The 57,671-nt window shown below is 53.3% G+C and carries 40 protein-coding genes (1 of these 40 running past the window's edge); 13 read left to right on the top strand and 27 right to left on the bottom strand.

The window, feature by feature from the left end; all coding sequences use genetic code 11:
* Nucleotides 1-85 carry the beginning of an efflux RND transporter periplasmic adaptor subunit gene (locus B5F28_RS11565; protein ID WP_087296042.1) on the bottom strand. 1,703 nt of this gene lie to the left of the window's left edge, so only the first 85 of its 1,788 coding nucleotides appear in the window; its start codon is at nt 83-85; its stop codon lies off the left edge, out of view.
* Nucleotides 86-375: 290 nt separating this feature from the next.
* On the opposite strand from B5F28_RS11565, the gene B5F28_RS15320 reads away from it, so the two are divergent.
* The 7 genes from B5F28_RS15320 (at nt 376) to B5F28_RS11530 (ending at nt 15,856) form a co-directional block, all read left to right on the top strand.
* Nucleotides 376-3,315 carry a bacterial Ig-like domain-containing protein gene (locus tag B5F28_RS15320; protein WP_158097591.1) on the top strand — a complete coding sequence of 980 codons (2,940 nt, stop codon included), beginning with the start codon at nt 376-378 and terminating at the stop codon, nt 3,313-3,315.
* A 246-nt stretch (nt 3,316-3,561) separates the two neighbouring features.
* The gene (locus tag B5F28_RS11555) at nt 3,562-6,666 is read left to right on the top strand and encodes an EAL domain-containing protein (RefSeq protein WP_158097590.1); all 3,105 of its coding nucleotides are present in this window, start codon (nt 3,562-3,564) and stop codon (nt 6,664-6,666) included.
* On the top strand, nt 6,663-8,018 hold the full coding sequence (locus tag B5F28_RS11550) for a diguanylate cyclase domain-containing protein (RefSeq protein ID WP_087296040.1): 1,356 nt from the start codon (nt 6,663-6,665) through the stop codon (nt 8,016-8,018). Before B5F28_RS11555 ends, B5F28_RS11550 begins: the two co-directional genes overlap by 4 nt.
* A gap of 457 nt (nt 8,019-8,475) precedes the next feature.
* Nucleotides 8,476-10,398: a glycoside hydrolase family 2 protein gene (locus B5F28_RS11545; protein ID WP_087296039.1), complete on the top strand. Its 1,923-nt coding sequence runs from the start codon at nt 8,476-8,478 to the stop codon at nt 10,396-10,398.
* Nucleotides 10,399-10,503: 105 nt separating this feature from the next.
* The gene (locus B5F28_RS11540) at nt 10,504-13,770 is read left to right on the top strand and encodes a glycoside hydrolase family 3 C-terminal domain-containing protein (protein ID WP_087296038.1); all 3,267 of its coding nucleotides are present in this window, start codon (nt 10,504-10,506) and stop codon (nt 13,768-13,770) included.
* A gap of 1 nt (nt 13,771) precedes the next feature.
* Nucleotides 13,772-14,206, top strand: a complete 435-nt coding sequence (locus B5F28_RS11535) for a hypothetical protein (RefSeq protein WP_087296037.1) — start codon at nt 13,772-13,774, stop codon at nt 14,204-14,206.
* An 87-nt stretch (nt 14,207-14,293) separates the two neighbouring features.
* Nucleotides 14,294-15,856 (top strand): MFS transporter, encoded by a 1,563-nt coding sequence (locus tag B5F28_RS11530; protein WP_087296036.1) that lies wholly within the window; start codon nt 14,294-14,296, stop codon nt 15,854-15,856.
* A gap of 65 nt (nt 15,857-15,921) precedes the next feature.
* Here the strand turns inward: B5F28_RS11530 and B5F28_RS11525 are convergent, their stop codons facing one another.
* Nucleotides 15,922-16,776 (bottom strand): AraC family transcriptional regulator, encoded by an 855-nt coding sequence (locus B5F28_RS11525; protein ID WP_247643476.1) that lies wholly within the window; start codon nt 16,774-16,776, stop codon nt 15,922-15,924.
* 124 nt (nt 16,777-16,900) lie between these two features.
* Between B5F28_RS11525 and uxaC the strand changes: the two genes are divergently transcribed.
* The 5 genes from uxaC to B5F28_RS11500 all read left to right on the top strand — a co-directional run bounded on the left by uxaC (nt 16,901) and on the right by B5F28_RS11500 (nt 22,184).
* Nucleotides 16,901-18,304 (top strand): glucuronate isomerase, encoded by a 1,404-nt coding sequence (gene uxaC, locus B5F28_RS11520; protein WP_087296035.1) that lies wholly within the window; start codon nt 16,901-16,903, stop codon nt 18,302-18,304.
* A gap of 37 nt (nt 18,305-18,341) precedes the next feature.
* Complete coding sequence (gene uxuA, locus B5F28_RS11515) at nt 18,342-19,391, top strand: mannonate dehydratase (RefSeq protein WP_087296034.1); 1,050 nt, start codon at nt 18,342-18,344, stop codon at nt 19,389-19,391.
* Between the two features lie 33 nt (nt 19,392-19,424).
* Nucleotides 19,425-20,279 carry an SDR family oxidoreductase gene (locus tag B5F28_RS11510; protein ID WP_087296033.1) on the top strand — a complete coding sequence of 285 codons (855 nt, stop codon included), beginning with the start codon at nt 19,425-19,427 and terminating at the stop codon, nt 20,277-20,279.
* Between the two features lie 41 nt (nt 20,280-20,320).
* Nucleotides 20,321-20,965 carry a bifunctional 4-hydroxy-2-oxoglutarate aldolase/2-dehydro-3-deoxy-phosphogluconate aldolase gene (eda, locus tag B5F28_RS11505; RefSeq protein WP_087296032.1) on the top strand — a complete coding sequence of 215 codons (645 nt, stop codon included), beginning with the start codon at nt 20,321-20,323 and terminating at the stop codon, nt 20,963-20,965.
* A gap of 145 nt (nt 20,966-21,110) precedes the next feature.
* Nucleotides 21,111-22,184 carry a sugar kinase gene (locus B5F28_RS11500; protein WP_087296031.1) on the top strand — a complete coding sequence of 358 codons (1,074 nt, stop codon included), beginning with the start codon at nt 21,111-21,113 and terminating at the stop codon, nt 22,182-22,184.
* Nucleotides 22,185-22,246: 62 nt separating this feature from the next.
* Here B5F28_RS11500 and B5F28_RS11495 read toward each other — a convergent pair whose 3' ends face one another.
* The 11 genes from B5F28_RS11495 to B5F28_RS11450 all read right to left on the bottom strand — a co-directional run bounded on the left by B5F28_RS11495 (nt 22,247) and on the right by B5F28_RS11450 (nt 37,624).
* Complete coding sequence (locus B5F28_RS11495; RefSeq protein ID WP_087296030.1) at nt 22,247-23,563, bottom strand: ATP-binding protein; 1,317 nt, start codon at nt 23,561-23,563, stop codon at nt 22,247-22,249.
* On the bottom strand, nt 23,554-24,267 hold the full coding sequence (locus tag B5F28_RS11490; RefSeq protein ID WP_206423082.1) for a LytR/AlgR family response regulator transcription factor: 714 nt from the start codon (nt 24,265-24,267) through the stop codon (nt 23,554-23,556). Before B5F28_RS11490 ends, B5F28_RS11495 begins: the two co-directional genes overlap by 10 nt.
* 135 nt (nt 24,268-24,402) lie before the next feature.
* Nucleotides 24,403-25,674: an ATP-binding protein gene (locus B5F28_RS11485; protein ID WP_158097589.1), complete on the bottom strand. Its 1,272-nt coding sequence runs from the start codon at nt 25,672-25,674 to the stop codon at nt 24,403-24,405.
* 1 nt (nt 25,675) lies between these two features.
* A complete protein-coding gene (locus B5F28_RS11480; RefSeq protein ID WP_087296028.1) occupies nt 25,676-26,395 on the bottom strand; it encodes a LytR/AlgR family response regulator transcription factor in 720 nt (239 codons plus the stop codon).
* A 154-nt stretch (nt 26,396-26,549) separates the two neighbouring features.
* Nucleotides 26,550-29,750, bottom strand: coding sequence for a glycoside hydrolase family 3 protein (locus tag B5F28_RS11475; RefSeq protein ID WP_087296027.1), 3,201 nt, complete (start codon nt 29,748-29,750; stop codon nt 26,550-26,552).
* A gap of 19 nt (nt 29,751-29,769) precedes the next feature.
* Nucleotides 29,770-30,165 (bottom strand): hypothetical protein, encoded by a 396-nt coding sequence (locus tag B5F28_RS11470; RefSeq protein WP_087296026.1) that lies wholly within the window; start codon nt 30,163-30,165, stop codon nt 29,770-29,772.
* 425 nt (nt 30,166-30,590) lie between these two features.
* On the bottom strand, nt 30,591-33,578 hold the full coding sequence (locus tag B5F28_RS11465) for a glycoside hydrolase family 3 protein (protein ID WP_087296025.1): 2,988 nt from the start codon (nt 33,576-33,578) through the stop codon (nt 30,591-30,593).
* A 521-nt stretch (nt 33,579-34,099) separates the two neighbouring features.
* A complete protein-coding gene (locus B5F28_RS11460; RefSeq protein ID WP_087296024.1) occupies nt 34,100-36,016 on the bottom strand; it encodes a recombinase family protein in 1,917 nt (638 codons plus the stop codon).
* Between the two features lie 72 nt (nt 36,017-36,088).
* Nucleotides 36,089-36,226: a hypothetical protein gene (locus B5F28_RS14780; protein WP_158097588.1), complete on the bottom strand. Its 138-nt coding sequence runs from the start codon at nt 36,224-36,226 to the stop codon at nt 36,089-36,091.
* Nucleotides 36,219-36,563, bottom strand: a complete 345-nt coding sequence (locus tag B5F28_RS11455; protein ID WP_087296023.1) for a plasmid mobilization protein — start codon at nt 36,561-36,563, stop codon at nt 36,219-36,221. The genes B5F28_RS14780 and B5F28_RS11455 overlap by 8 nt, the downstream gene beginning before the upstream one ends.
* Before the next feature lie 86 nt (nt 36,564-36,649).
* Entirely contained in the window at nt 36,650-37,624 is a 975-nt protein-coding gene (locus B5F28_RS11450) for an AAA family ATPase (RefSeq protein ID WP_087296022.1), read from the bottom strand.
* Nucleotides 37,625-38,042: 418 nt separating this feature from the next.
* Between B5F28_RS11450 and B5F28_RS11445 the strand changes: the two genes are divergently transcribed.
* Complete coding sequence (locus B5F28_RS11445) at nt 38,043-39,533, top strand: DUF6076 domain-containing protein (RefSeq protein ID WP_087296021.1); 1,491 nt, start codon at nt 38,043-38,045, stop codon at nt 39,531-39,533.
* Between the two features lie 112 nt (nt 39,534-39,645).
* Here the strand turns inward: B5F28_RS11445 and B5F28_RS11440 are convergent, their stop codons facing one another.
* From B5F28_RS11440 to B5F28_RS14520, 14 genes are all read right to left on the bottom strand, one after another.
* Nucleotides 39,646-40,680, bottom strand: a complete 1,035-nt coding sequence (locus tag B5F28_RS11440; protein WP_087296020.1) for a hypothetical protein — start codon at nt 40,678-40,680, stop codon at nt 39,646-39,648.
* Between the two features lie 53 nt (nt 40,681-40,733).
* Nucleotides 40,734-41,969, bottom strand: a complete 1,236-nt coding sequence (locus B5F28_RS11435; protein WP_143424740.1) for a hypothetical protein — start codon at nt 41,967-41,969, stop codon at nt 40,734-40,736.
* 219 nt (nt 41,970-42,188) lie between these two features.
* Nucleotides 42,189-43,355 carry a Fic family protein gene (locus tag B5F28_RS11430; RefSeq protein WP_087296018.1) on the bottom strand — a complete coding sequence of 389 codons (1,167 nt, stop codon included), beginning with the start codon at nt 43,353-43,355 and terminating at the stop codon, nt 42,189-42,191.
* A 412-nt stretch (nt 43,356-43,767) separates the two neighbouring features.
* Nucleotides 43,768-44,901, bottom strand: a complete 1,134-nt coding sequence (locus tag B5F28_RS11425) for a helicase-related protein (RefSeq protein ID WP_087296017.1) — start codon at nt 44,899-44,901, stop codon at nt 43,768-43,770.
* A complete protein-coding gene (locus B5F28_RS14530) occupies nt 44,820-46,160 on the bottom strand; it encodes a DEAD/DEAH box helicase family protein (protein ID WP_143424739.1) in 1,341 nt (446 codons plus the stop codon). Before B5F28_RS14530 ends, B5F28_RS11425 begins: the two co-directional genes overlap by 82 nt.
* The gene (locus tag B5F28_RS11420; RefSeq protein ID WP_087296016.1) at nt 46,144-47,082 is read right to left on the bottom strand and encodes a Hachiman antiphage defense system protein HamA; all 939 of its coding nucleotides are present in this window, start codon (nt 47,080-47,082) and stop codon (nt 46,144-46,146) included. Before B5F28_RS11420 ends, B5F28_RS14530 begins: the two co-directional genes overlap by 17 nt.
* Nucleotides 47,083-47,629: 547 nt before the next feature.
* Nucleotides 47,630-48,412 (bottom strand): hypothetical protein, encoded by a 783-nt coding sequence (locus B5F28_RS11415; protein WP_087296015.1) that lies wholly within the window; start codon nt 48,410-48,412, stop codon nt 47,630-47,632.
* Between the two features lie 6 nt (nt 48,413-48,418).
* A complete protein-coding gene (locus B5F28_RS15435; protein ID WP_481808396.1) occupies nt 48,419-48,736 on the bottom strand; it encodes a hypothetical protein in 318 nt (105 codons plus the stop codon).
* Nucleotides 48,737-48,750: 14 nt separating this feature from the next.
* The gene (locus B5F28_RS14775) at nt 48,751-48,996 is read right to left on the bottom strand and encodes a TIGR02391 family protein (protein ID WP_158097587.1); all 246 of its coding nucleotides are present in this window, start codon (nt 48,994-48,996) and stop codon (nt 48,751-48,753) included.
* A gap of 146 nt (nt 48,997-49,142) precedes the next feature.
* The gene (locus B5F28_RS11405; protein ID WP_087296013.1) at nt 49,143-50,648 is read right to left on the bottom strand and encodes a restriction endonuclease subunit S; all 1,506 of its coding nucleotides are present in this window, start codon (nt 50,646-50,648) and stop codon (nt 49,143-49,145) included.
* Nucleotides 50,645-52,123, bottom strand: coding sequence for a type I restriction-modification system subunit M (locus B5F28_RS11400; protein ID WP_087296012.1), 1,479 nt, complete (start codon nt 52,121-52,123; stop codon nt 50,645-50,647). The genes B5F28_RS11405 and B5F28_RS11400 overlap by 4 nt, the downstream gene beginning before the upstream one ends.
* Before the next feature lie 13 nt (nt 52,124-52,136).
* Nucleotides 52,137-54,686 (bottom strand): DUF4268 domain-containing protein, encoded by a 2,550-nt coding sequence (locus B5F28_RS11395; protein WP_087296011.1) that lies wholly within the window; start codon nt 54,684-54,686, stop codon nt 52,137-52,139.
* Between the two features lie 3 nt (nt 54,687-54,689).
* Complete coding sequence (gene hsdR, locus B5F28_RS11390) at nt 54,690-57,032, bottom strand: EcoAI/FtnUII family type I restriction enzme subunit R (RefSeq protein WP_087296010.1); 2,343 nt, start codon at nt 57,030-57,032, stop codon at nt 54,690-54,692.
* Nucleotides 57,033-57,241: 209 nt separating this feature from the next.
* A complete protein-coding gene (locus tag B5F28_RS14520; protein ID WP_143424737.1) occupies nt 57,242-57,508 on the bottom strand; it encodes a hypothetical protein in 267 nt (88 codons plus the stop codon).
* Nucleotides 57,509-57,671: the final 163 nt, after the last annotated feature.

Genomic DNA, 57,671 nt, shown 5'->3' with positions numbered 1-57,671 from the left:
GAATCAACACCACTGCAATCAGGGCCTTTTTGTGCCGTCCCAGGCATCCGCCCACCCGGCCAAGGGCCGTTTTCACCTTACTCATCGATCATGATTCCCCCTTGTAGATAATAAAACCTTCCCCCGGGGCCGGTTTGCCGCCGGGAAACCGAACCTATTTTATCGGCAGTTTGTGAAAAGCCGCCGTGCAAAGGGTGAAAGATATGTGAGGGCAAACCTTTATGTAACCTTTACAGCCTGTAAACCTATTGTAAATTCATTCCATCTGGGGCTATCCGGGGCTTTTCTTTTCCCACTTGTTTTGTATAATAAAAATATACGCCCATTTTCGCAGAGCAAGTTCTCGTTTTTAACTGCATGAATGGAGGATTCTCAATGATCAAACGCTGCATCGCCACTCTGCTTGCCCTAGTGCTTTGCATGGCGCCTGCCGGCGGCCTTCTTCTGCCTGCCCGGGCAGAAGGCCAACCGCCCCGGGAGTTTGCCAACGTGGTACTTTTCGCCTATTTCAGCGACGAGCCAAATAAGGACTATTTCAACGCCCCTTCCGCCCAGCCGGACAAAAGCCGTGCCCAGGCGTTGATGGAGCTTTACGACGGCGAACAGGGCCGCTCCTTCCGCCAGTACATGAACACCATCTCCGGTGGTCAGTTCCGGGTACACAACATCTTCCCTCAGTGGGATGGCCAGACCCTTACCGCCTGCGAACTGCCGTTCGCCATCCAGCAGGCTCAGACCAGCAGCATTGACTCCTCGATTCTCACCGAGCTGGTGCGGCAGCTCCCCGCGCTGCAGGGTCAGACTCTGGACTACGACGGTGACGGCTGCATCGACAACCTGAGTGTGGTGCTGCTGGGCAAGGCGGACAACACCACCGGTTCGCCGCCCTCGCTGTACCCGCATCAGAACACCCTGCCCGCCGGCCTGCAGTACAGCGGCAAAGAGGTGGCCAATTACAACATGCTGAACACCGACCGTCTGCTGGACTCCACCCAGGCGGACGGCTCCGGCGTGATCTGCCATGAATTCCTGCACACCCTGGGCTACCCGGACCTGTACACCCGGGACGGCTCGGTCCCGGTGGGGGCCTGGGATATCATGGCCCTTTCCTCCCGGTATCTGAGCTGGCCGCTGGCCTATCTGCGCGCGCATTTCACCGGCTGGACCCAGCTTCCCGAACTGACCAGCTCGACCCGGAACGTTTCCATCTGCGCCCCCGGCGAAGCCGGCAACCAGGCCTATGTGATCCGCTCGCAGCGCAATCCCTATGAGCTGTTTGTGGTGGAGATGCGCCGCCAGACCTCCCCCTACAGCGACGATACTCTGGACTCCCGCGTCGGCGGCACCGGCCTCATCGTCTACCGGGTGGACACCACGGTGGACGGCCTGAGCAACTACTTCGGCTCCACCGGCGTGTACGTATTCCGCCCCCAGCCCGGCCAGAACGGCTATGTGGAGGGCAGCGAGCGGGCCACCGTGGGCAACGCTTTCCTCTCTGCCGAGAGCGGCCGCACCTCCATCGGCAGTGCGGACCCGAATGCCGGGCTGGCCCAGGGTGCGCTCACCTTCTCGGATGGCACCAATTCCGGCATCGTGATTTCGGATGTCTCCTCGGCCCAGAACGGGTCCATGACCTTCTCGGTCACCATTCCCCAGGCAGATCCTCAGACCCTGTGGCAGGATGCCCAGTTCCCCGCTCACTCCGGCGCAGCGCTGGCCCAGGGGCCGATCCGCGGCCAGATCATGGCCGTCGGCTACGATCTGCCCTATACCGGTGATGAGCTGCAGCTCTACGCCTTTGCTGACCCCGGCTGGGCCCCTGTAACCGCGCAGCCTCTCACTCAGGCGGGCGGCTTCGATCGGGTGACTCTGACCAGCCTGCGCGACATCCCGGTGGTCGCATGGCGCGCCAGCGACGGCGCATTGTACCTGTCCATGCTGGCAGATGGCGCATGGAAAAGCCTTGGCCTGCTGCCGGATGTGGACGACTACTCTCTTACCGCCCAAGGCGGGACCCTGCATCTGGCCTATGTGACCGGCGGCTATGCCCAGGCAGGCTATGCCACCATCACCAAAAGCGGTCTGATGCGGCAGGGCTACTGTGCCTCCGGCCGGATGTTCGACAATCCGAAGGTCGCAGTGACCAGCCAGGGCCAGGTGTATCTGGCTTTCCAGGATGTGACCAACAACAACGAGCTGTTGATCTATCAGGCGCAGGATGGCGGCTTCTCCCGCCTGGCCAGCCCGGGCAGTGCCAGCTCCTATGATCTGGCCGCCGGCAGCAACGGTCTGCTGGCTGCCCTGGGCGGCGAGACCCCGGTGCTGAAGCAGCTGGACGGCGACACCTGGAACGATCTCGCCAAGCTGGACCGCGCCGCCTACGAACCCCGCCTGGCCTTCGGCACGGATACCACCTTCCTGCTGGCCGCACCCAATGGTGCTTCGGCCAAAGACCTGCAGGTCTATCAGCTGGTAAACGGCACGTTCACTCCGGTGGGTGAGCGCGTGGACAAAGGCGGCAGCAACGCGACTCTGACCGTATTCGGCGACCGCCTGTTCACCTCCTACCATATGGACGGCAAAGCTATGATCCGCTTCAACGCCCCCGATGTGACCGATTCCCTGCTGTCCATATCGGTCACACCGCCTTCTCTTACCTCTTACCATCAGGGCGATGAGGTTTCTACCCAGGGACTGCGGGTATTCGCCAACTATGCCTCCGGTCCCAGAGAGCTGAGCAGCGGAGAGTACACGCTGACCGGCTTCGACACCACCCAGACCGGCACCCGACAGGCTACTGTAACATATCAGGGCATGAGCGCCAGTTTTTCCTTCACTGTTTTTGAAAAACCCGCTCCCACCGTGACTCCCAGCCCTGTTCCCACCGCTCAGCCCACTGCAGTTCCCACAGCGCAGCCTACTGCCATCCCCACGGCGCAGCCTACTGCTGCTCCCACAGCACAACCCACTGCGGCTCCCGCAGCGCAGCCTACCGCAGCACCTGCGGCGCAACCCACTGCGGCACCTGCTGCTACCATTCCCCCCAGCACCGCTGTGATCCGTCCTTCGCGTCCCACTGCACAGCCCACGGCAGTTCCCTCTGCCACTCCCTCGGCGGAGCCCACAGCTCCCCCCACTGTGCAGCCCACAGAGCAGCCTTCCGCCACACCGAGTCCCTCCAGTGAACCCGCCACCGCGAACTCCTCTTCGTCCGGCGGTCTGCTCCAGTCCAAGCCCGCGCTTGTGCTGGCCGGCCTGGTCGGGGTATGCGGCTGCGGTGCCGTTGGCCTGTGGTTCTTCCTGAAGCGCCGGTAACGCATCGGCCAAGCTCCGCCCGGGCTTGCCGGTCCTCTCTCCTCACACCGGCACTGTTTCGGTCAAAGCAGGGATAAATTCCTGTTTCCCCGCTTCGTTTTGGAGCGCACAAGGCATTTTCCCCATCGTTTTCTTTCCTTCCTTAACCCGGCTGGTTCCCAGCCGGGTATTTTTTTGTGTTATAATGGAAAAGATAGGGACCGGGCGGCAGAGCCACCGGAAGCACAGAGGGGAGAATCGATGCATATGATGGAGCATCTGCAACGCTTTTTCGAGGAGATGGACGAGTTCGTCTATATCTCAGATATAAAAACGCACCAGTTGGTCTACATGAATCGCCGGCTGCGGGAATCACTGGGCTATCAGCAGACCGCAGACTACGCCGGCAAACGCTGCTACGAGGTTCTGCAGGGCAGTACCCAGCCCTGCGCATTCTGCAACAACCATCAGCTGAAAGAACAACATTTTCTCTCCTGGGTTCACAAAAACCCGGTCTTCAACAAACGCTATCTGATCAAGGACAGTCTGCTGACCGAGCAGGGTCACAGCTACCGCATCGAGGTTGCCGTGGATGTGGACGCCGAGGTCATATGCAATACACCCTACTATTACGCCCGCAGCGAAACCATCCTGAATGAATGCATGCGGCAGATCTTCTCCACCACCAATCCAAACGATGCGCTGGAACTGCTGCTGAGTTATCTGGGCCAAACCTTCCAGTGTGACCGTGCCTACGTGTTTGAGATCGGCACCGATGAGCAGGTGGACAACACCTATGAATGGTGTCGGGAGGGTGTCACCCCTCAGAAAGACATTCTGCAGGGCGTGCCCCTTTCCAGCATCGACTGGTGGATGCAGGTATTCTCCCGGGATGAGGTGATCCTGATCCGGGATCTGGAGGATATCCGCCTGCAGTATCCCATGGTCTATGCCATGCTCAAGCCCCAGGATGTGACCACTCTGGCGGCAGGGCCGGTGACCAGCGAGGGCAAGGTGATCGGCTTTTTGGGGGTGGACAATCCCAATCGGGAGATGATGGGCATGCTTGCGCCCATCATCAATGTGGTGGGCCGCTTCGTGGCCTCGCTGCTGGGCCGCCGGGATCTGCTGCGCAGGCTGCACACCTTAAGCTACCACGATCCTCTTACCAATCTTTACAACCGCAACGCCATGAACGCTATGTTCGAGCAGGATACCCGTTTGGGCGGTCTGAGCCAGCTGGGCGTGATCTACTGTGACATTACCAGTCTCAAGCAGACCAACGATTCGCTGGGGCACGACGCAGGTGACCGGCTGATCCGCCATTGCGCCGCTCTGCTGCAGGAGACTCTGCAGACCCCCTGGATCTACCGCTCCGGCGGTGACGAGTTCGTGGCTCTGTTCCGGGACCTGCCCCGGGAGCGCTTTGAGGAAAACATCCAGTCGCTGCGCCAGCGCATTCAGCAGGACCAGCATCACATGGCCGTGGGGTTTGCCTGGTCCGATCAGCCTCCCTTTGATCTGGACGCACTGATCGGCCAGGCCGACCATGTTATGTACCAGGACAAACGGGACTACTACCGGATCAACGGCTCCATCCCCGGTATTGACCGGCGCAAAAGCGACCGCCGCCCGGAAAATGCCGCGGCGGACAAAAGCAGCCTGTTTTACCATTTCCTGGCCTCTACCTACCACGACATGGAATTCCTGTTCCAGTCCATTTCCCAGCAGAACACCGTAAGCTATTTTTATTTCGGCGACATGGCAAAGGATCTGTTCTATATTTCCGACAATATGCGGGATGAATTCGGCTTCCGCAGCAATGTGGTGCCGGGTCTTCTGAAGGAATGGGCCAAGCGCATCCCTTCCCCGCAGTACCGGGACATGTACCGCCGCCAGATTCAGACCATGCTGCAGGAAAAGCGCACCGTGCATGATCTGCGCTATCAGATCCGCAACGCCGCGGGCAAAACCGTCTGGATTCGCTGCTTCGGCCTGATGCAATGGAGCGAGGACAAGACCAAGCCCCTCTTCTTCGCCGGGCGGGTCACCCATCAGGACGACGACTTCGTGGTGGACCCGGTGACCAATTTCCCCCGGGTCACCGCCATGTTCGGGCGGATGGATCAGCTGCGGCAGACCGGCCAGCAATGCCTTGCCATCGGCTTCAGCCTGAACAGCATTACCGAACTGAACAACGCCCGCAGCCGCACCTACAGCGACCATCTGGTGAGCAACATCGCCGACGAGCTGATGAAAAATCTGATGGGCAAAATGTCCTTTTACCGGCTGGAGGGCATGCGCTGCCTGGCCCTGGTGGACCCGGCCTGTGCCGAGAGCCGGGAGGAGCTGGTGCACCAGATCCGTGAGATCGTGGAGGCCGGTTACCGGAGCGTGGGCCTTTCGGTCCATCATCCCTGCTCCTTTGCCCTGATGGACTGCCCCAAGGACCAGCTCTCCCCCTCGGATTTTGTGGAGAAAATGGTCTCGCTGATCAAGGTCGCCAAGCAGGATTCCCGCCAGCTGTATGTGGTGGATTCTCCCGAAAACGGCGAGAAGATCAAAAACATGTCCAACATCGCCCTGGCCCTGAGCCGGGACGTGCTGCGGGGCATGGAAAATTTCCGCATCGTGATCCAGCCGGTGGTCTCCGCACAGGATGGCCGGGTGGTGGGCGGCGAGGTCCTGCTGCGCTGGTCCTTCCAGGGGCGGGATGTTTCTCCCGCCATCTTTATCCCCCTGCTGGAAAAGGGCAACCTGATCCAGCTGGCGGGCCGCTGGGTCTTTGAGCAGACGGCCTGCAACTGCATGCGCCTTGCCGCCTGCATGCCGGAGTTTTATCTTACCTTCAACGTGAGCCTGCAGCAGCTGTCCGACGAGAAATTCACCGACTTCATGCGCGCCACCCTGGAAAAATACCGGGTCAGCAGCGAGCGCCTGGTGGCGGAAATGACCGAAAGCTGCATGGACGAGCAGCCCGAACACCTGATGCGCTTCGTGGATGCCTGCCATGAGATGGGCATCGGCATCGCACTGGACGATTTCGGCAGCGGGTATTCCTCGCTGCGCATGCTGCTGCAATATCCTTCCAGCATCATCAAGCTGGACCGTTCTCTGCTGCTGGAGATGGCCGCCTCGGAGGACAAGATGAACTTCCTCTCCAGCATCGTATACGCCTGCCACCGGTTCGGCAAAAAGGTATGTATGGAGGGCGTTGAGACCCCGGCCCAGAACCGGATGATCCGGGAATCCGGCTGCGACATGATCCAGGGCTTTTACTATTACCGCCCCATGGAGCTGGAGGATGTATACCGCCTTATCTCCGGCGGCGCCGGAGAAGCCCCGGCAACAAACGAGAAGGAGGAGCCATGACCAACAATGCACTGCCCGGCAGTCAGGTCCGTACCTGGCTGAACGAATTCTGCCTTCGATATTTCCAGCTTCGGGACCCGGAAGGCACGCTGGCGCTGCTCTCTCCGAATTTTATCAGCGTGGGAACCGGCGATGGCGAGGTAGCCGTCAACAAGGAGCAGTTCCACCGCCTTCTGCGAGACGAGCTTCAGGCCGTGCCCTGGCCGCTCAGCTATAAAATCGACAACTACACCCAGCACCAGCGGGCGACCACCTGCTGGGATTGCTTCTGTGATGTTCACATCGGGCTGGAGCAGCCGGAATACGGCATTCATGTGATCTATCACATCCGCCTGACCGCCGGCTTCCATCTGGAGGGCGAGCGCTGGTTCATCGATACCATGCACGCCTCCGAGGCAAGCCACACCCAGGAGGAGGGCGAGTTCTTCCCTCTGTCCTTCGCTTTGCAGGGCACCAGCCAGATCAACCGCAGCACCCAGAAGGAACTGATCGAGATCCTTGCGCAGCTCATGCCGGGCGGTGTGGTGGGCGGCTACGTGGAGGACGGCTTCCCGCTTTATGTGGCCAACGACCGAATGCTGCAGATGGCCGGTTACCAGAGCTATGAGGAGTTCTCCCGCCAGATTCAGGGCCTGGTGATCAACAGCATCCACCCGGATGACCGGGAGTTTGTGAAAATGGTGGTGGCGCAGGCCCTGGCCAAGGGCGATCAGTACGAGGTACAGTACCGCATGAAGCGCCGGGACGGCACCGACATGTGGGTCCACGACATTGGCCGAAAGACCGTTGCCGACAATGGCCGCGAGGCCATCATCAGCGTGCTGGTGGACATCTCCGAACAGATCAATGCCAAAAAGGACCTGGAAAAGGCCGCCGATAAGGACCCCCTCACCGGTCTTTTCAATCGAAAGGCCGGCCAGAACCGGATCGAAAATGCCATGCACAGCAGCGGCGGATATCTGTTCGTCATTATGGATCTGGACAATTTCAAGCAGGTGAATGACCTCTATGGCCACCAGCAGGGCGACCGGGCGCTGCATGAGTTTGCAGCCCTGCTCACCCACACCTTCCGCCGCACCGACATCCTGTTCCGGCTGGGCGGCGATGAGTTTGGCGTGTTCTTCTCAGCGCCCCGGGACCTGGGCGTGCTGGAGCGCAAGCTGAACAGCGTGGTAAAGAGCTATCAGGCGCTCACCCAAAAGCACTGGCCCGCAGCCCGCTCTTCGGTCTCCATCGGCGGCGTATACGGGCAGCTGCCCCGGGAGTTTTCCGAGCTGTACCGCACGGCAGACCAGGTCCTCTATGAGGTGAAAAACGCCGGCAAGGGCGCGGTGCTCATCCGCCCTTTGTGATTCCCGGCGCAAAAGCGTAAATTTTTCTGTAAACAAAACCCGCCGTTCCCAACTGCTTGTGAGGAACGGCGGGTTTTGTGGTTTTAACTTTATCCATCACGCTCAGCCGGGCGAATCCCATCTTGTGCCGGAACATCCTCCTTTCAAAACAGGCATCGGTATACCTTATTTATATTGGCTTTGAGAACTGCTTTGCGGGTCAAACCTTTTCCCGAGCAGCTCTTTTTCTCCACGCATCGTCTTCTGCTTCGCGCTGAAAAGCCGGATTTTTCTTTTGTCTATATGCTTTTTGCACAAAAATTAACAAATTAATTTGGCAACAGAAATGCCACATATGCCACGATTTGCACCACTTGGGGAAAGCGATTGAAATGCCTGCCTCATATATTATAAGCTTAAAACATCGAAACGAAGTTGCAAAACACCCCGTCAGATGCGCGGGCATGGAGGGCGATTCATGAGAACAACAATCAATTTAAACCGGCAGTGGACCTTCACCGGTCCCGACGGTACCGACTCTGTGGTGAATGTTCCCCACACCTGGAACGCAGTGGACGGCCAGGACGGCGGCAACGATTACTGGCGCGGAACCTGCGTTTACCGGAAAAGCTTTGCGGCCCCGGCGTTTGACCCTGCCACCCAGGATGTCTATCTGCAGTTTGAAGGTGTGAACGCCAGCGCCGATGTGGAGCTGAACGGCCAGATGGTGATCCATCACGACGGCGGCTACTCCACCTTCCGGAGCTGCATCACCGAGCTGCTGAGCGCCGACAATCAGCTGGTCGTCCATGTGGACAACAGCGTCAACGACCGGGTATATCCCCAGAAGGCCGACTTCACCTTCTACGGCGGCATCTACCGGGATGTGAGCCTGATCGTCGTGAGCAAGCATCGCTTTGCCATGGATCATTTCGGCGGCCCCGGCCTGAAGGTCACCCCGAAGGTAAAGGGCTCCGACGGCGAGGTCCGGGTGGAGAGCTGGTGCAATGTGGAGTCCCCCAACGTGGAAGTGATCCTCACCGACCGGGAGGGCAACCAGGTAGCCAAGGGTACCGGCACCGATGTGACTCTGCGCATTGAAAACGTGCATCTGTGGGACGGCGTGGCCGACCCTTACCTCTACAACGCCACCCTTCGCCTTGTGGAAAACGGCAGCGTGGTGGATGAGATCGGCTGCCGCTTCGGCGTGCGCACCTTCCGGGTGGACCCGAAGGAGGGCTTCTTCCTGAACGGCCGCCGTTATCCTCTGCACGGCGTTTCCCGCCACCAGGACCGCAAGGGCATCGGCAACGCGCTCACCCGCGCCCATCACGACGAGGATATGGCTCTGATCCGGGAGATCGGCGCCAACACCATCCGTCTGGCCCATTATCAGCACGATCAGTATTTCTATGATCTGTGCGACGAATACGGCATGATCGTCTGGGCCGAGATCCCCTACATTTCCGAGCACATGCCCAATGGCCGGGAAAACACCATCAGCCAGATGAAAGAGCTGATCGTGCAGAACTACAACCATGCCAGCATCGTGACCTGGGGTCTTTCCAACGAGATCACCATCTCCACCAAGGATAAGGCGGACATGCTGGACAACCACCGGGTGCTCAACGAGCTGTGCCACAGCATGGATGAGACCCGCCCCACCAGCCTGGCCTGCTACGCCATGTGCGGCCCCTTCAACCGGGTGGCCCATCTGTCCGACATCGTGTCCTGGAACCTGTATCTGGGCTGGTATGTGCCCGGCCTGTTCCTGAACGACTGGTGGATCAGCTTCTTCCACAAGGTCTACCCCAACCGCTGCCTGGGCTATTCCGAATACGGCTGCGAGGGCATGCCCAACCTGCATTCCTCCAAGCCCCGCCGCGGCGACCACACCGAGGAATACCAGGCCATCTATCACGAGTTCCTGCTGAAATGCTTCGAGCGTCATCCCTACATGTGGAGCACTCACGTTTGGAATATGTTCGACTTCGCGGCAGATGCCCGCGACCAGGGCGGCGAACCGGGCATGAACCACAAGGGTCTGGTAACCTTTGACCGCAAGACCAAGAAGGACAGCTTCTATCTGTACAAGGCATACTGGAGCAGCGAGGCCTTCGTTCACATTGCGGGCAGCCGCTATATGGACCGCCCGGAAAAGATGACCACCGTGAAGGTGTACTCCAACCAGCCCAAGGTCGGCTTGTATGTGAACGGAAAGCTGCTGGAGGAAAAGTCCGGCAGCAAGGTATTCACCTTCCGCGTGCCGCTGGAGGGGAAGGTCAAGCTGAAGGCAGTGGCCGGCAGCTGCACCGACACCGCCGCACTGCGCCATGTTGAAGCCCCCAATCCGGCTTACAAGCTGAAAAAAGGCAAGAGCACCAGCGCAAACTGGGTGTAAGCCTTTCCAAAACCATGCAAGAGCATGGAAAGGAGGTCGGTTCACTGCGGTTGAAAACGGCGACCACACCATTGTGGAAACAATAAAAGGAGGAAACACGCAACTATGAAACAGTCGACCAAAAAAGCGTTGTGGCGCGGCCTGAGCGGCGCTATGTGCTTTACCATGTGCCTGTCCATCATTCTGGGCAATGCGCTGGAAGCCAACGCTGCCACCATCGACACCTATCTGGGTACTTCCAGCGAGGTGCTGACTTCGAAAAACGATGCAGAAAATCCCCTGTACGATAAGTTCACCCCCCCTGCGGAACTGCTGAACGAGGATGGTACCGGCAACTCTCACGCCCTGATCCAGGCAGCCATTGATCTGAATCGCCGGGAGGCTGCCGAAGGCGCTGTTCTGCTGAAGAACAACACCGAGAACGGCCAGGGCCTGCCCCTTGCCAGCGGTTCCAACGTGACCCTGCTGGGCATCCGTTCCCATGTGCCCCTGATCGGTTCCAGCTTCGGCGTTAAGGCTCAGGGCCCATTCATCAGCCTGGAGCAGGCTCTGTCTCAGAACAAGACCGATTTCGCCAACACCATCACCACTACCCAGAACACCAACGCCACCACCCGTGAAGAGGCCACCAGTGTAAGCAAGACCATGGAGTCCTGGAGCGGCGACGAGTTCGAGTTCGAGGGTGCGGGCCTGAATATCAACCCCACTATGGTGGAGGTCTATAAGGAACTGAACAAGACCTACAACCATGCCAACAACGAAAATCCTGAAGAGATCTACAACCCCGGCGAACCCTCTGTGAATGAGATCGCCGGCGTGAACAGCGATTACCAGTCCAGCTTTGCCGAGTACGGCGATGCTGCCATCGTTGTGCTGGGCCGCCCCAGTGCCGAGTCCAAGGACTTCCTGCCCGGCGGCATCAAAGAGGGCCTGGGCGCTGAGGAGCCTCTGGCCCTGACCGACAACGAACGCGCTGCCATCGAAATGGCAAAGCAGGCCAGCGACAACGTAATCGTCCTGATCAACAGTGCCTCGGCCATGGAGATCGGCGATCTGAAAAACGACCCTGATGTTGATGCCATCCTGTGGATTGGTTTCCCCGGCTGCTACGGTATGCTGGGCGTGGCCGACATCATCAGCGGCCGTGTGAGCCCCTCCGGCGGCCTGGCCGACATTTTCCCCACCTATAACATGTCTGCTCCTGCCATGCAGAACATGGGCAAAATGTATTACAGCAACACCGATGAAGTGATCAACCGTACCGGCGGTGTTCTGGGCTTTACCCCCGGCTCCTACACCATTGAGGCCGAAGGCCTGTATGTGGGCTACCGCTACTATGAGACCCGTTATTATGATTCTGTTGCCGGCAATGGAAACGCTGCCAGCCCTGTGGGTGCCTATACTTCCGACACAGAATGGAATTATGCCAACGAAGTGGCTTACGGCTTTGGCTATGGCCTGAGCTACACCGACTTCCAGTATGAGTTCGACGGTCAGCCCGTGTTCGATATCAGCGTTGACGAGGAGACTGGCGCCCCCAGCGCTTACGCCACCTTCAATGTGAAGGTGACCAACGTGGGCGACGTGCCCGGCAAGACCTCTGTGCAGATCTACGGCCAGGCTCCCTACATTGCCGGCGGCGTTGAGAAGTCTGCCATCCAGCTGCTGAACTTTGAAAAGAGCAGCGTTCTGGAGCCCGGCGCTTCTGAAGTGGTTCCCGTTCGTGTGGACCTGCAGTACATCGCCAGCTACGATGAGAGCTACGACAACGGCGACGGCACCATGGGTACCTACATCATGGACCCCGGTGCTTACTACTTCGCAGTGGGCAACGGCGCTCACGACGCTCTGAATCACATTATGGCCGCTCAGGGTATGGACGCTGCCCGCATGGTAGGCGAGGGCAATCCCGCTCAGGCTTACATGCAGCAGATCGACGAGAACTTCATCTCCAAGACCATGTTCTCTGTTTCCAAAACCGGCCACAAAATCTCCAACCAGCTGCCCTATGCAGACTGGAACTACTACCAGCCCGGTGAGGTGACCTACCTGTCCCGCAGCGACTGGGCCGGCACCTATCCCAAGAGCTACACCGAGATGACCCTCACCAACGAGGAACTCATCAACAACCTGAACGGCAAGACCTACACCCTGCAGACCGGGGATGATACCTCCGATATTCTGTGGGGCCAGGACAACGGCATCCAGTTCTATGAGATGTTCGGTGTGCCCTACGACGATCCCAAGTGGGATTCTCTGCTGGACCAGCTGACCCTGGAAGAAGCCATGTACATCTTCTCCTTCGGTGGTCCGTCCATCCCCGGCGCTGACTCCATCGGCACTGTGGAAACCTACATGACCGAGAACGCTGGTAACGGTGTGGCTGTAAGCCTGAACGCTTCCAAGGACCCCAATGCTCCCTGGGCTATCCCCTCCAGCGATGTGAACGGCAACTGGCATCCTCAGGTATTCGGCAACGCGCCTCTGATCGCTGCCTCTTTCAACCCGGAACTGATGTATGAACTGGGTGAGTTCACCGGCATTGAGTCTCTGTTCACCGGCATCAATATCCTGTGGGGTCCCGGTCTGAATACCCACCGTCACGCTTACAACGGCCGTAACGGCGAGTACTACTCCGAAGATCCCGTGCTGTCCGGCGTTGCCGCCATGGAATTTGCCATCGGCGCTTTGGACTACGGCCTGGTTGCTGCTCCCAAACACTTTGCTTTTAACGACCAGGAATCTGAGCGTGGCGGCGTATCTCCCTACATGACCGAGCAGCGTGCCCGTGAGGTAGAGCTGCGCGCCTATCAGATCGCCTTTGAGGCCACCAAGTACGACACCGAGGAAAACGATGCCGGCATGCGCGGCCTGATGACATCCTTCTCCAAGATCGGTTCCATCGAGTGCACCACCAGCGAGGGGCTGATGACCGAGATTCTTGCCAATGAGTGGGGCTTTATCGGCTACGCCGTTACCGACATCTACGATGACACGGATCTGTGGAGCGCTGTGCTGAACGCTGGTACCACCTGCTTCGATACCCGTGGTCAGTCCGGTTTCTACGGCACCACTACTCTGGAAAACTGCAGCCTGTTCCAGAATCAGGTTGACGGCAGCAAGCTGTCTGCTCACATGATCGACGGTGACGCCAACCTTCAGATGAAACTGAAGGAAGCTGTTCACAAAAACATCTACGCCTGGACCGAAAGCCATTTGATGAACCGTTACAACGCAACCACCCACATTGAGAGCCAGATGACCTGGTGGCGTGCCATCTACTATGGTATGACGGGTGTTTCCGGCGCTGTGCTGGTGCTGAGCGTGGTCATGTATGGCGTGACCTCCATCCGCAAGAAGGAGGAAGAATAACATGAAAAAGGGCATTGCATTTTATCTGAATCTGCTTGCCGCACTTCTGGGCGCGGCAGGTCTGGGCCTGGCCGTATATAGCAGCGTCCTCTCGGTGGACAATGCGCTCACCGGCCTGCCCCTGGTGATTGCTGCCGGCGTGATCGGCGTTGTGCTGGTCGTTCTGGCTGCTGTCGCCCCCGCCCGCATGGGCAACCACAACCCGGTCACTGCGATTTCCGTAATTGCAGCGATCGCGCTGTACAGCTACGTTTACGGCCAGTGTACACTGCAGCGCATCATGCTGATTGCCGGCCTGTTCTCCTTTAACTCCGGCAACACCGTGGGGTGGACCATCTTCTATGTGACGGTGGCCTGCGCGGTTTGCATGGTTCTGGCCTGCATCTTGCTGATCGTGAGCAGCTTCTGCAAAACCGTAAAGCCTGTTCAGCAGTAAACAACCAAAACAGCGTAAGTTGAACACACCGGCCGCCCGCCTGGCGGGCGGCCGGTGTATTTACAGGAAAAGGAGAGAATACAGGTCATGAGTTCACAAGCTTCACAGTCCAGCGGCGTAAACCGTGCCAAGCTGTACCAGCTGGTACTGTTCCCGCTCAACAACGGCGCCACAAACGTTTATTATGTTCTGGTGCTCAGCTACATCGCCACCTTCGGCGCCAACGTGCTGAGCCTGGGCACTCTGTTTGCATCGGCCATGGTAACGGGCATGCGCGTATTCGATGCCTTCACCGACCCGGTGATCGGCGCACTGATGGACCGTACCAACGGCAAGTTCGGTAAATTCCGTCCGTTCATGGTGATCGGCAACGTGATCATGGCGGTTAGTATTCTGGTGCTGTATGGCCTGACTCCCCTAATCCCCGCCGAGATGATGGGTGCCCGCTACGCCGCTTTCGTGGCTCTGTATGCGGTGTGGGTGATCGGCTATACCTTCCAGACCAGCTGCACCCGTTCCGGTCAGACCGTTCTGACCAATGACCCCAAGCAGCGGCCGCTGTTCACCATCTTCAACACCATCGGCAGCCTGCTGGGCATGGGCGCCATGCAGTTCTTTGCCCCCATCCTGGCAAAAAGCTTCGAGACCGGCTATTCCTCCGCGGAGTTCTTCCGTGCTCTGGCCCCGGTGGGCATCATCATTTCGGTGATCCTCACCATCCTGGCCATCGTGGGCATCTGGGAAAAGGACCAGCCCAAGTACTTCGGTATCGGCGGCAGCAAGGCCGAGAAGGTCAAGGTTCAGGAGTACCTGAATATCATCCGCGAGAACAACCCCATGCAGCGTCTGATGGTTGCCGGCGCCGGCTGCAAGCTGGCCCTGTCCATCGCCACCAACACCACCGTGCTGTGCATGCTGTACGGCTGCATGATGGGCAACTACGACGGTCTGTACCTGCCCATGATGGTGCTGGGCTACGTGTTCAGCGTTCCCTTCTTCCTGCTCACGGTTCGCACCAGCCAGAAGAAGGGCCAGAAGGCCAGCCTGATGCGCTATGTGAGCGTGGCGCTGATCTGCTACGTGGGCGTTCTGGTGCTGCTGCTCCTGTGGGGTCGCGGCGATGCCTTCACCCTGTCCCTCCTGGATGAGAATGGCCTGTCCATCAACCTGTACACCATTCTGTTCATCATCTTCTTCGGCGTGGGCTATGGTGCCTACTATGCCACCGCCGACATGCCCATTCCCATGGTTGCCGACTGCTCGGACTACGAGACCTATCGCTCCGGCAACTACATCCCCGGCATCATGGGCACCCTGTTCAGCCTGGTAGACAAGCTGGTTTCCAGCCTGTCCGCCACCGTGGTAGGCATTGCCGTCGGCCTGATCGGCCTGGACATCCTGCCCACCCAGTACAGCCCCTACACTGAGGGCATGAACGTAGTGGTCATCGTTCTGTTCTGCGTCATTCCCATGATCGCCTGGGCAGCAACGCTTCTGGCCATGAAGAATTACAGCCTGACCGGCGAGCGCATGAAGGAAATTCAGGCGGTCAATGCTGTGCGTAAGGACGCAATCGAAAACGGTATGAGCATTGAGGAAGCCATGAAGACCTGGACGACCATCGACCAGGTGCCGGAGAAGTTCCGGTAATCGCAGGCAAAAACAACGCTGCCGGCTTCCTGCAAAACAGGGAGCCGGCAGCGTTTTCTGTTGGATCAGGTTTGTGTGAACTCGGTGGGGCTGCAGCCGTATTCCGCCTTAAACGCCCGGTAAAAGCCCGCGTAATCCCGGAAGCCGCAGGCCTCGTATACCACACTGGGCCGGAGCCCGGTGGTCAGCATCTGGCGGGCGATGAGCAGCCGCTTCAGGGTAATGTAGCGGTAAACGCTGACGCCCATCACGCGGGCAAATTCATGGGACAAATGGTACTTGCTGACGAAAAATTCCTCCGCCAGTCCATCCAGCGAAAGCGGCTGAGCATAGTGATCGCCGATGTAGGCGATGACCCGGTCGGTCAGGCTGGACTCCTTTTCCGGCTCCTGCGTGCCGGAGCCGTCCCGAATCTGGCGGTTCAGCTGCACAAGGAACTGCAGCAGCAGCGCCTGACACAGAATATCCCGGCCGAACTGATCGGTTGCCGTCTGGCGCAGAAGCTCGTCCAGCGTTTGGCGGATCAGCTCCTGCTGCTGAGGCGCCAGCCGAAGCAGGTTGGTGTGGGCCGGGCGGCTGATGTCAAAGCAGTGCACAAGGCTTGTGCCGGCGGTGGAGTAGCGGTGCAGGAACTCAGGCTTGATCCAGAGCACGATCCGCTGGTAGGGGTCCCGGTCCGGATGGATGATGGGCTGGTGCAGCTCCAGCGGGCTGATCAGCAGCAGATCCCCCGGCTGCAGCTGGTAGGTCTGGCCCTCCACCAGATAATCCACACTTCCCCCCAAAAAGAAATACACCTCGTAAAAATCATGGTGGTGCAATGCCACCGGCCCCAGGTGCCGGTCCTGATAATAGAAGATTTCATAGCTGTCACCCTTCATTTTTTGCCGGGTGTCGAAATGTTGGAATCGATTTGGCACGGCAATCACCTCCCCTGTTATTATACAGCAAGATTCACAATCTTAACAGCAATTTTTGCAATTTTAGTTGTAATTATTAAAGTGTATAGTAAACAAAAAAGAACCGGAGAAAGGAAGACGTCTCGTGGAACGCTTTTTGAGTGAAGACTTTTTGCTGAACACCGCCGCTGCCAGGCAGCTGTACCATGGCTATGCGGAGGGAATGCCCATTGTGGACTATCATTGCCACATCGATCCGAAGGAAATTTTTGAGGATCGCCGCTTTGAAAACATCACGCAGGTCTGGCTGGGAGGCGACCACTACAAGTGGCGCCTGATGCGCTCCAACGGTGTGGACGAGCGCTTCATCACCGGCGATGCATCCGACCGGGAGAAGTTCCAGAAATTCGCCGAGAGCCTGCCCCGCGCCATCGGCAACCCCATGTACCACTGGTGCCATCTGGAGCTGAAGAACTACTTCGGCTACGAGGGCGTGCTGAACGGCGAGACCGCCCAGCAGGTGTGGGATCTGTGCAACGAGAAACTGCAGAACGATCCCGCCATGAGCGCCCGGGGCCTGATCCTGGCCAGCAACGTGGCCATGGTCGGCACCACCGACGACCCCTGCAGCGATCTGGAGTGGCACAAGAAGCTGGCAGCCGATCAGAGCTTCCCGGTTCGGGTATGCCCCAGCTTCCGTCCGGACCCGGCGCTGAACATCCACAAGCCCGGCTTTGTGGAATACATCGCCAAGCTGGGCCAGACCACCGGCAAAACGCTGGATAGCGTGGAGGCCGTCTGCCAGGCACTGAGCGAGCGGATCGCCTACTTCGACGAGAACGGCTGCCGCGCCGCCGACCACGGCCTGGATTACGTGATGTACCGTGAGGTGAGCAGCGAGCAGGCCAGCGAGACCCTGCGCAAGGCGCTGGCCGGCCAGGCAGTGAGCCGTGAGGAAGCCGAGGGCTACCAGACCGCACTGCTGCTGCACTGCGCCCGGGAGTACAAGGCCCGCGGCTGGGTTCTGCAGCTGCACTTCAGCTGCAAGCGCAACCCCAACAGCCGGATGTTCACCGCTCTGGGTGCCGACTGCGGCTACGACTGCATCGCCGTCACCGACAGCTGCAGCGCCACCTACGCCCTGATGGACGCGCTGGAGCGGGAGAACAACCTGCCCAAGACCGTGCTGTACAGCCTGAACCCCGCCGACAACGAGTGGATCGACACCCTGCTGGGCGCGTTCCAGAGCAGCGAGGTTCCCGGCAAGATCCAGCACGGCAGCGCCTGGTGGTTCAACGACAACAAGATCGGCATGACCCAGCAGATGGAAAGCCTGGCCAACCTGAGTGTTCTGGGCAACTTCATCGGCATGCTCACCGACAGCCGCAGCTTCCTGAGCTACGCCCGCCACGAATACTTCCGCCGCATCCTGTGCAGCCTGCTGGGCCGCTGGATCGAAAACGGCGAGTACCCCGCCGATATGGAGTATGTGGGCGGCCTGGTAAAGGACATCTGCACCAACAACGCGGTTCGTTATTTTGGTCTGTAAGCCATTTGAAACAATCAATCAGATAAGGAGAAATCGTATGAAACTGTCTTTCCGTTGGTACGGCGAGAGCGATCCCATCTCGCTGGAGTACATCCGTCAGATCCCCGGCATGCGCAGCATCGTAAGCGCTGTGTACGACGTAAAGCCCGGTGAGGTATGGCCTGAGGAAAGCATCGAAAAGATGCGCAAGCAGTGCGAGGAGAACGGCCTGGTGTTCGATGTGGTGGAGTCCATTCCCGTGCACGAGAACATCAAGCTGGGCCGCGGCAACGTGGACGAGCTGCTGGAGGTCTACTGCGAGAACATCCGCCGCTGCGCCAAGCACGGCATCAAGTGCGTGACCTACAACTTCATGCCCGTATTTGACTGGACCCGCACCCAGCTGGACAAGAAGGCCGCCGACGGCTCCACCAGCCTGGTGATGTACTGGGAGCAGATGAAGGGTCTGGACCCCCTGAAGGACGACATCCATCTGCCCGGCTGGGACTCCAGCTACAGCCAGGACGAGGTGCGCGAGCTGATCGCCGCCTACGGTGAGCTGGGCGAGGAAGGCCTGTGGAAGAACCTGGAGAAGTTCCTGAAGAAGGTCATTCCCGTTGCCGAGGAATGCGGCGTCGTGATGGCCATCCATCCGGACGATCCCCCGTACCCCATCTTCGGTCTGCCCCGCATCATCACCTGCGAGGAGAACCTGGACCGCTTCCTGGCCCTGGTGGACAGCCCCGCCAACAGCCTGTGCCTGTGCACCGGTTCCCTGGGCTGCGCTGCCAGCAACGACGTGGTCAAGATGATCCGCAAGTACAGCGCCATGGGCCGCATCGCCTTCATGCACATCCGCAACGTGAAGATCATGGAGGACGGCAGCTTTGAGGAGCGCGCCCATCTGTCCAGCTGCGGCAGCCTGGACATCTACGAGATCGTGAAGGCTCTGGTGGAGACCGGCTTCGACGGCTATGTTCGTCCCGACCACGGCCGCATGATCTGGGGCGAGACCGGCAAGCCCGGCTACGGCCTGTATGACCGCGCTCTGGGCGCCACCTACATCAACGGTCTGTTCGAGGCCTGCGAGAAGACCTTCAAGGCCTGATTCTGCGAAACTGAAAAGAAAGGATGCATCAAAATGGAAAAGAATGTACTGAATACTGATCTGACCGGCAAGGTTGCCGTTATCACCGGTGCCGGCGGCGTGCTGTGCTCCGCTTTTGCCAAGGTGCTGGCCCGTGCCGGCGCCAAGGTGGCTCTGCTGGACCTGAACCAGGAGGCTGCTCAGAAGTTCGCAGATGAGATCGTTGCCGAGGGCGGCGTGGCCCGCGCTTACAAGTGCAACGTTCTGGAGAAGGAGAGCTGCTACGCTGTGGCCGACGCGGTTGCCGCCGATCTGGGCAGCTGCGACATCCTGATCAACGGCGCCGGCGGCAACAACCCCCGCGCCACCACCGACAAGGAGTACTTTGAGCTGGGCGACATCGACGGCGACACCAAGAGCTTCTTCGATCTGGAAACTTCCGGCGTGGAGTTCGTGTTCAACCTGAACTTCATCGGCACCCTGCTGCCCACCCAGGCCTTTGCCCGCCAGATGGTCGGCAAGGAGGGCTGCAACATCCTGAACATCTCCTCCATGAACGCCTACACCCCGCTGACCAAGATCCCCGCCTACTCCGGTGCGAAGGCTGCCATCAGCAACTTCACCCAGTGGCTGGCCGTTCACTTCAGCAAGGTGGGCATCCGCGTGAACGCCATTGCCCCCGGCTTCTTCTCCACCAAGCAGAACCAGAAGCTGCTCTACAACGAGGACGGCACCCCCACCGCCCGTACCGGCAAGATCCTGGCTGCCACTCCCATGGGCCGCTTCGGCGACACCGAGAAGGAGCTGGCCGGCGCAGTTCTGTTTCTGCTGAACAACGAGGCCGCCAGCTTCATCACCGGTGTGTGCATTCCCATTGATGGTGGATTTTCTGCTTATTCCGGTGTATAATAGGCCTCAGGGTATCGCAGACCTGAAAGGAGAAAACAAAAATGAATCAGATTGCACAGCGTATTTCCGATATCGGCGTTGTTCCTGTTATCAAGCTGAATCATCCCGAGCGTGATGCCGCTCCCCTGGCCAAGGCCCTGTGCGAGGGCGGCCTGCCTGTTGCTGAGGTGACCTTCCGTGCAGCCGGCGCCGCAAACGCCATCCGCCTGATGGCCGAAACCTGCCCCGAAATGCTGGTGGGTGCGGGCACCGTGCTGACCACCGCTCAGGTGGACGAGGCTCTGGCCGCCGGCGCGAAGTTCATCGTGACCCCCGGTCTGGACCCGGAGATCGTTCGTTACTGCCAGGAGAAGGGCGTGGCCGTATTCCCCGGCTGCACCACTGCCACCGATTACCACACCGCTTACAAGCTGGGCCTGGAGGTTCTGAAGTTCTTCCCCGCCGAGCAGTCCGGCGGTCTGGCCAAGATCAAGGCTCTGAGCGCTCCCTTCGCCATGTTCAAGATCATGCCCACCGGCGGCATCTCCCTGAAGAATCTGGAAGAGTATCTGTCCTGCCCGGTGATCTGCGCCTGCGGCGGCTCCTACATGGTAACCGCCGACCTGATCGACAACCAGAAATGGGATGAGATCAAGGACCTGTGCCAGAAGTCGGTTGCGATTCTGAAGGCAGCCCGCAACGCCTAAGCACCGGACAGCAGCCGCGGAAAGAATCTGAACGGCCCCTGCAATCCCACCGGATCATGTGGGACATATCAACCGTAGCACAAACGGAGCCGGACGGAACTGTTCTGTCCGGCTCCGTCTGCTTTTTATGAGAGGAGCGCATACCATGGAATTGTGTCAGATGGCCAAACCGGGCCGTTTCATTACCGTGGGTGAGGTCATGCTTCGACTGACCCCTCCCAATTACAATACGATCCAGATCGCCAACAGCTTTGAGGCGGTTTACGGCGGAAGCGAAGCCAACATCGCGGTGGGTCTGGCCAACCTGGGCGTGGATACCACGGTTTTCACCGTAGTGCCGGACAACAGTCTGGGCAAAAGCGTTATGCGCATGCTGCGCGGCAACAATGTGCACTGTGCACGGATGATCCTGAGCACCCCCGAGGAAACCCCGTCCCACCGGCTGGGAACCTATTATCTGGAAACCGGCTACGGCGTCCGTTCCAGCCAGGTGGTGTATGACCGCAAGCACAGCGCCTTTGTGGAATACGACTACAGCCGCCTGGATATGGAGCAGATCCTGGACGGATACGACTGGCTGCACCTGAGCGGCATCACCCCGGCCCTTGGCAAAAACTGTGCCGATCTGATCCTCACCTGCCTGAAGGTGGCCAAGAAGAAGGGCATGACCGTAAGCTTCGACGGCAACTTCCGCAGCTCTTTGTGGAGCTGGGAGGAGGCGCGGGATTTCTGTACCCTCTGCCTGCCCTACGTGGATGTGCTGCTGGGCATCGAGCCCTACCACCTGTGGAAGGATGAGCAGGACCACTCCAAGGGCGACTGGAAGGACGGCGTTCCCATGCAGCCCTCCCTGGAGGAGCAGGCACGGATCTTTGAGGCCTTTGTGGCCCGCTACCCCAACCTGCAGTGCATCGCCCGCCATGTGCGATATGCCCACAGCGGCAGCGAAAACAGCCTGAAGGCCTATATGTGGTACCAGGGAAAAACCTGGGAAAGCAAGCAGATCGACTTTATTATCCTGGATCGCGTGGGCGGCGGCGACGCATTTGCCAGCGGCCTGATCTACGCGATCATGCATGGCTATGAGCCGCAGGAGATCGCTGACTTTGCCGTGGCCAGCAGCGTGATCGAGCATACCATTCACGGCGATTGCAACATTATCGACGATGTCCGGGTCATTCGCAGCATTATGAACCAGGACCACGATATCAAACGATAAAACGAATAAACAAAAGCCCCGGCATCCGCCGGGGCTTTCGTTATTTGTTTCTGTAATTCCGATCATTCAGGGCTGACCTGATTCGGCGTTTGCGGCGGTATTTTCGGCAGAAGCAGCCGCAGATAGAAGGCGCCGTCCTCAACCTTTACCGTCATAAATCCACCATATTTTTTGACCGTATGGCGGATGCTGCGCAAGCCAAACCCGTGGTACCCATTCTGCTCCTTGGTGGTCACCGGCAGATCCTCCGCGTCGAACACCAGCTCCTGCGTGATCGGGTTGATGATCTGGATGACCAGCATCTGCTTTTCGCTGTATACCTGTACATCGATGATCCGCCGGGTCCGGTCCTCAATGGTGGAAACGCTCTCGATGGCATTGTCCAGCGCGTTACCGAAGATGGTGTACAGATCCACCGGGTCCATAAACGCAAGAACCCGGCCGTCAGCCACACAGTTCGCCTGGATGCCATTGGCCTCGCACACAAGGCTTTTTTCCGTGAGCACCGTATCCAGTACCTCGTTCCCGGTTTTCGCCAGCACATCATAAATGCGCACCGACTGCTCGATGTCCTGGAAGTATTTTTTCTGCTGCTCTTCCGTGAATATGGCGCGCATAGCCCGAATCTGATGCTTCAGATCGTGGCATTTCCGGTTGATCAGCGCAATGTTCTCCTTGGATAGATCGTACTGCGCCTTTTGCTGCATCCAGAGGGTGTTCAGCATGGCCAGCTCCTGGCGGATCGCACTTTTCTGAAAAAGCCCGTGCTGCAGGTAAAGAACCGTGATGCAGTAGAACTTGATCATCAGCAGCAAAACCCAGTCGCTCACATACTCTATCGGCGGGTTCCAGATGACCCAGAACAGATCTGCCAAAACCGAGATGACCCACAGTCCCAATGCAAAGGCAAACTGGCGCGGTCCCGTATGGTATCGTCCCTTGTCCGGCATCCAGCGGGCGATCGTGCACCCTACTCCACCCGTCAGAACGAGCAGCAGAACCATTCCCACCACTGCGGACCAGATCGGCTTCAGCATCAGATTCCGGTAAAGCAGCGTGTTGCATTCGATCAGAAAGTCGCCCAGCATCGTGGACCAGACCGCGCAATATACAATGGAATTAAAGGAAAGATCCGCACACTGCCAGAACAGCACCCCGGTAAACACCAGAAACACCGCCGAGCGCACGCAGGCCATGAAGGGAAAATGCGCAATCACCACCGGCATCCCCAAAAACACCAGACCGCCAAGCGCAATGCAAATCACTGCCCGCCGCACCCACCGGCTTTCCTTTTTCTTCAATGGAACGAGAAACGCAAGGGCGATGCAGCATACCTCCAGCATACGCCAGATTTCCAAAGTCACCGATGTCAGATCCATTCGTTGCTGCCTCCCACATATGCGGTCAGCGCGGTCAGAAACGCCTTTCGGTTTCGCCGGCTGATTTCCAGTTCTGTCTGCCCTACCAGCACGGTGTCGCGCCGTAGCTCGGTAACATGACGGAGATTCACAAGATACCAGTGGTTGCAGCGTACAAAATTGTAGCGGGAGAGCTCGTTTTCCACGCTCTGCATGGTGCCCCGCAGCACAAACTCACCCAGCTGGGTGTGATAGTGCAGCATCTTGTTCATGACCTCGATGTAATAGATCTGCTGGGTCTCGATTCGGCGCACGCAGTCCGGCAGATTCAGCAAAATCTGGGCGCTCTTGCGCAGGCCTGCCCGCTTGATCGCCCGGGCAAAGCGCATGGAAAAGGTGCTGTAATTGATGGGCTTGAGCACAAAATCCAGTGCTCCCACAGAATAGCCGCCTACCGCATACTGAGCCATATTGGTAATAAACATCAGAACCACATCATCGTCCTTGGTGCGAATGTATTCCGCAATCTCCATGCCGTTCATTCCGGGCAACTCAATGTCCAGCAGAATGATATCGTACTGGGAGGAATAGCCATCAATAAGGATGCGGCCATCCGCAAACGCTTCCACAGAAAAGCTCATCCCGTTTTCCTTGGAGTATTGCTGAATATAGCTCTGCAGCAGGTCCCGCTGCTCCTGCTCGTCTTCCACAATAGCGATATGCACCGGCGGTCCCTCCTATCTTTCAATTGCCTTATTATATCATGGACCGGAGCGCTTTGCAAAAAGCGAATACCGCACACCGTTCCGGCAAAGCCCACACAGTGAGGGACCTCTGGTTGGCATGGGGTATCCAGCCCCTTATGAATCATTCTCCTCCCGCTGCAGATAAACTTGTGCCGTAAAAATCTCATCCCGGATATGAATGGTCAGGTCTCCTTTGTATTTCCGTGCAATGGCGCGCACGCTTTTCAGACCATACCCATGATAACCGGTTTCCTCCTGTTTGCTGGTGCAGGGCAGCCCATCTTCCTGCAAGGGAACGGTTCCCTGGAAGAAATTCATCACATCAACGGAAACCAGATTTCCCTTTTGTTCGATAACCATGCTGATGATCCGTTTACCTGTCTCCTCCAGCTGTTCCGCGGCAGCGATGGCGTTTTCCAGCAAATTGCCGAACAGCGAATACGCATCCATGGAATCCAGAGAATCAAGTGCCTTTCCGGAACCCATGCAGGTAATCGAGATCCCCTTGCCTCGGCAGCGGAGGTTCTTTTCGTTCAGGATAATATCCAGCACCTCGCTGCCGGTGTGGTAGATGCTGTCATAGGTATCGATGATCCTGCGCATGGAGTCGATTTCGCCCTGCGGCAACCGCCCCTCCAGCGCCACCAGCTTGTGCTTCAGGTCGTGGGATTTGATGCTGAGAATCTCGGCATTTTCCCGGCTGATCTCGTATTGTCTGCGCTCTTCCTCATGGATGCGCTGGAACAGGTTGTGCTCATTTTCTTTCCGGAGATTGTAATAAAGGAAGAACTCAAAAAACAGCGCCAGCACACAGCAGGTGATGGCATACAGGGCCGTGGCCACCGTTATATAAAAATTCATTCCCCCTGCCAGGCGCAGCACCCGGGTGATGCCGGTACAGATGAGCACGATCACCACCGACACCGCCACAATCCGGGAATCGGTGTACTCGTAATACTCGATGTTCCGCAAACGGCGCCCCAGCATGGCGTACAGGGCCAGATATACAACGCTCACACAGAAAAACTCCAGCAGGTTGCTCCAGTGCTCCACCCAGGGCAGCTCCGCCGCCAGGCGGCTGATATGATGGCCGATGTGCTGAGCTGCCACTCCGGAAACACAGGCAGACAGAACATTCATGAACGGGGCCTCAAAGACGCTCCACATGCACAGAACCACCGCCACAATCGTGAGCTGGAGGCTGACCAGGTTGTACAGCTCCCCCCACTCCTTCGGAAAGGACAGAAGCCATCCCGCTGCCCAGATGACCGCCAGCGCCGCAGCCATCCGCACCCAAAAATGTTCTCGCCGGGGCAGTGCCTGCAGGAACACCATCGCCCCCAGTAAAATCTCAATGGTATAGGACATACGAATAAACAGCTGCATCTTATTTCTCCTGCCTTGTTCCGCCCAGAAACTCTGCATATGCCTGCAAAAACTGGGCGCGCTGGGTCCGGGCAATGACCAGCTCCTGCCCGTCCACCACACATACATTCTTTTTAATCGCGCTGACAAACCGCAGATTGACCAGGCAGCCCCGGTCGCACCGGCAGAACAGCGGACTGTTCAGCTTTTTTTCCGCCGCAGACAGCGTCAGATACTCCGCAAACTTCCCCTCCCGGGAATGATACACCACATAGTGGCCTTCCACCGTCAGATAGCGAATCAGATGCACCTGCAGGCCGTACATTTCCCCATCCTGCCGCACGGTGATTCGGTCCGAAGCACTGCAGGCCACCCGGGACAGCACCCGGGTCATTTTGAGCTGAAAGGCATACGGCTCCACCGGCTTGACAATAAAATCCAGGGCGTCCACCTCGTAGCCCTCCACCGCCATCTGGGCAATGTTGGTCACAAAGATGATCACCACAGCAGAATCAATCCGGCGCAGGGCACGGGCCGCATCCATGCCGCTTTTCCCGTGAGGGAACTCAATATCCAGAAAGATCAGATCGTATCCCTGCCGGTATTGCACCAGAAAAGCATCTGCCGAGGAAAATTCGTCCACGCAGAAGGCAATGCCTTTTTGCCGCGTCACTTCCTGCAGATAGCTCTGTAATTTCTGACGCTCCGCTGCCTCGTCGTCCACGATGGCCACGTTCAGCATCCTCACACACTCCTTTTCCGTCTCTCGGAAAGAGGCGTCCGCCGCGTCCTCTTTCCCATTTCATGGTAGCACAAATTCCGGCGGCGAAACAAGCCTTCGCCGGATACCAAAATGCGCCGGGCAAGCCTGCCCGGCGCATTTTGAAAAAGAGGATTTACTGCATCGACTTGTTCTTGGCGCGCTTTTTGCTCTCCTGATAGAGAGCCGCGCCCGTCCAAACGGTGCCGATTGCGAAGAGAGAAATGAAGATACCGTCGCCAATGTAGAGCAGGCTCTGCCACCAGGGAATAATGCTCACAATTTCCGTGCTGGTGGAGATGCCGTTCATGGCGTTGGACCAGGCCGTCTGATAGCAGATCCGCTTGGCCGATTCCCGCATGGCCCAGGCCATCTGGCTGTATCCGGTCTCAAACTGCTTGAAGTGACCGGCGGTCTTGGGAGTGCTGCCGTCGGGCAGGTCGCAGCCGCCCACCAGCACACCGTAAACCTGCTCGAAGTAGGGATCGCAGTCCTGGCTGCCGTCCATGTCGCCGTAAGCGTCGGTGACGATGATGCCCTTCATACCGCACTCACCCCGCAGGAAGTCGGTGCCCAGCGCCGAGCAGGCAGCAGCAGCCTGGGTGCCGAAACGGGAGAAGGAAGCCATGGTATTGAAGGCGCCGCCTTCCACAATGGGCAGCTCAAAGGCACGCAGGTAAATTTCGCGGATGGTCTGCTCGTTGGCCCAGGTGCACACACCGTGGCGGTTGGTCTCCTGGTCGTTCAGAGCGCAGTGCTTGTTGTACACATGCACGCCCTTGGCCTCGATGCCCTTGCACTCGGCCGCGCCCATCAGGCCGGTCAGGGTGCCGCATTCGCTGAAGTACTCGCAGGTACGGCCGGCATAGGGAGAACGGTGAATGTTCAGGCCGATGCCGTACAGGCCGCTTGCACCGGCCCAGATGCCGTCATTGCCGATGATGTTGCCGGCTTTTTCGGCCAGCTCCCGGTTGAAGGTAGCCGCCAGGATACCGTTGGCCGGGAAACCGGTCATTCTGTTGAAGCCTTCGGGATCGGCACCCTCAGTCACATTGCCGTCCTTGTCCACAAAGCCCTGTTCCTGGGCAGTGCGGTAGGCCAGACCGTTCTGGCCGGTGTAGTATCCGGAGCCAAAGGCCCAGCCGCCGAAGCCGTTGGGGCCGTTTTCGTCCTTGGTCTGGGGCTTGGCAATGCTTTCCACAGGCTCAGTCATATGGAAGCCGCTGGACACCAGGCGCATGGTTTCATCCCAGCTCAGCTGGTCCATGAAGGTATCCCACAGGGGATCGTTATAAGCGATCTCGTTGCCTTCCCCATCGTACCGCATGTCCACCAGCTTCAGGCCGGCATCCACGCCGTAAGCGGGATATTCGCCGTCGTCCGGCTGGATGGGCTGCAGGTACTGCTCGGGCACACCGGCAGCGTTGTTGTACTTACCGGTCTGAGCAGGCAGCTGGGCATAGATATCCTGTGCCATCTGCTCGGTCATGGTCAGGGTCGCATGGCCGTTGACCATATCAAAGGATACGGCGTTCCAGTTGTCGCGGCTGTAGTATTCCACACTGTTGTCGCCGCGGCCCTCGTACAGGTTGATGTCCGCAAAGTCGAACAGATTGGTGACCTGCACATTGGTCTCGCCGTCCAGGCTGGAAACGGCATCGGAGTAAGCGTACTTGTCCTTGTCGAAGCTCAGGGTGAACTTGGACACCAGAGAAGCATCGCCGGTGCCGCCCACCATCTTGGTCTCATCCACGGCAACGCCGTTGGCCTTCTTGGCGGCCAGAACATTGTTCACTGCCTCGTGGGCATTGCCGCCCACAGCCAGGTAGTAATCGCCGTCCATGAGCACATAGCCCTCGGCATTGTAGGAGTCATAAGAGGCAAAGAACTTTTCATCCACCGGAATGGTCAGAGTTTCGCTCTGGCCGGGGGCCAGAATCTGGGTCTTGCCAAAGTCCACCAGTTCAACGGAGGGAACCTGGATGCCGTTGGTCTTGGCATATTCGCCGTAAGGCTTGGAGATGTACACCGGTACAGAGCACTTACCGGAGTAGGTGTCGGAGGTGTTGGTAACGGTAACGGTGACATTGTACTCCCGGTCACCGCTCTTCTGTACACTCATATCGGACAGTGCAAACTGTGCGTAAGACAGTCCGAAGCCGAAGGGACGGGCCACCACGGAGGCGTAGTCATAATCGCCCACATTGGCGGTACCCAGGACCAGGTCCTCGTAACGGGTCTCGGTGTAGCGGTAGCCCAGATACATGCCTTCCTGATAGATCACGTAGCCTGCCAGAGTAGTGGCGGGGTACTGGCCGGTGCCCAGCTCATTGGGCACGCCCAGCTCATCGGCATTCTCATAGATCCAGCGGCCGAAGTTCACATTGACCGGGTTCTTTGCATTGTCCACCCACATGGTGTCGGGCAGACGGCCGGAGGGAGAAACCGCTCCGGACAGAACCTGACCCACAGCGTCGCCGCCCACACCCAGGGCACCCACCCACAGGGCGGCGTCGATGTCGGGATCGTTCAGGAAATCGCCCTCGATCATACCGGCGTAGTTGATGAGCACAATGATCTTCTTGATCTCACCGGCAGCCTTCTTGGCCTTCAGGCCCTCCAGCACCGAGAGCTCGTTTTCGTTCAGGCCCAGGTAGTCGGGGCCCAGGCCGTCGCCGTTGTCGATGCCGTCACCGCCAACGCCGATCAGGTCGTAGCCTTCGCCGCCCACACGGCCCACCACGAAGATGGCAGCATCACCGTACTGGGCAAAGCTGCTGCCCGCAGCCTCATCCACCACGGTCCAGGGAGCTTCGTGGATCATCAGGGTGGTGGTACCGAACTTGCCTTCGCTGCCACGCTTGTACTGCGCCCAGTCCTCGGAGGTGTAGGCCGCCTGCAGGTCGGGGTTCACATTGAAGCCGGCCTTGGTCAGGGAATCCACATAGTTCACCGCGTCGTTGACGCTGATGGTGCCGGAACCGGTACCGCCGTAAACGGGGTCATATGCGGTGACGCCCACCAGGCTCACGTTGCTGCCCTGACTCAGGGGCAGGGCATTGTTGTCATTTTTCAGCAGGACCATACCTTCGGCCAGCACTTCGGCCGCAGTCTGCTTGCCCGCAGCACGCAGGTCCGCGATGCTGGAGAAATCAGACTTGTAATATTCGGTGTCCTCATCGGTATCACCGGTCTGGACAACCTCAAAGGTCTTGGTGCCCAGGGTACCGTTGATGGCGTCTGCATTTTCCCCGGTGATGAGGGTGGCCAGCACCAGGACACCCGCCAGCAGCATACTGACGACAGTAAGCAGTTTTCGCTGCAGTTTGTATTTCATGTAGCAGGATTCTCCTTTCTCATTCCTCAATGGTCTGACGCATGAACACACAGGCGATGCTCAGCACCAGGCTCAGCCCGTACAATACGGCGTTCACAAAGAATTCCAGCGGGAAACCGGAAAACTGAATGCCGGTGGCCACCGAAGAGATGTAGAAGTAGATGTAGTACACATAAAACAGCAGCGACAGGAAGTCGCCCAGCAGCAACGCAGAGGGGGCAAATCGCACCTGCTTCAGGCCGATCAGTACAGCGGCGACCGCAACGCCTGCTACCATGATCCCAAAGGCCTGCCAGGACATATACCGGCTGCTGGAGTAGATGGCCAGATATACCAGCGCCGTCACCAGAGACAACGCCATGGTGACCAGAGTGACGCGGAATCCCAAAGGTTTGTTCGCCATGAAATTTTTCATACTCCTTCTCCTTTTTCAGGTCGGTATAAATTGAATGTTTTGTTTGCCCCCCTTCCGAAACAGAATTTTTACCGATCCCTTTTATTACTATTTATAATAGTCTCCACCGCTCCCTCCTTGGTAATTTCAGCGCGAATTAACATTTTACAGCATGAATTGCTCTGTATGCTGCGATCTTTCTCTTGCCCTCCTCGTATCCTTCTTTTCGACAGGCAGCGCGCTGACGGCTGTTTTACCACCTGCTGATCCGGAAAGGCGTGGCATTCTGCCGTCGGGTTGTCCCTTTGCCGGCACAGACCTCATCTGAGCTGGCAGCATCGGAAGATGTCTGCAGCTCCGGTTTTTACGAAAAATCCCCCCTGATGCAGGTGTGTTTTCCTGCATCAGGGGGGGATTTCCTCACGGTCTGTTTTTACTGAACCTGTTTAGCGTCGGTTCTGTTTTTTGAACGCTCGATAGGCAGTGAACTCCGAGCAGGCACGGAATCGACGGGCCCGCAGAATCCACAGCACAATGCCCACCAGCAGCAGCACCGAGAAGGCGCACACGATGATAAGCAGAATGGTCAGCACCAGAGGCTGGGTCAGCTTGACGGTGGTGTTGGCACCTACACCGTTCATGCCGCAGGAGTTGGCAATGGCGTACAGGTTATGATGGCACGCCTCGCGCATGGCGTTCACGATCACCGCGTCGTTCTCATACTGGGGCAGCTGGTTGGTCACCAGGGGCAGCATGGCGTCATAAATGCTCACACCGGCCATCAGACCGTCCACGCCGTTGACGTAGGAGGTGAGCACGTTGTCGGTGATGTTCATGCCCTGGCAGCCCCACTCATCACGCAGGATACCGGTCATCAGGCCCTTGTTGCCGCCGGACCAGATGCAGCCCCAGCGGGTGTAGGCGGTCATCACGCCGTTGCCGTTGCCCTCTTCGATGGGCGCCTGGAACGCCTTCAGATAGATCTCACGGGCAGCCTGCTCGTTCAGCCACACGCCCAGACCAATACGATCCTGTTCACTGTCGTTCAGGGCGAAATGCTTCATCACCACATGCACGCCCTTGGACTGGATGCCGGCCACCTCATAGGCGCTCATCTCGCCGGACAGGAAGCCATCCTCGGAGTAGTACTCGAAGTTACGGCCGCCATAGGGGGTGCGGTGGATGTTGTTGCCGGGGCCGTACAGGCATGCAATGCCCGCCTCCAGGCAGTTGTTTCCGATGACGCGGCCGATCTCGCTCATCAGGTCCACATTGAAGGTGGCTGCCATCACATCCTCAGAAGTAAAGGCGGTGGCATCCAGCTGGGTTGCGTCAGAGGCGATCAGAGATGCGGTCAGACCCTGAGGGCCGTTCTCATCGCGGGTACCGGGAGCCTCGATGGACTTCACCGGCATGGTCCAGTGGAAGGCATCACCGATCAGGCTGACCATCTCGTCAAAGGTCATCTGATCCAGCAGGTCCTGCCACTTGGGATCGTCGAATTCCAGGCCGATCATGTCGTACAGCTTCAGGCCGTTGTCCTTGCCCAGGGCAGGCATGGTCTGAGCCTCATAATTGGCGGGGTCATACTGCACATCCTGCAGCTGCGCCACCATGGTGTCGGTCAGAGCCAGCTGCACAGATTGCTGAGGGAAGGTGCCGGTCCAGTCGCTGCGGGTCAGGTAGGTCACGGAGGCATCGCTGCCCTCGTACAGGTTGATGTCCGCGTCGGACAGCTGATTCTCGATGGGGGTGCCATTGGCGGAAGTGGCGTAGGTGGCGGTGTCCAGCTCCGCCTCGTTCCAGGTGTAGGTCAGCGCAGCGCTGCCCTCAGCATCCATGCGGCCATTCGTGGTCTCAGCGGTGTAGCCCTTGGCGGCCAGAATGTTGTTCACAGCGTTGTGCGCATCGGTGGCCACGGTGAGGTAGTAGTCGCCCGCGTCCAGAATGTAGGTGCCGGCACCGTAGGCATCATAGGAAGCGATGTCCCGCTTGTCCACACGGATGGTCAGGACCTCAGAAGCACCGGGAGCCAGCAACTCGGTCTTGCCGAAGCCGCACAGCGCCACAGAGGCCTTCTCCACACCGTTTTCACGGTCGTAGTCGGTGTAGGGGGACTGGACATAGACCTGTACGGTCTCCTTACCGGTGTAGCTGTCCCCGGTGTTGGTCACCTTCACCGACAGCACGAACTGGTCAGCAGCGGCGTCATACTCCACCGCCAGGTCGCTGTAGGCAAAGTCGGTGTAGCTCAGGCCGTAGCCGAAGGGGAAGGCCACATCGTCGCTGTAGGCGTAGTCACCGGCATTGCCGGTGCCCATAACATAGTCCTCGTAACGGGTCTCGTAGTACTTGTAGCCAACGTAGATCCCTTCCTGATAGATCATATAGGTGCTGGCGTTGGCGGGGATCAGGCCCTCGGTATAGCCCTCATACTGGATGGGGGTGAAGTTCTTCATGGCCGGGGCGGAATAGTTGTCGAAGCAGTAGGTATCCACCAGACTGCCGGAGGGGTTGATCTCGCCGGCCAGGATCTTGGCCACAGCGTTAATGCCGGAGATACCCACATCACCGATCCATAGGCAGGCATCCACATCGTAGATGTTATCCTTCAAAAAGTCCACCTGCAGGGCGTTGGCGGAGTTGATAAGCACGATGATCTTGCTGACGGTGCCGGCTTCCTTCATGGCAGCCAGGTTCTCCATCATTTCCTTCTCGTTTTCATCCAGAGCCAGATAGTTGCCGCCCTCGTAGGTCAGGTCGGCACCCTCACCGCCCACACGGGAGAGAACCACAATGGCAGCGTCGCCGTATTCGGCCACGGAGTTCTTCACCTCATCGGTATAGACGCTCCAGGGTGCCTCGGCCACGGTTGCACTGGCAAGGCTCACCATACCGCCGGCTGCACGGGCATACTCGGCCGCGGGGCCCTCGCTGTAGAAGCTCCACAGAGTGTCGTTCACCGCAAAGCCTACCTTCTCCAGCGCAGTGCGCAGATTATCGGCCTTGGAGGCATCGATGTTACCGGAACCGGTGCCGCCGTAGACAAGGTTCACGGAAGATGTGGAGAAACAGCTCACTGCGGCACCTTTCGCCAGGGGCAGCGCGTCGTTCTCGTTCATCAGCAGGGCTGCACCCTCGCCTTCCACGGTCTCGCACAGTTCCATGCCGTAGGCATTCATCTCTTCAATGCTGGCGAAGTCGCCTTCAAAATAGATCGCATTGGGGTCCTCGTTTTCCAACTCCCAGAAGGTGCCGCCCACAAAGGCGGCCACGGTATTGTCGAAGGTTTTCAGTACGCCAAACAGGGGCCACAGCAGTATCGTGATAATAAGGCTGAAGATCGTCAGCACCTTCCAAGGGGTAACCAACCGTCGCTTTTGTCGTTTATAGGCTTTTTTTAGTTCTTTTTTGCGCTGTTTGTTTTCTTCCATTACGTTCTCCTCGCATTCCTTTGTTTGCACTGCTGTTTCTTTGGTTTCTTGCATCCCGCGAAAATTTTCACAATCCTGTTTCAATGCCTCTCAATTATAGGTAGTGTTCCTACGTATTGCAATTTACTTTTCTCAAGTGGTACAAAACACGGCATATATGGTATTTGTGCTTCCAAATCTGTTCATCAGGTTTTGTGCAAAACGTGTAGACGGCAGACTGTATTGACACGAAGGTGCACGGATCACAAACCATCGGCCGCAGTGAAAGGCGGGCACGAATACCCTTCCCTCTGCTTTTTCACGCCCGCCTTCATGCGCTTTTTCTTTTGCCGCCGCATCCGCAGAACAGCCGCATGCCTGGAATTGACGATTTCCGTACTTATCCTTTAGAGCCGTATGTCTGCCAAAATCATTCGGCTGCTTTTCCTTTCGAGTATCCGTTACAACAGGGCCGTTCCTGCACGTAAGCACTCAACCAAAAATCCCCCTGCGCTGTTTCCAGCGGCAGGGGGATTGGCGTATTACAGGTATACTTCCAGGTCGATGTCATGCCATCGGCTGGGCTTTACCACGCAATTTCGCGCTTTTTGGAACGCATGGGCGTCCTCAAAGTGCAGCGTCAGCTGCATGAGCCCGATCGGATTACTTCCGGGGGTTCTTGATGGCTGCCTGCCCTGTTCCAATTCTGCCGCTGATATGTCCCCATTCGGGTTTCCCTCCCGATCCAACAGGAAGGGCCGGTCGGGCGGTTCGTCTTGTATGTCGGGCCATGCGCCCGGGAATAAATTGCTTTCCAGCGAGATGCGGGGGTATTCCTTTCGCCCGGTGGCTTCACAGAAAACCGTCTGGGACTGCGGGGCCAGATCCAGCACCCAGGCAAATCGGGTGCCGTCTATGGGAACCACCTTCTTCACGAAGGTCTGAATGAACCACTCGCTCACCTTGCCGTCGGTGAAGGTCACCGCTTCGCACAGGGAAGCCTCGATGGCGTCGATGTCCAGCCCGCCGTCCTGGCTGTCTCGGGCCAGCAGCTCCTCCCGCTCCCGGGTGGCCCGGCTCTGCTGGGCGCTGATCTCGTTGCTCTGTTCCAGAAACTGCTTCAGGGTAATCTGATTGGATGCCTTCATCAGAATCAGGTTGTTCAGCTTTTCGTTCAGCCCGTCGATGCGTTTGTCCAGTGCGTTCAGCTTGGCCGGATCGGCGGTCTCCCGCTGGTAGCAGGCGCTCAGCATCCGGCAGGCCTCCAGCACTACCTCCCGGCGACTGCCCCACACGGCTTCAAAGATTTTCACTGCCATCAGCTCCAGCTTCCACTCCGGAAAATCCTTTAAATCACAGAGTCCCTCCGGCAGTCCGTGCTGCTGCAAAAACTGAAGGCTGCGCTTGGTGTGGCGGTAACACTCAAAGCCCCAGGTCTGGGTGCCGTCCGCCTTGGTCTGCCACAGACAGCGGCGGAATTTTGCCCCGCAGCTGCACACCAGCTTGGTGACCCACACGTTTTTTGCAATGGTGCCGCCATACCGGCGGGGCTTTCCGTTTTCGTCCAGCAGGTGGCGGGTGCGCCCTTTCCGGATGGCGTTGCATTTGTACCACAGCTCCTCGTCGATAATGGCGGGAAAATCCCCCTTCACCATCACATAGGTGTCCTCGTCGGTGTTGTTCACCCGCCGGTGCTCCAGATAATCCACCGTCCGGGAGCGGTTGTACACGCAGTAGCCCATGTAGGTGGCTTTCCGCAGCACCCGGGTCACCTTGCTGGCATCCCAGTTCACATGCCCGGCCCCATCCTTGCGCCCCTTTTCCATTAAGGTTTTGGCCACCTTGGTCAGGCCGTCCCCGGTGGCGTACTGCTCAAAAATCATCCGCACGGTTTCGGCCTGCTCCTCGTTGATGACGTAGGTGTTGTTGGCCTTGTCCAGATCATAGCCCAGAATATTTCCGTTGCCGTACAGCACCTTCTTTTCCCGGCTCATCCGCTGCCCGGCCAGCACCCGCTCACTGATCTTGCGGCTTTCTTCCTGAGCCAGCGTGGCCATCAGCGACAGGCGGAGCTCACCGTCGTTGTCCATGGTCCAGATGCCGTCGGCGGCAAAGTAAACCTCCACGCCCAGCTTGGCCAGTTCCCGGGTGTAGGAAAGGGTATCCACCGTGTTCCGGGCAAAGCGGCAGACCTCGCGGGTTACGATCAGGTCGAATTTTCCGCTTTTGGCGTCCTCGATCATCCGCAGAAAGGATGGCCGTTTTTTCGCCTGCGTTCCGGTGATGCCCTCATCCACATATTGATCCACCACCGTCCAGTTGGGATGGCTGGAGGCCAGCTCCTGATACCATTCCATCTGATTGTCCAGCGCGGAAATCTGAGCCTCATGTTCAGTGGATACCCGCCCGTAAAATACCACCTTGCGCGGGCGGGCCCGGTCTTGTTTGATGTTGTTCATAGAACTGTCCTCCTTTTGTATGCGCCCATTGTAGCGCAGCTTTTTCTCCCTGAGAAATGTACAAATCCAAATTCACTGTTCGGATGAGGGCGGTGCGCCGTAGGTGGCGCAGACACATTCGTAGGTCGCCCGGTTGATGGCTCCCTGCTCATACAGCAGAGCGATCAGCTTGAGGGCAATGTATCGGGAATCCACCACGGCGTCAGGCATTGTTGCTCGCCTCGCTTTCCATGGGGATGGCCTGCCGGGGCAACACCGCGTACTGCATCGCCAGCAGGGTGTGGTCCAGAGCCTGCAAGGTGTTTTGCAGGGCAAAGGGATCAGTGCCGTTTTCCGGCCGCGCCGGGGCATTGATCAGGCAGAGCTGAATCTGCCGGAGCTGGCGCATCAGTGCGCGGTAATCGGCAGGCGGAAGCTCCACCGGTACCCGGTGTGAGATCAGCAGACGGAGATAGGTTTCCCGGGACAGGCCGGTTTTGGCCACATTGTCATTCAGGCGGGCCAGTTCGCCCTCGGTCAGGCGGATTTTTACTTCTTTCTTTTTCATCAATGGTTCCTCTATTGCAACAACGCAACAATGCACGAGTCAGCAGCCTTTGCTGCCTTCGCATGATGCGCTGTGTGATTTCATGGTTATTCTTCCAGCTGCCACAGCCAGCCGTCTTTGATTCGGATGCTCTTGATGGGCAGATTGCTTTTGGCCAGCTCCACGGTCCGTTTGCTGATGCCCTGCCGGGAAAAATGCAGGATGATATCCTTGTGACTCACCGGGCCATTTTGCAGCAGCTGCAAAAGCCCTTGTTCCGCCTGCTGCTGTTTTGTGGGCGCTGCAGGCCCCTGATTGCTGTTCAGCAGCTGGTCTGCATCCGCTTCTTCCAGCTGGTCGAGCCATTCCACATGGTCGGTCACCTCCAGCAGCAGTCCATTGCCTACGGGGGCAAGATTGCTCTTGACCGGCACCAGCACCCGCTGGGTGGGGGACTTGCGGTATTGGGTCACTGTGAGGATGGAGCGCACCGCACCAGCCACATCAATAGAACCGCTGGTGCGGTACAAAGCTGAGGTCCCGTTCATCTTGTTCATGTGTGCCACGATCAGAACGGCGCAGCCGGTGCGCTGGGCCATGGAGTACAGGCTGCGGAAGGCGCTGCGCACCTCGTTGGCCTGGTTCATGCTGACCGATTCGCCAATGTACGCGGAAAGCGGGTCCAGAATCAGAAGACGGGCATTTTCCTGCCGGACGGCGGCTTCCAGCCGGGTGTCATCGAAACGCAGTGGCGTTTTTGACTCGTCGATGATCTTGATGCGGGTGCAGTCTGCCTGCGCCCGCTCCAGACGGGGCTTTATGGTGTCGGCAATTCCATCTTCCGATGTCTGGTAAAGAATTGTAATCGGTTCGTTTGCCTGCGGGGAAAAGGGGAGAGTTGCACCGGTGGAAAGCATTGCCGCCAGTGACAGCGCCACCATGGTTTTGCCGCAGCCCGGGTCGCCCTGTAAAATTGTAATTTTTCCATAGGGAATGTAAGGATACCAAAGCCAGTTCACCTCCTCGGTTGGAATGTCTGCAAAGCAGAGGATTTCTTGGTCGTTCGTGAGGGTCACCTCCATTAATATTAAATTTCACGAACCCGTCCCGCCGCGCAGCGGGCAGGATGATAGGCCCTGCGTGGCTGCGCGGACGCGACGGGAACGCGGATCATTGGGGAACATGGATATTCAGTTGTCAAGGTGCCGTGAACACAAGATACCACGGCTTGACCGAAAATGCTATATGTGTTATCTTGAATTCATGTAATGTTGAAATTACACATCAAATTCGCGCCGATACACATGAAAAAACGGCCTTGTTGAGCCATTTTTTGAAGTTTTTCAAAAAAGCGAGGATTTTACCATGTCCACAAGTTTTGTGTTTCGTTTCCAGGAAAAACAGCTGTGTCTGCCCATCCTGATACACCGCAATCCGCCCTCGGAGCAGACAAAAAAAGAACCCCGCCGAAGCGGGGAACGGAGATCTGTAATCGAAGTGATGAAGCAGATTCAGCAGAACATGAAAGATCCGGAGTATGTGGAACACAACCAGTCCCGGATCTGGATCGAAGAATCCTGTGCTTTGGGCGATCTGGTGTTTGCCGGGCTGGATATGCCCTGGCAGGAATTCTACCAGAAGGCCCAGTCGCTGCTCCAGCAGTTTTCCGGGTGCGCGATTTCGGTCAATGCGGAGCTGCTGGAACAGACGGACTGGCGGAATTACCAGCCCCCGGCATCAGCTGAACCCGCTGCTGCCGAGACGAAAAAACGGAGATCGTTTTTCAGCCGGTTCTCCAAAGCGCCGGAAGAGGCGCGCGCTGTAGAACCCCAGCCGGAACCGAAACAACCGGGCCGCAGCATCCGGCAGGCATTGGAGCATCCGGAACAGGCCCTTTATTATCAGTTGGCCCGGCTGTATCAGGAAATCCAAACCGCGCTGGGGGATTATCCGGCCATGCATATCTTGCTGGAGCGGTATTGCACCCAGGCTGCCTCGGACGTTTACCACCAGATGCTGAAAAGGCTGGGGTTCCACAACCTGACGCCAGAAGAGCAGGGTCTGGTTGCGGAAAATGGATTCGGCAGGATTCTTCAGCAGGAGATCCAGCTCTGCTATGCGCTGGAACAGTCCAGCGAGTGTGTAGAGCGGTACCTGACCTGCTGGCCCCAGCCGGATGCAACCATGGTGAATTATGCCGACATGGATGACCGGGAGTTGAGTGCCGCCGCGTATACCTCGCTCACTTTGCTGGCCGGTCAGCTGAAACAGCTGGCAAGTTTTCAACCATCTCTTGCAAGTCTGGTGGAATACACACTGGCCGCGGCGGATAGCGACCCGGAAAAACCGGCAGATTACCGCTATGGAGATGCGCTGATTACAAACCATCGGGCCGCAGTGGAAGGGAACCGGCTGTACGAAAAGCTCCACATGCGGATGCTGGGGCGACTGTCCATGCCGAAAGAAGATCCGAAAGCCCGAAAGCATCCAGACATCGCCAGCCGTTCCTATCTGGTGGCAGATTGCCTCACTTCGGTGGTGATGGCGGAATTCGTGCAGATGTGCGCTCAGCACCAGACCGTCCGCCCCTGCCAGCGATGCGGCAAGTTGTTCGTGCCCTTCAGCGGAACCGCAAAATATTGCAGCCGGACAGCACCCAATCAGGGGAAATGCACCTGCAAAAAAGCCGCCTCAGACGAGGCGGCAGAACAGAGCCAGCGGGAAAACCCGGCCCTGAAACTCTATACCAAAATCGGCAACCGGCTCAACACCGGCCTTTCCCGTGTGGAAGGGCTTACCGCCGAACGCCGCAGCAAGGTGATGAAATGCTGGCGGGCAGAGGTGAAACCGCTGGTGCAGCAGTTCTCAGCCGAAGGGGAAGACTTCGACGCCGCGGCATTCGAGCAGCTGCTGACCGACCATTTCGACGATGTATGGAATCGCAAGAAAACGGAATGGGCCAAAAAGAAGAGGGGAAAGCAAACGGATTGAACGACACTGACCTTCATGGAGGAACTGAAATGAAAAAGATTATCCGAAATGCCATCCGGTTCAAATTCTGTGGTAAGGAAATGGGAGCAGTGCTAGTCCGTTGGTCCCTAAATCAAAGTGGTACTTTTAACCTCTTCTTTTCATCATCGATTAGTAATTGAAAGTATTTATGTGAATCTTCTCCAAAATCAGGACGTTTCCTGTTTTCAGTATTTTTTTCAATAAACTCTATCAATTCTCCATATTCCTTTTTAGAAAACACATTGAAAAGCACCCCATTCCAACCGTGAGGGTTGTTTTTATATATAAAAATCCGTTTTAACAGAACATCATTAGTCGCAAACATAAATTCTTCCGGATAATCATCGGGATGCTCATAAAATACACTCCAGTTAGTCAAATAGGATATGTCCCATGCTTGGTTTTCACATCCTGCAATGACTTTTTCTATATCTTTTGAGTTTGCGTTTTGAGGAGCCTTAATATTTTCACACCCCGCAAATAAAAGGGTAACATACACCAACATGTATTCACCAATTAACAAATTGTCGCAAGTCCATTGAAAAAATTCGCGAACTTTTTCCGCAGCGCTCAGTTTCTTATCCCGATATAGCCATACAGCATGAAGTAGAGATGCCAATGCCATATCATAGTGATCACCACCCGCTGCATAATCGACGGTAATATTCTGCGCTAATGCTTGAGAAAAAGTTATAGGCGGGATTTTTGTGATACGCCCTTCGGCAAGAGCCACCCATAGTTGTGCCGAGTAGGCGCTCATAATCTCTTGAAATCTTTGAATTTCAAGCAGTCCACTTTTTTGACACTGCAATTGACTTGCTCGTTCCATAACAGCCAATCCGGAACTAACTTCCATCCCATTGAGTGCTGCCCACGCCATTATTAATGCAACACGCTGTGCCTCTGCACGATTTTTCAATTCTCCCTGTTCACATAATTTAAAAAGGCTAATCAATATGTTTCTGTCCAAGAACAGGGAACACGGTTTTTGGGCTTTTGATTTAAAGAACTTCCCATAATCGAATTTGCCAAATGGAGCAATAGAAGGGTGGAAAATGAGTTGCAATTTTTGGATAGCGTCCCAAACAAAACTTATGTCATTATCATCCACTACTAAAATATCCATATTATTCTCCATCAATATTTAGGGTCACTGTAAAACATTATCAAGATGTCATATTATTGCTCAAATCCTTCTTCGTACTCTTTTTTCATCTCCTCCATACGTTCTTTTATCCTTTCCGCTCGCCCATTACCACTCGATACTTTAAAAATTGGCCTCACTTGCCATATGCTCCCGGGCACTTTTCTCCATGCACTAATTTCAGGTGCTATTGCGTGAGCAAAAGCCATATCAGACAACGAAGCACAAAAATTCTTTTTGTGTGCCTCGTATCCCAAAATCCTCCAAGCGGTATAGTATGCAACAGCAAGGAATGTTTCCCCGTCGATTGAGGAAACATCACAGGAATACATTGTTTTAATCTCTTTACTTGCATTGTCTCGGACAATGGGACTGAAAGAATAATTTTCTATTCCATAGGGACGTCCATTAAAAGCCTCGAATAATAAATCCATGGCTAAATACTCGTAAAGTTTTAAATGCCTTTTTTGAATTTGGCGTTTCATGTCGCCTACACGAAAAGCATACACTTTCGGAATTCTTTCCGTTATGGAGCTATTCAGACACAAAATCACATAATTAACCGCAGACTTTTCTATTATCCCTTCTATAAGTGTAATGATTTCCGAAAACAATGGAACTTCTCCAATCTTGCATGCGCGTATACCCTTGTTATCGAATTTCATCAAAGAAAAGAATTCTGCATAGAGATCAATGAGCAGTGCTATTTCAATTTTTTCTCCCGGCTGTGCAATTTTTCTTAGGTTTTCTTGATATGTCGGTATGCTCTTTACATGCGTTTCAAGATTCTGCTGCAAGGATGCTAACAACGAGCGATAATTTGAGCGTATCACCTTTTGCATATGTTCGCCTGCTAAATCAAAAAGATCTTGAGCCGCCTCTTCAAAAAACTCTTCCGGTAACATTCCGTTCTCATCCAAGTAATTATTCCATTTTTCATACACATCGCGTTTCTTTTTATCTAAAACTGGAGCCACTGAAGCGATTCGCGAAGATTGAGTTTTTTTCCCCTTCTTAGGATGCTTTTTAATAGCCAAGTGATCTACTCGAAAATGTTCGATTCCCAGAAGGATACCTTTTTCCCCTTCTTTCTGAGGAGATATTCTCCTGACAAAATCAGGACGTTCTTCATGTGCACGATAAACATTTTCACCATCTAAGAGCTCAAGGATTTTTCGAGACTCACCTTTTTGTTGCTTTTTTGCCTCTACGGCTATTTGCAAGCAATGTAATTCTTGATATTTTTGATCATTTTCATGCAATGAACCCATATCTTATTTCTCCATAGTATTTCAGTATTTTATAAAATTATATCACATCCTTCGTTGTTCATCGCACTTTTGTGATTTTACTTCATCAACGAGGTGCTGCGCTTTTAAATTTTTTCTCTATTTGAACATAAACAAGAGGCACCCTCGTTAAAATATGTCAGTCGTTACACAATTACAAAATAGCCAGAGCCCGCTGGCAATTCAGTGGACTCTGGCTGCCTATATCACCTGGTATTTCACCCGGTTCCCATATCGTGTGGAAGCCAGCATCCCTAGGGACTCAAACTTCAGTACAAAACTACGGATGGTAGCATAGGCAGCATTGCCGAAATCCTTTTCCAGCTGCTTGGTAGAGAATTCTTCGTCCCCATAGCAGGAAAGGACAAACTGCCACAGAGCGGCTTCTTTTTCCGTGATTTGCCCTTGCGCTAAAGCCTCTTTAAAGGAATCCATTGCATGCCCCCCCATCTTGTTCTCGCCAAGCGGACGATACACCTGTTCAATGAAATAGGTAAGAAAAGGGGTCAGATCCACAATGCCACTAATTTCCTGATTTCGCTCCACCAGAGAAAATGCATTGTAGTAGCGATTGCGGCTTTCCTCCACATAACGGGAAAGGGGCACAAACAATGCAGACGAATACCCCTGCTGTACCAGATACCACAGGTGCAAAAGCCGGGCCATTCGTCCGTTTCCATCAAAATAGGGATGGAGATATGCCAGATAGAAATGAAGAATAGTAGCCTTTAGCAGGGCATTCGTTTCGGAATCCTCCTGGGCAAACTTGATCAGCGCAGCCATATACTCCGGCAATTTGGAGTACGGTAAACCAGTGTGTTCTACTTTGGCCCCTACCACATACACCGCATCATGTCGGTATCGGTTTCCAGGCAGAAGCTGGTCCTCTTCCGGCAAAAACTCTCCAATCGTCATCTGATACAACCGATACAAATTTTCCTCGGTGATCGTGTGAGATGGATCTGCAATAAATTCCAAGCCGCGTTTCATACCATAAACGCGGTGCTCATCTTCATTGCGAGGGGAGTGCCCCGCCAGAACTCGCCGTACACTTTCGCGCGTAGTATTGATCTGTTCAATCCGGAAAGTGGAAAGGATCTCATCCTCCATAGCTTTTGTGCCAAACAGGTGGTCGCTTCGCTGCGGAGTGAGAAGAATGCGCACTGCGGACAAGGAGACCTGGGTGACGCTTTCTAAAAGAACAATACGTTCTCCGTCAAAATCGTTCAGCGGCAACTCATGATAGAAATTCTCCTTTAGAAGTGCCACAAACTCCTGAAGATCTGCTTTAAGATATTTGTAGCCCAGTTTTTTTAGATCCGTTATGCTTTTGTCTGAAAGCATTTTCGCAAACAAGGAAGCATCCATCGAAAACTCCTCCAAAACTGATACAAATTGATACTAGTTAATATCAGTATACGCCGATTTTGCAGAAGATACAACCCAAAATGCCGAAGAGGTGCTCGGATCTGGAAGCACGTTTCTCTGTCAGTCCCAGACATTGGCCTCGATTAGCGAATCCTTATTTGCCCGCTGGATAGCTCGTTTTACAAAGTTATACAAAGTGTCCATTGTTTCATCAGAATACATATGCCCAAACTCTCCTTAATGTACTCGCAACTTTTATTGTATCTACCGGCACGCCATTTCAGAGTATTCAAATCCTCTGTATCAGTGACACCGAAATACTGAAAGAGCCGAAGTTTACAATCGATGGACTCCAGCAAACAGATTTCTGCAGTAACACAGTTGTTAAGATAGGGTAATACCTCGAGCCTCATCAAAATGTTCGCATCGCTTTAACAAAGAGAACGTTTTCATATTCATCAAGCAATTCCTTTATTGCTTGATAATGTTCTCTACAATATCTTTTTGCTTCAATAACGGACATATGGTTTAGTGCAGTATGTTTCTCTTCTATACGTCTGATAGCGTCTGTTGGAAATCCATATTCAATCAACGCTTCGCCTAATAAGGTTTTCACTCCCGTTTCATAGTATCTGCAAACTTTTGACAACGAAAAATTTTCAGCATTAACATTCTTTTTCTTTGCCACAAAAACAATAACGCTTTCAAAAAGTGACAATATCTTAGGAATTTTATGTTCTAAAACATCTCTGCGAGAATTAAATGCACGAGAATAAGCGTCATCCATTGTCTTTCGCTTTCCCTGTCGGTACATATTAATCTCATACTTAAGGATATCTCTAAATCCTCCTGAATAATAGTTATTTGCGATTGCCGAGAAGCGTTTTCCTGTGCTTTCATCAATTAGTCCCGCCTTGCAATAAGTATCAAGTATCTTTGAAATCCAACGAAAATGCAAAAAATTTTCAATATCAACTGAATATGTGATCCAGTTAGAGTATTTTGAAAACTCTGTGTCATCAAGCAACGTCCGGGCTAATTTTTCTTGATTATCTCGCGAAATAGTTCGGTTTATGATAAAGACCTCTTTCGGTAATATAAAGTTCTTTGCGATATCTTCACGTTCAATTTTTGCTTCTTTATTCTGTGTCGATAGATCTTGAATATCCGCATTATCCAAATCTATTACACTAATACTTTTGTCGGAGTATGTAACAAAATCCAGCGATAACGAGTTGGAATTTTCGATATCAAGAAGTTCTTTTGACATATAAAACACTCTGCCAACAAAGCAATGATAGTATCTCCCTGCTCGTCCTTTTATGTTTTTAATATCAAACGGCGTAAGTTTTTCTCCACCTTTTGATGCATTTAAAATCACCATATTTTGCGCATCGGTATTTACGCCTTCAACAATTGTTGATGTGCAAAACATAATATCAAATGTTCCATTATTGAATTGTTCTAAAATTTCTTGTTGAATATATTTTGGAAGTTTTCCGTGATGTATACCGAATCCTTTTTTAAGACTTGAACAAAGCTCCATTCATCCACAGAATGATCGACATCATACTCCTTTTTGATATGTTGAACAAATGACTTAAAGCTGTCAGGATAACTTTCATATATATCCCTCTCCACCCTGTCAGCCAATTTAACAGAATATTCCGCAGCTTTTCGTGGAGAATTACAATACAACAGTGTTTTCCCATATTTTCTGTTGTCAATATAAGAGACGACTCCCCTGATGCGATCGTTTATTTTGGTTCCATACGGAATTAAATTTGTATTTTTCGATTCTGGCAAGTATTCCGGCATTTTCTCTTCAATCTTTGCATTATAAGCATTGACCGCAATTCTCAAAGTAGGTTCAAAGTTAATTTCTTTTACTGTGATCTGATTACAACGCAAAAAACGAATCATGCCTATCCCAAAATTTTCTTGGGACAAATTAGGTCCTGCGAGGTAATATTCACTAACTCTTTTGGCGAGCAAATACAATGCTATCCGAAATGTTTTTCCTCTGTCTTCATTCAGGAATTCTTGTGCCGATTCTCCTGTCTTCGGTTTTCGCAAGCTTCTTACACTTTTTTTATCTTCATCTTCCTCGGTACCATCTGTGTAATAGTCTTCATCAATTTTATAAACTTCATCAAAGAAAAAGAAATCTATACATAAATCCGGAAAAGCCGCAATTAGTTGCAGTGCCCGCTCCGGAGTAAAGACAAATATATATTTCTTTTCATTATCAAGCGCCACATCAACTGTTTTAATAATTTCGTAGTCTAGCTCATTGTCCAAAACAAATTTCTGCATCATTCTGGCATTTTCCAGTAGTAAGGCAACAGTTGGAAAAACCAATAGAACATTACGATATTTGTCTTTATTTAAAAAAACAATTTCTCGCATTAGAAATGTTTTTCCATAAGAAGTGGGCGCACTAACAAGCAGTCTTCGGACAGGAAGTTTTTGAAAGAGGTCGATCACCTCTTGCTGACTTTTGTCCAAAATATTGTTTGAATAGACCTTTGATCTATAGAGATTAGTTATAGATGTTGCACTGATACTGCTTAAATATCCTGTTGAAGAAATTGGTTCTTCAGTGAATTCATTCAGCATATTGTAGCCAAATACCCGCATTTTCTGAGACGCAAGATAAAGGAGCTCTGCAATAATTTTATCTTTTTTTAATATTTTATTATCCGAAATCCAGCAAACAAGGTCGCGTAATACATTAACAGATTCAGTATCATCGGGATTGTAATTGTTTATTGCCAGGAGTAATTGACTAACATAGTCCTGCATAGAATCCTCGCTCCTTATCTCTCAATCTTTCAACACTTTCTATAGGAAATATATAAAAAATTATTTCCGGAGCAATTTGTTCAAATGAGTAAGCCTGTTTTGCGTAATACTGCCGAATCGATTCTACTTCTATTTGAATTTTATCAAAAATATCTTTTGCGTCAAAATATACACTATTTTCGCCATATGCGAGCAGACATGGGATTCGGATCTTTATATTACTTTTCTGAAAATGCTCAATCAGAGCATCGATGCGGCGGGAATCGTCTTTATCAATCATAATTGCATTAATACGATTGATTGCAGCCAAAATCTCTTTTGCATCATCTGTAATTTCGATTCGTTTGTCGCATATAAAGTAAATTTGTTTAGCCAAATATTCTTTAGTGTATTTGCTCAAAAGATCTTTGCTAATACTAGACTTACAGTAATCTTTCCCACCTAGCTTTGCTTGTCCAAGCCATAACGAAACACCTGTTTGATCCTTTGTGAAATATGAAAGGTCATATCCTTTTATTTCATTGTTATCATCCTGTCTCAATATTGTTCGAACCGCAAGCTTATATGCGTTTGGATTATATATTTGTATTAGCAAATCTAATAAAGCTTCGCTTGGTAAGCCATCTGTTATATCAGCTCGTTTGGGAAGTCTCTGTTTATAAGCATACTTTGCCGCATTTTCTAGTGACTCAAATAGATCTTCTTGATAAAGCCGGACAACCTCTTCCTCTCCAAATGCATAAAACAGTAAGTTGTGACGCATTAACGTTGCCAAGTCTTCTACGGCAGATTCAGAAACCGCATGGGCATATGGATTGAACTGATACTTGTTCTTGATGGGACAAAACGAAAAGATAATGCCTTTACTTTTCTGAACAATTTCCTTATCAAACAATTCTCGATATTGATTCTCTAAAGACATAGTTCTCCCCCACTCTATTTTATTGTTTTAATTCTTCAAAAGTGTTTTCTCCATAACCTTAAACTAACAATCCTACACTGTGCAAATTCGCAGAAGAACTTCATTATTTAATGCCCATTTCCCAATCTTAGTAACAGGTACTATCCTACCCCTTCATTTCCCTCCGAGTTCTCTATTCATATTATTAATTTATATATCGATAAACCAAATGCTCTGCCATCTTGCAGAGCATTTGGTTTATGCGGCCATGCCACTAAAATTTATTCAAATATCTTATATGCTTTTGCACAGCAATAATATATTCGGTAGAAATTCGCAAGAAAATTATATATTTCCACAGCTTTTAGCATTACTTAAAAGGATCACGACACTATATTTTTTATTGCATTTCTCAATCTTTCATCACACAACTTAAAACGCCTTCGGTAGTCTTTTCGCCATTTTACTTCCTCTCTACAGCCGCTCACACAGCCGGCAGCTGTTCCAATTTTCTCCAGTGCGCTTTTACGCATCAAGAATGATACAAAAACAACACCACACTACTTTATTAAATTTTTCTCCCTGCCATTTTTTTCATTTTGACGTACCCTTCGCATCCAATTACAGAAATGGAATTCAGCTTCTTTAATGCATTTTCTATACTAATTCTTATTTGCATGGGAGTATATCTATCAAGGGCACCTCTGTTCACTGCTGCAGTGATATCTTGTTTCTCTTTATTGTAAAGGCTCCAGAATTGGTCGTAATCCCTATTCCGATTTACAAAGCTGACTTGTTTCAGTAAATTTTCTACGGCTTGTTTCTGTTCGGCACTCATGCCATTCGGAATAGTTGCAATTAACCCGTTCACTGCAGCACTGAAATCAGCTGGATTTTGGGTACTTGAATTCAAAGCCTGTAAAACCGCAATTCCTTCCATCTGAATAATCATTTGCTGCGTGTAGAAAAAATAATTTTTCTGCAGGCTTTTCATCAATTCCTGCTGCTCAAGAATTTCAGTGGCACAATTATAAAATTCATCAATAGTGTTAAAACTGAAAGAATCCAATTTTCGAATAAAATAATGCTTATACTGGTTCCAGTAATCTGTCTTAAAAAGAATCTGCGATTCGTAAAAAGCCGAATCATTTAAAATGCCTTCCGAAATATACGAACCAATTTCTCTGATTCTTTTCTGCAAATCTTCAATTTGCATAATAATCAACGAAGCTGCTTCCGAAATTTTTCGGCGTTCCTGCGCCCAATACACAAAGAAGGCTGAAGCACCAACTACAACAAGCAGGATATTAAGCCAATTCGCACAAACGAATTCTCCAATTTTACCCCACATATATTCTCACCTTGTTCTTTCTTTTTTAATTCTTTTTGTTCTTCTCTTAAGCCAATGGATCAACCTCCAACGGTCAATACGAGTTGGCATTTTGTAATAAATTGCTCGATAATCAGTTTTTATTGGAATCCAATACGCTTTTTCAGTAGTACTGTGCCCCTCCAGCAACCTCAAGAAAAAGGAAGTTTCAATAATTATTGAAATAGCATTACTTGCACCTGATCCAATATGGTTATGCTGATATAGATTTCTAGGGCCTTGGAAAAAGCCCATAAGCATATATCTAATACCATCTTGTTCATTTCTATCTGATTCTGTTTTCAGGTCATTTATAGCGATTAGCGGAGCTTTTTTATTTCTCCCGTTTTCCTATCCACTTCAAAAGACAACGCCTTTGTGGCCAAATCAAACCCATGCGAATCCAAACCAGATTTTTTCTTAAGTCTATTTTCTAAGGTTACAAACGCTTCTCGTGCTGCCGCTTGAAACTCAGATTTATAAATCAGTTTCAAGGCATCTTTGAGAGCTGGATGCACATCATAAAATTCAAAAAATCTTTTTACAGCCTCCAAAGATTCGGGCATTAAACTTCCACAACATGGACAGTATTTGAAATCCTGATAGCCAAATCCATATGCACCGTCTTCGAACTTTTTAGGTTCCTTATATCTTGGCGGAAGTTTGCAATGATTGGGACAGGAGTATTTTTTCCTCTCAAAAGCTTTGCACCTCACTTTAGTCCTTCGCACAGCGGCAGCAGCTGTTCCAGTTTTTTGACGATACGTTTTTGCTCTTCAATGGGTGGGAGGGGGATTATTGTGTTTCTGATTACATCTTGTGAAATATTCTTCATTGATTCTGAAGTTCCTGTAGCTGCTGTACTAAACTGATTTCGAACCATCGAAGTTCGCAGTGCCCACAAAATATAGTATGAATACAACATTTTAGAAAAGTGCAGTCTCAACACCTTATCTGACAACATCAATTTTTTGCCAATTTGTTCTACGATTACGCAACCGCCTACTAAAGCTGCCGTGTTGGCACGACAAATTAAGAAGTCATTTTTGTGTATTGCATACTCATCCACCCAAAAATCATTTGAATAGCATGTCTTACTTTCGTTTTCTTGGAACTGCCCCCATGTTACAGCACTAACTTTAATGATTCCACACTTATCACCTGTCGGCGGGACCTCATCACATTTGAAGCTTTTTCCTGTATCAATATAGTGAAGGAGCGATCCTACTCTTACCCATTTCCAATTCTCCGGAATGTCAAAAGGTTTTTCATCGTCGGTGATTTCGGGCAAGAGCTTTTCTTTTTTGATTTTCTTTTCGGCAATCAGCCGCTGTTTTTCCTGCTGGATTTGGTCAAAGAGTTCCTCCGCCGTGCCTTCCTCGGGGCGCTGTTCCACCAGCTTGCCCTGGATGGCATATTGCAGAAGGGATTTTTTCATATCCTCCGGGAACCGGCTGTTGAACTGCTCCAGCTTGCTCCACGCCTGCTCGTAGCGGTCGATATAGGGCAGCAGCTCCTCAATTTTGGCAACAATCCGCTTTTGCTCGGCAGCGGGAGGTAAAGGGATTAAAAATTGCTCCAAACTTTTCGCAGCTAAATTTGGTTGAGCCGTTCCGTTATCATATTTTTTGATTTCCGAAAAAAATAACGGTGAATCTAAATATAGTAACAAAAATTCATCATCACATATATTTAAAAAGTAATTTCTCAAAATTACCAGCGACGATGCGATGGCTCCTTGGATAAATGGGTATACACCATGCTTCCCCAGTGAACCTCTAATACAAACTACCACATCATTTTTTTGCAGTTTACCATTACCTAATTTATCATACTGTATTTGTGATAAACACAATAAATTCTCATCTTCGACAACCGTTTTTCCATTCAAGTTTACTGCACTAATGAACGGAATACCTGTTTTTGAAAGTGTTGATTTTGCAGGATAATTTTTCCCTCTGTCACCGTTTAATATTGACCAAATCTGAGATAACCTCACCCACCTCCAGCTCTCCGGAATATCAAAGGGCTTTTCGTCCTCGGTGATTTCGGGCAGGGGCTTTTCCTTTTTGATTTTCTTCTCGGCAATCAGCCGCTGTTTTTCCTGCTGGATTTGGGCAAAAAGCTCCTCGGCGGTGCCTTCCTCGGGGCGCTGCTCCACCAGCTTGCCCTGAATGGCAAGCTGCAAAATGCTGTTTTTTAACTCCTGCGGGGTCATTCGGCATTCCCTCCCAACAGGCTGGTGATCTCCGCCAGCACCCGGTCAATTTCCGCATTGAGCGAGGCCCGCTGCTCCTCGTACCGCTGAATCAGGTCCATGGGGGCCAGAATCTCCTCCTCCTCGTGGGGATAGCCGCACTGGTCCAGATTGTAGCCCAGCTCCTCGGTGAGCTGCTGCGCCGTGTACTTCTTCGCCTTGTCAAAGCCGTCCTCGGCAAGCTCCTGCCGGTCGTTCCACCAGTCCAGCACCGGCTGGAAGTGCTCCATCTTCATGGGCTTTGTTTTGGAAAAATGCTTGTAGCCCTCCGGCATATCCAGCCGGTAAAACCAGGTCTCCTCGGTGGAGTGGGTGTTGTCAAAGAACAGGATGTTAGTGGTGATGGAGGTATAGGGCGAGAACACGCTGCCCGGCAGCCGGATGATGGTGTGCAGATTGAACTCCCGCATCAGCTTTTTCTTGATGTTCACCTTGGCGTTGTCGGTGCCGAACAGAAAGCCGTCCGGCAGGATCACCGCTGCCCGGCCATTCTTTTTCAGCCGATACATAATCACCGACATGAACAGGTCGGCGGTCTCGCTGCTGGCCAGGTCGCCAGGGAAATGGTTCTTTACGTCCGCTTTCTCATTGCCGCCATAGGGGGGATTCATCAGAACCACGTCCACCTTGTCGTCCTCGGTGTAGTCCAGCACATCGTGAAGCAGGGTGTTCGCGTGGTACACCTGGGGCACATCCAGCCCGTGAAGCAAAAGGTTGGTCACGCAGAGCATGTAAGGAAACTGCTTTTTCTCGATACCGTAAATGGAATTGCTGTATTTTTCAGCGTCGGCAGTACTTTTGATCTGCTTTTGCAGCTCCTTCAACCAGCTGATGATAAAACCGCCGGTGCCGCAGGCAAAGTCGGCCATGGTCTCGCCGATTTTGGGGCGGATGACCTGCGCCATAAAATCCGTAACCGCGCGGGGCGTGTAGAACTCACCAGCGGAACCGGCGCTTTGCAGCTCCTTCAGGATGGTCTCGTAAATCTCGCCAAAGGCGTGGCTCTCCTCATAGTCGCTGAAGTCCAGGTCGTCGATCACGTTGATGACCTGCCGCAGCAGCACGCCATCCTTCATGTAGTTGTTGGCATCGGCAAAGGTGGTCTGCACGATGGCCTTTTTGATGGGGGTGGACGCGCTCACCGGCAGGCTTTTCAGCGTGGGGAACAGCTTATTGTTCACAAAATCCAGCAGCCGGTCACCGGTGAGGGCGGTGCCGGATTTGTCATCGTGTGCCCAGTTCTGCCAGCGGCACTCCTCGGGAATGATGGACCGATACGCCTCATCATCCCATTCCCAGTCCTGTTCCTTTGCATCGTACACCTTCAAAAACAGCATCCAGGCAATCTGCTCGATGCGCTGTGCGTCGCCGTTGATGCCCGCATCGTTGCGCATGATGTCCCGCAGCCGTTTTACAAATCCCGTTAAATTGCTCATGGGTTATACCGCCTTAGTATTTTTGCTTTAAATAGGGAACAAATGCGTCATAGAACTTCTTGCTCCATTCCGCATGAAATTTTGCCATCTGGGTCCAGTCAGCCTCATTTTCAATGCTAACGCCTTCCAAGCGCACAAGAATATAAGATCCCTTCGTATTATCGCTCCGAAGCCACTCGACCGAACTTCCCAGCGTCGCTTCAATTTCATCTTTATGGCCGAACAAATAATCAAACGCTTCTTTGTTTCGCTCTTTGCTGACGTTTGCCAAGGTTAAATCCACCCTTGCCCGATTGTAGTTGGCAATACAAGAAATATTAAATCCGCCAATTCCGAAAAAGCCGCTCAGCCAATTCTCTTTGGAGGTTGTGCATCCAGAGAAGCATCCTCGCCCAGTTCCATCGTCATGTGCCTGCTGGATATACGGCAGCGCAAATGCCCAATACCTGCGTCTCAGTTCATATCTTGTACCTGCCTCTTGTTCTGCGGTATCCACGTTGGAGTCTTTGAGGTAGAATACCAAATCTGCTTCGTTTGCGCCGTATGCCTTAAAGAATTTGCGCAGCATGGAAATTTTGGTGGATGTGCTGGTATTTCTCTCAACGAAAATATCCGTATCAATCTCCAGTGCATTTCGCAAGTCCTGTGGGTTGTGGCTCACATATACATTCAAATCATTTGTATCATCTGTGGAATACGCCAACCTCGATAACACGGATTTATCCTCTGCATGGAGAATTTTCAAAATTTGCTCCATCATATCAATCCAGCTAGTAACGGGCTGTTCTGTATTTTTGTAACCAAAACGGACAATATCTCGACCACTCAAATCCACATCGTCATCCAGAGAATACGAATCTATCTGCTTTTCTTCTGGCTGGAAATTAGTTTCCGGCAGCGGCCAAATCACCAAGGCCTTCTGCATCAGAATTTGATTGCGTGTTTCCAGTTCCTCCAGCCCCCAATGATCCTGCTGGGCAATCCACACGTTCATATGTAGATGGCTGTCATGAAATCCGTTTTTCATATCACGCTTCTCCTGAAACGCACTATTGCTGTACTTGGAGTTATAGCCAGTCAGGGTAAGGTTTGCCAAACGATGTAACCAGGTTTCGTGAACAGCTTCATAATCTTCACCAAGTTCTTTGATCCAAACTGGCGTAAGATGCTGGGGCATGATATGCTCAATCGAGTATATACCATCATCAAACTGTTTATAGACATCCTGTACTTCCACAGTTCCACTGTTTTCAAAGCGCTCCAGCATATAGATTTTGTTTTTGCTGTTCATCTGGTAGACCGGACGCTTTTCAAACGCTTCAATGAATTCGCCATCATCAGGAAATCTGCCGCGATCTGATTTTGCTCGAAGTGCGTACTTGAACTTTTCCACATAATTGTTCTCGGTGCCATCATATCGAATGATTTCGCGATGCAGCATCAGAAAGATTTTATTTAAAGTATTAGTGGGCAGATCGCAAATTGCTCTGCGAAACAGGTAGTTCTCTGTATAGAGAAAAATTTCTTTTACATCGGACAGCGAAATCTTATTTTCTGATTGCAGGCGAAGAACTTCCAGAAAGAAAGGTCTGGTAACCGTTGTTTCCAAACGGTTTAGCCGATAAATACAGGAATTAAGTTCTTTGTCTGCAGTCTTTCCTTTGAGAAGAACTGCGTACCATTTAGCATAGCGTAAAAGCTCCTGCAGTAGATCCTCAACTTCCGTCCCGCTTTCTTCCACAAATGCTTTAAATGTGAAATACACCTTGCTCATGGCAGGAATGAGCTGTTGCTTTACGCTAAGATAATCCCGTACAAACAAGCTGACATCGTAGTCTGTACACACCTCAATTTTATTCCAGTACTTCTCGTAAAACTCTGCTTGCTGTTTGCTGGGTAACCCCATAAGAATGAAGTTTCTGATTTTATCGCCTTCGCTGAGCGCAACGCCGGTGGAGTTCAAACTTTCAAAGATTAACTGCGGATTATCGTCCTGGTTCAGGGTAATATTGATAATTTCCAGCTTTGTGATCGCCTCATAAAGTTCGTCCAGAGAGACCTCTTCTTTTTGGATACGAGAATAGAAATACTCATAGTTAATCGTAAGGTTAGAGTTTGGAATATGCTGAGACTGGTCATCAAACAATCGACCAAAGGCATCCCGATCGTTTTTTACCGGCTTTAATTTGATTCTGGTATCATCATCCTGCCATTCGTCAATCAAATATGTTTTGTAGATTTTCTCTGCTAAATTCCCTTTGGACGGTGTAAGAACGCCGTTTTTCATCAGATTGTACATTGCCAATAAGAGCAGCGAAATTGTGGTCAATCGCTGCTGCCCATCAATGACAAGGTACTCGTTGAATTCCCCATCATTATGAACCGATACAATGCTGCCAAAGAAATGGCTTTTACGTCCTCTTCTTACAACTTTGATCAAGTCATCATATAACTGTTTGCAATTTTCGGTTTTCCAATCATAATTTCTTTGATATACAGGGATGATAAAGCGTTTGTCCGATCCCTGCATATAAGAAACCAATTTCGTTTCTGAACCTTTCATAACTTACACTACCTCGTCCGTATAGATCGCCTGCTCCAGTTCCTCCACCGCTTTCAGGTAGCCCTGCTTGCCGCCGAAATACGAGGCGATCTTGGCAGGCTTCCCAATCCGGATGAAGGGATCCAACTTCAAAATCTCGGTTTTTTCAATTTCATAGATGCCGGTGTTCATGTACTTGTCCAGCAAGGCCTCCAGCACCTCGCGGGCCGCGCCGCTGTACTTACTGAAGAAGTCCCGCTTTTTCACGTTGTTGGCCCGCTCTCTGCGGGTGAGGGGCTTTTTGTCGAAGGCCACATGGCAGATGAAGTCGAAGTCATCCACATCCGCCATATTCTGCTCCGCCTTCATCAGTTCCAGGTCGATGCCCCGCTCGTGGAGCAGATTGCGGATCTGCTCCTTCTTCTCCTGCGCCGACCATTGCCGGATAAAGTTATCCAGCGACGCATATTCGCCCCGGATGTTTTCCTTGGTGTAGTCCACAATGCTTTCCTGCCGCAGCAGCTTGCCGTTTGCGTCATACACCGACACCGTCTTGTGAATGATCTGCACCTGGCAGCCGTCCCGGTCCACAATGGGCTTTTTCCGCGGCTCCGGCGGCGGGTCCTTGTCATCCCTGCCGTCTTTCTCCGGCGGGTCCTTGGGGTCAGCGGGCTTCGCGCCCGGCACAAAGCCCTCGTTGATTTCGATGGGGCCATCCCATTCCGGGTCGGCGAACAGGCGGGTCACATTGCGGAAATCCATGACCACAAAATGGGTCTTGCCCTCTTTTTCCCGCAGCCGGGTGCCGCGGCCAATGATCTGCTTAAACTCGGTCATGGAGCCGATCATCTCGTCCAGCACAATCAGCTTGGTCATCTTGCAGTCCGCTCCGGTGGACAGCAGCTTGGAGGTAGTGGCGATTACTGGATAAGGCGACGAAACCGAGATGAAATATTTCAGCTTTCCCTTGCCGTATTCATCCCCGCCGGTAATGCGCACCACATAGTCGGGATTCTCCTTCATCATATCCGCGTTGAGCTTTGCCAGCTCGTCCCTCATGCGCAGGGCTGCATCCTCAGTGGCGCAGAACACGATGGTCTTTGCCATGCGGTCGGTGCTTTTCAGATACCTGGTAATCTCCTCGGCCACCTGCCGGATGCGGTCCTCAATGATGATGTTGTAGTCGTAATCGCTGTTGGTGTAGACCCGGTCGGGAATCTCCTCGCCGTTGATGTCCCGCTGGCCCTTGCGCGGCCGCCAGCCCTCGCCGATGTCGGTCATCACGTTGATGACTTTGAAGGGCGCGAGGAAGCCGTCCTCGATGCCTTCCTTCAGGCTGTAAGTATAGACCGGCTCCCCAAAATAGCTGAGATTGGAGATGTACTTGGTCTCCTTGGGGGTGGCGGTCATGCCGATCTGGGTGGCCGACTGGAAATAATCCAGAATTCTGCGCCAGCGGCTTTCCTCCTTCGCGGAACCGCGGTGACACTCGTCCACGATAATCAGGTCGAAGAAGTCCGGCGTGAACAGCTCGCTGAAATGCTCCTGGTCATCCTCGCCCACCAGCTGCTGATACAGCGAGAAGTAAACCTCGTGGGAGGTGATGGTGCTTTTGTCATCCTTCGCCACGTTGATTTTGTGAGTGACCTTCTCCAGCGGGGCAAAGTCCTGCTGGATGGACTGGTCCACCAGAATGTTCCGGTCCGCCAGATACAGAATTTTTCGCTTCATGCCGCTTTGCAGAAGCCGATACACGATCTGGAAGGCGGTATAGGTCTTGCCCGTGCCGGTGGCCATGACCAGAAGAAGCCGCTGCTGCCCCCGGGCGATGGCATCCACCGTGCGGTTGATGGCATTGCGCTGGTAATAGCGCGGCGGGTAGGTGTTCTGGCTGGTATAGTAAGGCTGGGCCAGTATCTCCTCCTGGCGGGGCGTCATGCCGGATTCCTCTTTGTAGCGGGCAACCAGCTCCTGCTCGGTGGGGAAGTCGTCCAGACCGAACTCCCGCTCCTGCCCGGTGAGAAAATCATGCTCCACAAAGCCGTCGCCGTTGGAGCTGTAGGCAAAGGGCACATCCAGCATCTGGGCATAGGTCATCGCCTGCTGCAAGCCATGGGAAACGGGGTGGGTATTGTCCTTTGCTTCCACAACGGCAATGGGTTTTTCCGCATTCAGATACAGGATATAGTCCGCCCGCTTGGGCTTTTCCCGGAATACAAAGTTGCCCTTCAGGTTAATCCGGCCATCCGTGATGCGGGTTTCCATGGTGATCTTTTCCCGGGGCCATTTGGAAAGGAGCGCAGGGGTAATATACTGGAGTTTAATATCCTCCTCGCTCATCTGGTGCTTGGGCAGAACTGTATTCATATCGGGTTCCCTCCAGTTATTATTTTTAATTTACTATTGGGCCTCTATACTCTAAAAATGGGTGCTATATCTAACTAAAAACCATATAATTATTCATCTTTAATTATACCTATTCTTACCAAAATCACAACACACACTTCCTGATGTTGTTTCAATAAAGTTAATTTGCAGATCTAATCTCCTATGTGCAATATAAGCCCCCTATTACATCATTTTAAACATTCTTGTGTTATGGAATATATAATTTTTCCGCTTTTAATCGCCTGGTTCATTGCCTTAGCTGCTCCACCATAAGAACGGGTTACATATGTTACTACATAGTCTGCATGATCAATCATCCATTTGTTGCGCCAGGGGATAGCAAATCGTTTGGGAACAAGTTCAACTCCTTCAGGCAGTATGGCTTTCAGATAGCCACCCGAAGTGGCTTGGAATTTAGCTGATGGCATATATGCAAGAACAACGGCGTATTCCACTCCCGGATACGCCGTTGTTGTCTCCTTTAAAACAGAGTGAACTAAGCAGTCAAAATTCCCCTGATTGCCGACGTAAAACATAGTAATATTCGGGTCGGGCGAAACTAACCTTCAAGTGTCGGGAGTTCGCAGCCACACCTAGTCGGAAAAGATAAAGCCACTA

The sequence above is a fragment of the Gemmiger sp. An194 genome (assembly GCF_002160145.1).
Taxonomy (GTDB): domain Bacteria; phylum Bacillota; class Clostridia; order Oscillospirales; family Ruminococcaceae; genus Allofournierella.
The sequence above is the reverse complement of the archived record's forward strand: the minus strand, read 5'-3'. Positions and strand labels throughout refer to the sequence as shown.

Bases quoted from the DNA above. Each gene is read 5' to 3' on its own strand.
- B5F28_RS15320 (WP_158097591.1), top strand. From the start codon at position 376: ATGATCAAACGCTGCATCGCCACTCTGCTTGCCCTAGTGCTTTGCATG.
- B5F28_RS11400 (WP_087296012.1), bottom strand. From the start codon at position 52,123: ATGAGCAATTTAACGGGATTTGTAAAACGGCTGCGGGACATCATGCGC.
- B5F28_RS11485 (WP_158097589.1), bottom strand. From the start codon at position 25,674: ATGCAGCTGTTTATTCGTATGTCCTATACCATTGAGATTTTACTGGGG.
- B5F28_RS11415 (WP_087296015.1), bottom strand. From the start codon at position 48,412: ATGTGGGGTAAAATTGGAGAATTCGTTTGTGCGAATTGGCTTAATATC.
- B5F28_RS11450 (WP_087296022.1), bottom strand. From the start codon at position 37,624: ATGGAGGTGACCCTCACGAACGACCAAGAAATCCTCTGCTTTGCAGAC.
- B5F28_RS11460 (WP_087296024.1), bottom strand. From the start codon at position 36,016: ATGAACAACATCAAACAAGACCGGGCCCGCCCGCGCAAGGTGGTATTT.
- B5F28_RS11545 (WP_087296039.1), top strand. From the start codon at position 8,476: ATGAGAACAACAATCAATTTAAACCGGCAGTGGACCTTCACCGGTCCC.
- B5F28_RS11455 (WP_087296023.1), bottom strand. From the start codon at position 36,563: ATGAAAAAGAAAGAAGTAAAAATCCGCCTGACCGAGGGCGAACTGGCC.
- B5F28_RS11480 (WP_087296028.1), bottom strand. From the start codon at position 26,395: ATGCTGAACGTGGCCATCGTGGACGACGAGGCAGCGGAGCGTCAGAAA.
- B5F28_RS11430 (WP_087296018.1), bottom strand. From the start codon at position 43,355: ATGGATGCTTCCTTGTTTGCGAAAATGCTTTCAGACAAAAGCATAACG.
- B5F28_RS11440 (WP_087296020.1), bottom strand. From the start codon at position 40,680: ATGGATATTTTAGTAGTGGATGATAATGACATAAGTTTTGTTTGGGAC.
- B5F28_RS11475 (WP_087296027.1), bottom strand. From the start codon at position 29,750: ATGAAATACAAACTGCAGCGAAAACTGCTTACTGTCGTCAGTATGCTG.
- B5F28_RS11435 (WP_143424740.1), bottom strand. From the start codon at position 41,969: ATGGGTTCATTGCATGAAAATGATCAAAAATATCAAGAATTACATTGC.
- B5F28_RS11555 (WP_158097590.1), top strand. From the start codon at position 3,562: ATGATGGAGCATCTGCAACGCTTTTTCGAGGAGATGGACGAGTTCGTC.
- B5F28_RS14530 (WP_143424739.1), bottom strand. From the start codon at position 46,160: ATGCAGGACTATGTTAGTCAATTACTCCTGGCAATAAACAATTACAAT.
- B5F28_RS11540 (WP_087296038.1), top strand. From the start codon at position 10,504: ATGAAACAGTCGACCAAAAAAGCGTTGTGGCGCGGCCTGAGCGGCGCT.
- uxuA (WP_087296034.1), top strand. From the start codon at position 18,342: ATGAAACTGTCTTTCCGTTGGTACGGCGAGAGCGATCCCATCTCGCTG.
- B5F28_RS11445 (WP_087296021.1), top strand. From the start codon at position 38,043: ATGAAGCAGATTCAGCAGAACATGAAAGATCCGGAGTATGTGGAACAC.
- B5F28_RS11425 (WP_087296017.1), bottom strand. From the start codon at position 44,901: ATGGAGCTTTGTTCAAGTCTTAAAAAAGGATTCGGTATACATCACGGA.
- B5F28_RS11420 (WP_087296016.1), bottom strand. From the start codon at position 47,082: ATGTCTTTAGAGAATCAATATCGAGAATTGTTTGATAAGGAAATTGTT.
- B5F28_RS14775 (WP_158097587.1), bottom strand. From the start codon at position 48,996: ATGCCCGAATCTTTGGAGGCTGTAAAAAGATTTTTTGAATTTTATGAT.
- B5F28_RS14780 (WP_158097588.1), bottom strand. From the start codon at position 36,226: ATGCCTGACGCCGTGGTGGATTCCCGATACATTGCCCTCAAGCTGATC.
- hsdR (WP_087296010.1), bottom strand. From the start codon at position 57,032: ATGAATACAGTTCTGCCCAAGCACCAGATGAGCGAGGAGGATATTAAA.
- B5F28_RS11535 (WP_087296037.1), top strand. From the start codon at position 13,772: ATGAAAAAGGGCATTGCATTTTATCTGAATCTGCTTGCCGCACTTCTG.
- B5F28_RS11550 (WP_087296040.1), top strand. From the start codon at position 6,663: ATGACCAACAATGCACTGCCCGGCAGTCAGGTCCGTACCTGGCTGAAC.
- B5F28_RS11395 (WP_087296011.1), bottom strand. From the start codon at position 54,686: ATGAAAGGTTCAGAAACGAAATTGGTTTCTTATATGCAGGGATCGGAC.
- B5F28_RS11500 (WP_087296031.1), top strand. From the start codon at position 21,111: ATGGAATTGTGTCAGATGGCCAAACCGGGCCGTTTCATTACCGTGGGT.
- B5F28_RS11465 (WP_087296025.1), bottom strand. From the start codon at position 33,578: ATGGAAGAAAACAAACAGCGCAAAAAAGAACTAAAAAAAGCCTATAAA.
- B5F28_RS11495 (WP_087296030.1), bottom strand. From the start codon at position 23,563: ATGGATCTGACATCGGTGACTTTGGAAATCTGGCGTATGCTGGAGGTA.
- eda (WP_087296032.1), top strand. From the start codon at position 20,321: ATGAATCAGATTGCACAGCGTATTTCCGATATCGGCGTTGTTCCTGTT.
- B5F28_RS11530 (WP_087296036.1), top strand. From the start codon at position 14,294: ATGAGTTCACAAGCTTCACAGTCCAGCGGCGTAAACCGTGCCAAGCTG.
- B5F28_RS11470 (WP_087296026.1), bottom strand. From the start codon at position 30,165: ATGAAAAATTTCATGGCGAACAAACCTTTGGGATTCCGCGTCACTCTG.
- B5F28_RS11405 (WP_087296013.1), bottom strand. From the start codon at position 50,648: ATGACCCCGCAGGAGTTAAAAAACAGCATTTTGCAGCTTGCCATTCAG.
- B5F28_RS11510 (WP_087296033.1), top strand. From the start codon at position 19,425: ATGGAAAAGAATGTACTGAATACTGATCTGACCGGCAAGGTTGCCGTT.